The sequence below is a fragment of the Streptomyces sp. Ag109_O5-10 genome, assembly GCF_900105755.1.
In the GTDB taxonomy this organism is placed as follows: domain Bacteria; phylum Actinomycetota; class Actinomycetes; order Streptomycetales; family Streptomycetaceae; genus Streptomyces.
In genome coordinates this window covers 1,470,826-1,528,496 of the sequence record NZ_FNTQ01000001.1, presented here as the reverse complement: position 1 = coordinate 1,528,496, position 57,671 = coordinate 1,470,826, and the positions used below count along the sequence as shown (strand labels likewise).

The window sequence follows — 57,671 nt, the reverse complement described above, 5'->3', positions numbered from 1 at the left end:
TGCTTGGGCGCGTCGGAGTTGAGCATGTTGTCGTCCAGTGCGACGGACGAGTCACCGAAGATCCTCCGGTAGGCGTCCATGGCCCCGTACATGTCCTTGCTCAACCGCGGATCCGACAGGGCGGCCCGCGCGTCCTCGTACCGGGTGATCAGGTAGGTCTCGTTGCCGTGCGGCGGTCTCATGGGGCAGACCGGGGCCGCGTCGCGGAGGCGTGCGTAGACCGTGTGGGGGTCCCGCCGGAACTCAGGGGTGCAGCGTTCGGCCGCGGCGACGGCCTCTTGCGTGGTGGTCACGGACGACTCCTGAGGTCGAAGAGAACCTCGGCGTTGCCACCGAGGACGAGCTGCTGCGACGCCCTGTCGACCGGCAGCTTCTCGATCATGCGGATCTGCTCCTCCAGCGGCACGGCCAGCGGCGGTGAGTCGGTGCCGAACAGCATCCGCTCGGGCCCCAGCACCTCCGCGTTCAGGCTCAGATGCGCCGAACTGAACGGGCTCGTGTCCACGTACATGCGCCGCAGGGCCGCGGCCGGGTCGACCGCCGGCCCCCCGGCCGCCGACGGGCCCGGGGCCGCCCCGGGCCGGCCGGAGGGCGGCGCGCCCTGGGCCCAGTGCCGGGGGCGCGCCGCCGTCTGCAGGCGCTCCGGCAGCAGCGCCATCGCGCCGCCGCCGGTCGCGCCGATCAGCCGCAGCTCCGGGTACTTGTCCAGCCACCCCGCGAAGGCGATCATGGCCATGCCCATGGTGACGTCGCCGAACCGGCCGATCTGCTCGACGAAGCCGATCTCGTCCACCCGTTCCGTGCCGACCGGTTCGGCCGGGGCGTGTACCAGGACGGGTACGCCCGCCTCCGCGGCCAGCGCGAAGAAGGAGTCGGCGCGCGGGGAGCCGAGCAGCTCCCCGTGGACACTGGACGTGGTGATCAGGCCGACGAAGGCCGGGTCCTCCAGGGTCTCCCGCACCCCTTCGAGGTGATCGTCGTCACCGAACGGGTTGGCGTACACGTAGCCGCGCAACCGGTCGGGGAACCTGCGGATCAGCCCCGACATCCAGGCGTGGAAGCCGCGCAGCCGGTCTCGTGGTTGCGCGTAGTTGTCCACGCCCGGTACCCGTGCCATCGCTCCGGCGCCGACGGGGCTGCCGATGATGGTGAGGTCGATGCCGGCCTCGGCGCGAGCGGCGAGCATGCCGTCGACGTCGGTCAGGCTGGGAGGCATGGGGAAGCGTTTGGCCGCTTCCGGCGGGGAGAGGTGCCCGTGGATGTCGATGATCACGTGTCGCTGCCCGGTTTCGGTGTGAGTGCGCGGGTGACCGCGGCACAGTCCTGGTCGCCCAGTCCCTGCTCGGTGGCACGGACGTGGGTCTCGGCTGCGGCGGTCGCCAGCGGCAGACTCAGACCGGCCGCCGCCGCCTGCTTGGTAGCGAGCATGAGGTCTTTCGCCATCAGCCGCAGCCGGAAGTCCGGCTCCTCGAAGCGGCCGGAACCCAGGCGCCTCGACTTGAACGCCATGACCGGAGAGGCGAAACCGCTGCCCGCGATCGTCTTGAGGACCGCCTGCCGGTCGAGGCCGCAGGCGGTCGCCAGTTCGGTGACCTCGGCCAGGGCCTGCACCTCGATGCCCATCAGGAGGTTGAGGCACAGTTTCATCCGCATGCCGGAACCGAGTGCGCCCAGATGGACGACCTCCTTGCCCAGCGCCTCCAGCAGCGGGCGGCAGGCGTCGAAGGCCTGCTCCTCGCCGCCGACGAAGAGCCGGAGCTCACCGTCACGGGCGTGGTCGCGGTTGCCGAGCATGCCCACGTCCACGACGGAGGGGATGTCGCCGGCGATCTGGACGACCTCTTCGGGGGAGACGGTGCTGGCGCAGACGAGGACACCGGGGTAGGAGCCCTTGGACAGGACGCCGTCGGGTCCGCGCAGCACGGAGCCGAGGGCCTCGCCGTCGGCGACGACGCAGACGGCGGCACTCGTGCCCGCGACGGCGTCGGCGGGGTGCGCGGCGACGAAGGCGCCTGCTTCGGCAAGCGGTTTTGCCCGCTCGGGGGTGCGGTTCCAGACCCGGACCCGCATTCCCCGGTCGAGGAGGCGGGCGGCCAGGCCGGAGCCCATCGTGCCGAGCCCGAGTACGGCGACGGTGCCGGTGGAGGCGCGCGTCATGACGTCACCCCCGTCGTCTCCTTCACGACTCGGAACCGCAGCGACTGCGTCGAGTCGACCCACTGGCGCAGCGGAGCCACCAGCGCGCGGTGCTCCTCGCTCTGCTGCCAGGCGAAGAAGTGCTCGGCCGTCTGCCACTCGCTGGTGATGACCCACTGCCGGGAGCCGTCCACGGGCGCTCCCAGCCTCTCGACGATGTGACCGGGGGTCCGGGCGACCGACCTGCGGAGCTGGTCGTACACGTCCAGGAACCCCTCCTCGCCGCCCTCGATCACGCGGACGGTGAAGACGACGCTCAGCCTGTCGGCCGGTCGGCCGTTGTTCCTCGTGCCCATGTCTCCTCCTGAGGGTGAGATCCGGCGGGACACGACATCCACGGCCTCATGTCCCCCATGCGGACGCAACTCCGAATGGGGGACATGCCAAGGGGGACAAGGGGATGACGGAGTGTGATTACTCTGTCCGGGTGAGTGACGAGGCGCTGCGTGGCGCGGCTCACCGGGCGCGGACGACCGCGCCCGAGCGGGGGTCCGCACCCCCGATGCGTGCCGGGGGGATCGGTCAGCGCCGATGCGTGCCGGGGGGGATCGGTCAGCCGGTCGTGCCGCCCGAGACCCACTCGGCCCACGGCATGTTCCAGTCGCTGAGGCCGTTGTCCGGGGCCGGCGCGGCCTTGTCCGCGGAGTTCTTGACGACCACGACGTCACCGATCATCGAATTGTCGAAGAACCATGCGGCGGGCTGCCTGCCGTCGCGGCCGCCCTCGACGTCGTTGAGGCCCACGCAGCCATGGCTGGTGTTGGCCCTGCCGAAGATCGAGTCGGCACCCCAGTAGTTGCCGTGGATGAACGTGCCCGAAGCGGTCAGGCGCATGGCGTGCGGTACGTCGTCGATGTCGTACGCGGCCTTGCCGTCCTTCATCAGGCCGACGGTCGCACCGTTCATGTGGGTCTGCGAAAACTTCTCGGAGATGACCATCGGGCCGTTGTACGTCGGGTGCTCGGCGCTGCCGGACGAGACCGGGATGGTCCTGATCGTCTTGCCGTCCCGTACGACGGTCATCTGCTTGGTTTCGGCGTCCACGGTGCTGATCTGACTCCGGCCGACGTGGAACGTGACCGTCTTCCGGACGCCGTCACGGGTGAGCTTGACGGTGACGGTGGAGCCGGGCTTCCAGTAGGTCTCGGGACGGAAGTCCAGGCGGGCGTCGTTGAGCCAGTGACCGACGACCCGCTGCCCGCTGCTGGAGCTGACCTGGATCTCGGACTCCACGGCGGCCTTGTCGCCGACCGCCTTGCCGAAGGTGACCGACACCGGCATGCCCACGCCGACGGTCGAGCCGTCCTCGGGGGAGACGTGCCCGACGAAGTCGTTGGCCGGGGAGACCGTGGTGATCGTGGCGTTACCGGTGGCGGAGCGGCCCTCGGCGTCCGAGGCCTCTGCGGCGACCTGGTACCTGGTGGCGCGCTCCAGGGGGCCGTTCGGCTTCCAGGACGTGCCGTCCGCGGACACGGTGCCCGGAATCTCGGTACCGGTCGCGACGGCTGTCATGATCACCTTGGTGAGCTGCCCGTTGCGGACGGTGACCTCGACGGGGCCGTTGACTCCGACGCCGTAGGCACCTTGCCCGGGCGTGATCTTTATTCGGGCGTCGGAAGCGTCCTGGGCGTTCGCCTGCTGTGTCTGCGCCTGCGAAGTCGGGTGAGTTCCGGGGCCGTTGTCGCTGGTGGCGGCGTAGCCGGTGCCGCCGAGAGCGGTGAGCGTGAGGATGCCGCCCACAACGCCGGCCGTAGCCATCAGTCCGGTGGTTCGCTTACGTGCCGTGATCAAACGCTTCTCCCGTGACGCAGGTCGTCGAATTCCTGGAGCCGGTTACGGCAGAGTGCAGCCAGCCGTAAAGAACTACTTTTATAGGCTCATCTGTCCGAAAGATAGGAATTGTGGCCAATTCCACGCGCTGCGAGAGCGCTGCGGAGGCGGGAGACCACCCGTCGCCGGCCGCCGGATCTCTCCCGTGCGCAGGGTGACCGTGGCCCGTGGATGCATCGGCCCATGGCGCCTGCGAGAGAGAAGAACGAGTTCCCCGGACTGCCGCGTCATGGCGTCGAGCCGGCCGGCACAGTCGGTGGTGACCCGACCCAGATCCCGGGTCCGGCCCCTCTGCACTCACTCGCCGCCACCAGTCAGGTGCGATGTGCGACGGAACCGGCGCGAGCCGAGACGATTGGCCTCGTCAGGATCGATGATCGCGGATCGGCAGGGCAACTGGTTCCAGCTCAAGGTCGCCGACGGGGCGAGCGCCGCGGCCGTCGGGATCCTCGCCGGTGACGGCCGCACACGGCGCATACGCAATACCGCCAGAGCCGGCCTCAATGCCGGCCTCAGGCAGCAGAGTGGGCGCTGAACGCAGTCCACTCACAGACAAGGGTGGTGAAAGATGATCACGCTGGAGGCTGCGACGGCGGCTGCACGGGAATTCGCGTCCGGCACGCTTCCCGAAAGAGAGGGGGTGCAGTGGGGATTGCGCTTTCGAGGAATGTCGAGGTCCCGTCTCTACCTGTTCCAGATCACCGTCAGCCCACCGGATCCGCGGGGAAGGCCAAGGTTCGGCGGTGGTCCAGGAGTTGTCGTCGACTCCCGGAGCGGGGATTGCCGGTGCGTACGAGGGCACTCGGAGTACCGAGACCTGTTGCGTGCGACGGCGGACGGCGCCCCGTGACGTCGGGGGCGCGGTGGTGACGCCGTTGCCGGCCCTGTTGTCGCCTGGCACCGGTTCGCGTGGCTGGCCCATACGGATGATTCACCGGCGCCGCAGGGTGAACGACGGCGGGCTGTGCCCCGACTCGGCGGTCGGCGGCCCCTCGCGGCCCTACGTTGACCCGTGTGCCGCTGAGTTATGCCTTTGTGAACCTGAAGCCCGGGGTGGGAAAGACGACCAGCGCGGTCTGGCTGGCGCACGCACTTCACGAGTCGGGCATCCCCCCGTTGCTGGTCGACAGCGACCCCGCCTCCTCCGCGCTGCGGTGGAGCGAACTGGCGGGAGGCTTCCCGTTTCCCGTGGTCGCCCTACCGGTGGGTGACGTGCACCGGCGGGTGAACGACTTCCTGGGCGAGCGGCAGGCCGTCGTCTTCGACGCCCCGCAGATGGAGGACCACGCGCACATCGCCCGCAGCATCATGAGATACGCGAGCGAGTGGATCGTGCCGGTCACTCCGGCCCCCATCGAACTGGACCGCATGGCGCCCATCGGCGGCGAGATGGGCGACGTTCAGTCCCTGCGCGCCCAGCCGGCCCACGCCGCCGTGCTGCTCAACCGGACCAACCGCGCCGACGCCACGCGCACGGGGCCCGACGCCGACGCCCGCGAAGCTCTCACCGAGCGGGGCTTCGACGTGCTGTCCACCCACATTCCACGGCTCGACCTGTACGCGCAGTCCTTCGGAGGTCCGGTGGAGGCCAAGGGCTCGGCGTACATGGACCTCGCGGACGAACTCGTCAAACGACAGGACAGGGCATGAACCAGCGCAAGGACACCTACCGGGCCGCACTGCAGCGCGGACCGGAGGCGGTCGTACCGCGTCCCGTCAAGGTCAACCGGCTGCACACCCGCTACGTGCGGGTGACCGTCGAGCTGGACACCGGACTGCCGCGCGACCTCGTGCAATGGGCGAGGTCACCCGTGTCCGCGATGATGCGGGCAGGCGCCGCCGCCCTGCGGCCCCCGGGCAGCACCCGGTAACCCCGTTGCGCGTGCCGCCGGGCGGATGATGGGCTGACACCGTGTCCTACGACGACGAGGCGGTGGACGTCCGGCTGCTGGCGCTGGCCTGGGTGGGCCGGCATCTGGCGCGCGGTGAACGGGTCGTCGCCACCGAGACACTGCACGGCGGCATCACCGCCGAGATGCGGCGGCTGACCGTCGGCGCGCCGGACGGGGCCACCCGTCACCTGGTGCTGCGGACCTTCGCCGACCCGTTCTTCGCGGCGCAGGCCGGAGAGCTCCTGAACCGCGAGGCCGGCGTCCTCGCCCTGCTCGCGGGGACGGGTGTGCCGGCTCCCGTACCGGTCGCGGTCGATCCGGCCGCCGCGCACTGCGAGTACCCGTCGCTCCTGATGACGCATCTGCCGGGCCGGACGGTCCTCGAGGACCGGGGACTGGAGGCGCGCGTCCCGCTGCTGGCCCGTCAGCTCGTCGCGATCCACGCGGTGCGCCCCGCCGAGCGGCCCCGGCCGTACACGGCGTGGACGACCGCCGACGCCGTCGTCCCGCCGGACGGCGCCGACGCGGTGGCGTGGGCCGCGGCGGCAGACGTGATCCGCAAGCCCGCGCCCCCCTACGAAGGACGCTTCCTGCACCGGGACTTCCACCCCGGCAACGTGCTGTTCGACGTGACACCGCCCGGCCAGGCAGGCCCGCCCGGCCCGGCCGGTCTCCGGATCACCGGGGTCGTCGACTGGGTGGAGACCTCCTGGGGGCCGGCCGACCTCGATGTGGCGCACTGCTCCAGCAATCTCGCGATGCTGCACGGACCGGAGTGGGGTCTGCGGTTCGCCGAGGCGTACGAGGAGGCCGGCGGGGTGCCGGCCACGGCCGCGGGCGACCGGCTGTACTGGCGGCTGCTGGATGCCCTGGCGTTCTCGACCGAGGTGCGGTCGGTGGTACGGCCGTGGCAGGAGGCCGGCCGGACGGAGCTGACCACGCGGACGGTGGAGGGGCGCCTGGACGCCTACGTCACCGCCCTGCTGGACACCCTGGGCTGAGCGAGCCGACGGGGCACCCTCCTGCTGCAGTGGGACGACGCAGGCAACCCCCGGCAGCGCGCCCTGGACCTGTGCGACGCCTTCGGCGGCAAGGAGAGGACGCTGCACGCCCGTCTCGGCGGCCACGCCGGTACCCCGTGGTTCGAGGTGGACGACGGGGACCGGTTGACTGAGGCCGGCTGCCGCCGCAAGCGAGACCGGGTGCCGCCGCCCCGCCTGTCGCGCCCGCCCCGGTCTCAGGACGCCCCGCGCCCGCGCCGGATGGGTTCGCCCACCCGGTGCAGGTGGGTGAGGGCCTCGCGGTAGGACCGCAGCAGCCCGGTCTCGTGGTACGGCACACCGATCTCCGCGCAGTACGCGCGCACGATCACCTGGGCGCGCCGCAGATGAGGCGTGGGCATGCTCGGGAAGAGGTGGTGCTCGATCTGGTAGTTGAGGCCGCCGAGCAGCACGTCCGTGCACCGGCCGCCCCGCACGTTGCGGGAGGTGAGCACCTGGCGCCGCAGGAAGTCGGGCCGCTCGTCGCCGGTGAAGGTGGGCATGCCCTTGTGGTTCGGGGCGAAGGTGCAGCCGAGGTAGACGCCGAAGAGGCACTGGTGCACGGCGAGGAACGCCACGGCCTTGCCGGGGGAGAGGACCAGGAACAGCGCGGACAGGTAGGCGGCGAAGTGCAGGAGGAGCAGCGCGCCCTCCGCGACCGGGTTCTTCATGGCCGGCGAGCGCAGTGCCCGCACGCTCGACACGTGCAGGTTGAAGCCCTCCAGCGTCAGCAGCGGGAGGAACAGGAACGCCTGGTGGCCGCCGACGAGCCGGGCCAGGCCGCTGCTGCCGCGTGCCTGGTCGGTGGACCACACCAGGATGTCCGGTGCGACGTCGGGGTCGAGTTCCTCGTGGTTGGGGTTGGCGTGGTGACGGGTGTGCTTGTTCATCCACCACCCGTAGCTCATGCCGATGGCGAGGTTGCCGAAGAGGCGGCCCCAGATCTCGCTCGGGCGGCGTCGACGGAAGACCTGACGGTGGGCCAGATCGTGTGCCACGAGCGCCACTTGGCCGAAGACGAGGGCCATGGCGGCGGCGACGGCCAGCTGCCACCAGGTGTCGCCGAGCGCGAGGAAGGCCGCCGTGCCGCCCAGCAGGGCCGCGATCACCAGGCCGAGCCGCACGGTGTAGTAGCCAGGGCGCCGGTCCAGCAGGCCCGCGTCGGCGATGCGCCGGGAGAGCCTCGCGAAATCGCTGCCGAGGCCGGAGGCCCGCGCCGGTTCGGTGGCCGTCGCGGCCGCGGCGGGAGCGTCGATGGAGAACGTCATGCCGCCGAGTCTGGGCACGGCCGGACCGCGCCGACAGCGGGCCAGCCACCGGATCCGCAGGGGGAGTTCCGCCTAAATCCCGGGGGGTTATCACCACTTCCGATCCGCTGACCTGCGCCTTTGGCGGGTTCCGGCCGTACCGGCGGCCGGGCGCCGCCCCGGGCGGACAGACCGGCCGCGGCGTGCGGACCGTCCGCCCGGGACGACGGACCGGTCAGCGCAGTCCGGCGAAGAGGTCGTTCTCGGGTACGGCCGCGCCGGTGGAGTCCTGGACACGGACGAAGGTCTCCATGCCCATCAGCTCGGTGAACCGCTCCCGGCCCATCCTGAGGAAGAAGATGTTCTCGCCCTGACTGGCGTGCGCGGCCAGCGCGTCGAACTTCTGGCCGCCGAACGCAGTGGTGTCCACCCAGGTGGTGATCTCCTCGTCGGGGAGCCCGATCTCCGCGATCGCGGCGGCCTCAGCGGGGTCCGGCTCCGGCAGGTCTTCCCCGAACTCGCGCATCACCTCCCCGAACCGCTGCATCATCGAGCGCGGCGCCGTCGTCCAGTACACCTTCGGGGTCGGTTCGGTCAGCTCCAGCGCTGCCATCGTGATGCGGTGGGCCTGGATGTGGTCGGGGTGCCCGTAGAAGCCGTTCTCGTCGTAGGTGACGACCACGTCGGGCCGGTAGCGCCGCATGAGCTCCGCGAGCCGGGCGGCGCCTTCCGCCACGGGCGTGCGCCAGAAGGAGCCGGGGGCGTCGTTGGCCGGCCAGCCCATCATTCCGGAGTCGGCGTAGTCCAGCGTCTCCAGGTGGCTGATCTTCAGGATGTCGCAGCTCGCCTCCAGCTCCTGGCGCCGCATCGCGGCGACGGCCGCCGGATCGTGCCCGGGCTCGCCCGGCTTGACACCCCCCGGTCCGTCACCGCAGCCGCCGTCGGTACACGTCACGAGGACCGTGCGCACGCCCTCGGCCGCGTACCGCGCGAGGACGCCTCCGGTTCCGGTGGCCTCGTCGTCGGGGTGGGCGTGTACCGCCATGAGCGTCAAGGGCCGGTCGTTCATGAAAACAGTCCTCCTGTGTGGCAAGCCTCGGTCCGAGTCCGCGGCGGGTACCTGAGCGGGCGTCCCTGGATAGCAGATCACCGGGTGTACCGCGGACCGGAGGGTGCCGCATCACGCGGGGGTGGAGAACCTCTGGTCCGTGCCGTCCCCTCCCACGCGGTGCCGCTCCCTCGGCCGGTGCAACAGCGTCGGCCGGACAGGCTGTTCCCGCCGCATGAGGTGGCCTTCGCCGCATCCGCGCCCGCGGCGAGGCCGAGAGCCCAGGAATCCGAGATTTGCGTAGAGCAGCGAAAAACTTGCAAGAATTTGCGCGGTTCATTCTTTACTTCGTCGGAATCTAGCGGCGTGCGGGGTGGCTCTGTACGGTCGGGGCGCCGGATTCCCCCCATCCCCGAAGGAGCATCACATGCTGACGATCCCCAGACCCCGGCGACTGGCGGCGGCCGCCGTCGCCGCGGTCGGCGCCCTGTGCGTGTCCGTCCTACCGGCCGCCGCGGCGCAGGAGGCAGCGCACTCCAGGGCGGTCCGCGCCGACATGCCGGCCCCCGCTCCCCGGCAGGCGCAGGCGGCGGCCGGGGCCACCACGCCGTTCTCGGTCTACGAGGCCGAGGCGGGAACACCGGGCGGCGGCGCGGCCGTCCTGTCGCTGACCGGGGCGCCGACGACCGAGTACTCGAGCGCCGCCCTGGAGGCGTCCGGCCACTCCTACGTCCACCTGGACGGCACGGGCCAGTCCGTGCAGTGGACGAACACCACCGGGCAGCCGATCTCCTTCCTCAACGTCCGTGCCAGCGTCCCGGACTCGACGTCCGGCGGGGGTGTCACGGGGACCCTGAACCTGTACGTCAACGGGGTGTTCCGGCAGTCGCTGAGCCTCAACTCGCGGCAGAGCTGGGTGTACGAGGGCAACGGCAACTACAACACGAGCGACGACCAGAACCCGGCCGACGGCGACCCCAGGGTCTTCTGGGACGAGTCGCACACCTTCGTCACCGGGGTCCCGATCCCCGCGGGTGCCACGTTCTCGCTGCGCAAGGACCCCGGGAACACCGCGTCCTTCTACGACGTGGACTCCGTGGACGTGGAGAACCCGCCGGCGCCGCGCACCCAGCCGGCGAACTCCCTGTCCATCACGAGCTGCGGCGCGGTGCCGGACGACACGCCCACCAACGGCGCGGCCGACAGCCGGGCGACGGACAGCAGGGCCGCCATCCAGAACTGCATCGACCAGGCCCAGGCGCAGGGCAGGACCCTGTGGATCCCGCAGGGCACCTTCTACGTGAAGGGCACCACGGGACTGCACGCGCAGGGCATCACCATCGCGGGGGCCGGCCTGTGGTACAGCACGGTCTACCGTGACGTCCCGGTCCCCAACAGCACACCGCTGGCCGCCCTGTTCGACCTGACCTCCTGCACCGTGCGTGACTTCCACATCGACGCCAACGCGGTCAGCCGGAGCACCGTCGGCGGCGACGGCGGCGCGATGGACACCACCGGCACCGGCTGGCTGGCCGACGGCATCTGGACCCAGCACACCATGTCGGGCTTCTGGGCCTCCGGCACCGGCGGCACGGTGCGGAACAGCAGGCTGACGTCGGTCTGGGCGGACGGGATCAACGTCAACAACGTGTCACTGGGCGCGGACACCGGGAACGACCTGACGGTCACGAACAACTTCGTCCGCGGCACCGGGGACGACGCCATCGCCATCAACTCGGTGAACTACAACACCAACAGCGACGGTTCGAAGACGTACTACAACCCGATGACCAATGTCACCGTCAGTGACAACACCTCGATCGCGCCATGGGGCGGCAAGGGCGTCGGGATCTACGGGGGCAGCGGCCACCGGGTCGAGAACAATTACGTCAGCGACACGGCCCGCTACATCGGTCTGGGTGCCGGACGCTTCGGGGTCAACGGCAGCGACCTGCTGTCCGCGACGGTGACGGGCAACACCGTGGTCCGCTCCGGCGGCAACGCCTACAGCCAGGGCCAGCCCGCCCTGCACGTCGGCAACGGCGGTGACGGACAGAACACCGGGACCGTCGACAAGGTCACGGTGACCGGCAACACCGTCAGCGACTCCCTGTACGACGGGATCGGCTTCTCCACCTCGACCAACACCCTGCTCGAGGACAACACGGTCAGCGACCCCGGCCGCAACGGCATCGCGATCTCGCCGCCGTTCTACCCCGCGCCCACGGGTTCCGCGACCGTCACCGGCAACACGGTCACCGGGCTCGCCGCGGGTTCCTCGGCCTTCGTCGACAACTCCACCGGGTTCGTCGCCACGCTGAGTGACAACCACTGGCCGCCGCCCGCTCCCGAAGGCCCCTACGGCGGCACCCCGGCAGCGGTGCCCGGCACGGTGCAGGCGGAGGACTACGACACCGGCGGCCAGGGTGTGGCCTACAACGTCACCTCCGTCAACGGCAACGCCAACGGCTACCGCGCCGACGGGGTGGACCTGGACAACACCTCGGACACCGGCGGCGGTTACAACCTGGGCTGGACCGGCGGCGGACAGTGGTTCCGGTACACCGTGGACGTCGCCACCGCCGGCACCTACACCCTCGGCCTGCGGGTCGCGGCCCCGTCCGCGGTGGCGGGCGCGCTGCACCTGTCGGACGCCGCCGGCACGAACCTCACCGGCGCCGTCGACCTGCCCGCCACCGGCGACTGGCAGACCTGGGCCACCGTGACCACGCACGTGACCCTGCCCGCGGGCCGGCAGGTCCTGACCCTGGACCAGGACAGCGGCGGCTGGAACATCAACCGCCTCGACCTCACCGCGGGCACCGGCACCCCCGGCACGAACCTCGCCGCGGGCAGGCCCACCAGCGAGTCGAGCCACACCGACGTCTACCCGTCGCCGAACGTGACGGACGGCAACCAGGGCACCTACTGGGAGAGCGCCGACAACACGTTCCCGCAGTGGGTCCAGGTCGACCTGGGCTCGGCCCGCAGCGCCTCGCGCGTGGTGCTGCAACTGCCCGCCGGCTGGGGCGCCCGCACCCAGACCCTGTCCCTCGGTGGCAGCACCGACGGCACCACCTTCACCACCCTGAAGCCCGCGGCGGCCTGCACCTTCGATCCGGGCACGAAGAACACCGTCACGCTCACCTTCTCCGCGGTCACCCAGCGCTACTTCCGCATCACCGTCACCGCCAACGACGGCTGGCCCGCGGGCCAGGTGTCCGAGTTCCAGATCTGGACCACCTGACCGCCGCCCGCCCCACGGTGCCGCCGGACGCCACGTCCGGCGGCACCGTCGTGCGGGCGGCCGCGTACCGGAGGCGGGCCGCGCGGCCATGCATTAGATCTTGCATGTCAAATTTTTATTGTTGCAATGCTCTGTCTAGTTATTGCGCGCTGATGTCGACGACATTACGGTCCCCCGTGCGTCATCACCATCCTCCGTCTCCCCTCCCGCCCCGGGCGGTGCCAGCGGAACAGTCCGGGCATTCCGTGATGAAAGGAGTGGTAAGTGATCCATTCCATCCGAGATCTGAGACGAGCGCTCGTCTGGGCGGTCAGCACCGCGATGCTGACGGTCGCCGGCGTCTTCGCGCTGGCCGTCCAGCCTGCGGCGGCCGCGGCCGCCGCCACCGGCGGCAGCGGCGCGAGCCTGCCGTACGTCGAGGTGCAGGCGGAGAACTCCGCCACCAACGGCACCACCATCGGACCGAGTTACACCCAGGGCCAGCTGGCCGACGAGGCGTCGTACCGCAAGGCGACGACCCTCCAGGGCACCGGCCAGTACGTCACGTTCACCACCCCGGTGGCGACCAACTCGATCAACTTCCGGTACAGCATCCCGGACACCTCGGGCGGCTCGGACTACACCGCCGCGCTGTCCCTGTACATCAACGGCGTCAAGCAGCCCGACTTCACCCTGACCAACGCCTACAGCTGGTACTACGGCAGCTACCCCTTCACCAACACGCCGGGCAGCAACCCGCACCACTTCTACGACGAGGCCCACCGCCTGTTCTCCACCACCTATCCGGCGGGCACGACCTTCAAGCTGCAGGTCGACTCCGGTGACACCGCCTCCTCGTACACGATCGACTTCGCCGACTTCGAGCAGGTCGGCGCCGCCCTGAGCGCACCCTCGGGGTCGGTGTCGGTGACGAGCAAGGGCGCCGACTCGACCGGTGCGACCGACGCGACCAGCGCGTTCAACGCCGCGATCAGCGCGGCGGGCCCCGGCGGCACCGTGTGGATCCCGCCGGGCACCTACAACATCCCGGGCCACATCAGCGTCAACAACGTCACCATCGCCGGCGCCGGCATGTGGTACTCGACCGTCACCGGCACGGCCCCCGGCTTCTACGGCAACTCCGCGCCCTCGCCCAGCACCGGCGTGCACCTGCAGAACTTCGCGATCTTCGGCAACGTGCAGGAGCGCGACGACAGCGCCCAGGTCAACGGCATCGGCGGCGCGATGAGCAACTCGACGGTGTCCAGCCTCTGGATCGACCACATGAAGGTCGGCGCCTGGATGGACGGCCCGATGGACGGACTGACGTTCAGCGGCATGCGCATCCGCGACACCACCGCCGACGGCATCAACTTCCACGGCGGCGTCACCAACTCGAAGGTCACCAACAGCGACATCCGCAACACCGGCGACGACGGCATCGCCACCTGGGCGGACTCCGGCATCGGCGCCGACGCCAACGACACCATCTCCAACAACACCGTATCCCTGCAGATCCTCGCCAACGGCATCGCGATCTACGGCGGTCACGACAACACCGTCAGCGGCAACCGCGTGGTGGACTCCGGCATCGCCCAGGGCGGCGGCATCCACGTGGGGCAGCGCTTCTCGTCCACGCCGGTCGGCACCACCACCATCTCCGACAACACCATGGTCCGGGACGGCAGCCTCGACCCGAACTGGCAGTTCGGCGTGGGCGCCCTGTGGTTCGACGGCAGCCAGGGCGCGATCACCGGCCCGGTCAACGTGACCAACGCGCTGATCCAGCAGAGCCCGTACGAGGCGATCCAATGGGTCGAGGGCACCATCAGCGGCGTCAACCTCAACAACGTGACCATCGCCGGCACCGGAACCTTCGCCCTCCAGGAACAGACCGGCGGCGCCGCCAAGTTCACCAACGTGACGGCCACCGGCGTCGGCTACTCCTCACCGGTGTACAGCTGCTCGGGCGGCAACTTCGTCGTCACCGACGGCGGTGGCAACTCCGGCATCAGCGGCACGCCGTACTGCGGAGGGTGGCCGGCCCCGGTCTACCCGCCCTACCCGTCCGAAGGCGTGACGGCCACCCCGGGCGCGCTCAACTTCGGCTCGGTTCCCACCGGTTCGACCAGTGACCCGCAGACCGTGACCGTGTCCAACCCGACCGGCACCGCCGCGTCCGTCTCCTCCATCTCCACCAGCGGCGACTACTCCCAGACCAACACCTGCGGCTCGTCGATCGCCGCGAACGGCTCGTGCACCGTCAGCGTGAAGTTCGCGCCGACGGCCACCGGCAGCCGCGGCGGCACGCTGACGGTCAACGCCGGCGGGGTCACCAACACCGTCACCCTCTCCGGCACCGGCACCGCGCCCGGCCCGGTGCTGAACACCGACCCGGCGAGCCTCGCCTTCGCCGCCACGGTGGTCGGCTCCTCGGCCGACACGCAGACGGTGAAGGTGACCAACTCGGGCACCACCTCGGCGACCGTCTCGGGCGTCTCGGCGACCGGCGACTTCAGCCAGACCAACAACTGCTCCACCCTCGCGGTCGGCGCCTCCTGCACGGTGACCGTCGGCTTCAAGCCCACCACGGGCGGCTCGCGCACCGGCAGCCTGACCGTCACCAGCAACGCCAACAACAGCCCCACCGTCGTCACCCTGACCGGCAGCGGCATCGACAGCACCACCAACATCGCGGCCGGGCGCCCGGCGACGGCGAGTTCGAGCAGCAGTCCCTACGTCGCCTCGAACCTCACCGACCCGGACGCGTCGACGTACTGGGAGGGCGCGAGCGGCTCGTTCCCGCAGTGGGCGCAGGTCGACCTCGGCCAGAACTACAGCGTCGGCAAGGTCGTGCTCAAGCTCCCGCCGGCGACCGCGTGGTCGGCCCGCACCCAGACCCTGTCGGTGCAGGGATCCACGGACGGCTCCAGCTTCTCCACCATCAAGGCATCGGCCGGGTACACCTTCGACCCGAACTCCAACAACAACACGGTGACCATCACGTTCAGCGCCGCCACGGCGCGCTACGTGCGGGTGAACATCACCGCCAACACGGGCTGGAACGCGGCCCAGTTGTCGGACTTCGAGGTGTTCCCGAGCGGCGGCGGCTCCTCGCCGGCCACCCTCTCGGCCAGCCCGGCGTCGCTCACGTATCCCACCCAGGCGCTCAACACCGCCAGCAGCGCGAAGACGGTCACGGTCACCAACTCCGGTACCGCGGCGGCGACTGTCTCCGGCATCACGGTCACCGGTGACTTCTCGCAGACCAACACCTGCGGGACGTCGATCGCGGCAGGGGCCTCCTGCACGGTGGCCGTCACCTTCACGCCCACCGCGTCCGGCACCCGCACCGGCGATCTCAGCATCGCCAGCAACGCGTCCAACGGCACGACCACGGTCGCGCTGACTGGCACCGGAGCCGGCACGGTCAGCAAGAACCTGGCGGCCGGCGCGGCCACCACCGAGTCCAGCCACACCGACGTCTACCCGTCGTCGAACGTGACGGACGGCAACCAGGGAACCTACTGGGAGAGCGCCAACAACGCCTTCCCGCAGTGGGTGCAGGTCGACCTCGGTTCCGCGCAGAGCGCGAGCCGCGTCGTCCTCCAGCTCCCCGCGACCTGGGGCGCCCGGACCCAGACGCTGTCCCTGTCGGGCAGCACCGACGGCTCCTCCTTCTCCACGATCAAGTCGTCGGCCACTTACACCTTCGACCCCGCCACCAGCAACACGGTCACCATCACGTTCACCGCGACCACCCAGCGCTACTTCCGGGTGAACATCACGGCGAACAACGGCTGGCCGGCCGGCCAGATCTCCGAGTTCCAGGTCTGGAACACCTGATCCACCCCGTCGGTGCCGCCGGGCGCGCCCGCCCGGCGGCACCGCCGACCGAAAGGCCACTCGACCACTCGACCAGAGGAATGCCAGATGGGCGTCACACGCAGAGTCTTCTTGAGGGCCGCGGTCGCGGCCGGTGCGGTGGGAACCGTGGGGGCCACGGGGACCGACCTCGCCCCGGCCGCGTCGGCGGCCAGTGCGCCGGGCGACGTGGTCGGCAAGATCACCGTCGGCTACCAGGGCTGGTTCGCCTGCGCCGGCGACGGCGCGCCCATCAACGACTGGTGGCACTGGAGCCAGGACTGGGGCCGGCCGCCGTCCCCGACCAACACCAACATCAAGTGCTGGCCCGACACGCGTGACTACACCAGCACGTACCAGACGTCGTACGCCGCCCTCGGCAACGGCCGGCCCGCCAGGCTGTTCTCCTCGTACGACCAGCAGACGGTCGACACCCACTTCCTCTGGATGCAGCAGAACGGCATCGACACGGCAGCCCTGCAGCGCTTCGACCCCACCGGTGGTGAGGGCCCCACCCGCGACGCCATGGCGACCAAGGTACGCAGCGCCGCCGAGACGTACGGGCGGAAGTTCTACATCATGTACGACGTCTCCAACTGGACGAACATGCAGTCCGAGATCAAGACGGACTGGACGAACAAGATGTCCGCCCACACCGCGAGTTCCGCCTACGCGAGGCAGAACGGCAAGCCGGTGGTGTGCATCTGGGGCTTCGGCTTCAACGACCCCAACCACCCCTTCACCGCCGCCGCCTGCCTCGACGTCGTCAACTGGTTCAAGAGCCAGGGCTGTTACGTCATCGGCGGGGTACCGCGCGAATGGCGGACGGGGACCGGCGGTTCGCAGTCCGGCTTCTCGGGGGTCTACCACGCCTTCAACATGATCTCGCCGTGGATGGTCGGCGCCATCGGGAACGTGGCCGAAGCCGACAACGCGTACACCACGTACACGGTCCCCGACCAGGCCGACTGCAACGCCAACGGCATCGACTTCCAGCCCTGCGTGCTGCCGGGCGACGTCTCCGCCCGGCAGCGGGCGCACGGCGACTTCATGTGGCGGCAGTTCTACAACATGGTGCGGGCCGGGGTGCAGGGCATCTACATCTCCATGTTCGACGAGTACAACGAGGGCAACCAGATCGCCAAGACCGCCGAGACCCAGGCGTGGGTGCCCACCGACTCCGGATTCCTCGCCCTCGACGAGGACGGCACCGCCTGCTCCGCCGACTACTACCTGCGCCTGACCGGCGACGGCGGCCGCATGCTCAAGGGCCAGATCGCGCTGACCGCCACCCGCCCCACCCAGCCGGTCCTCCCCACCGGCGACACCACTCCGCCGGCCGCGCCGGGCGGCCTGACGGTCACCGGGCACACCGGCGGCTCCGTCTCGCTGGCCTGGAACGCGTCGACCGACAACGTCGGCGTGACCGGCTACCGCATCCTCCGGGTGTCCGGCTCGACCAGCACCCAGGCCGGCACCACCGGCGCCACCCCGTTCACCGTCACCGGACTCGCCGCGTCCACCGCGTACACCTTCGCGGTCGTCGCCCTCGACGCGGCGGGAAACGTGTCGCAGCCCTCCAACCAGGTCACCGTCACCACCGAGCCCCCGTCCGGCACCACCAACCTCGCCCTCCGTCGCCCCACCTCGGAGAGCAGCCACACCCAGGTCTACGGCTCGTCCAACGCGACCGACGGCGACACCGGCACCTACTGGGAGTCCGCCAACAACGCCTTCCCGCAGTGGATACAGGTCGATCTGGGCGCCGGCACCGGGGTCAAGCGGATCGTCCTCGCCCTTCCCCCCTCGGCCGCCTGGGCCACCCGCACCCAGACCATCTCCATCCAGGGCAGCACGGACGGCGGCACCTTCACCCAGCTGCTCGCCCCGGCGGGCTGCACCTTCGACCCGGCGACCGGGAACACCGCGACCCTCACCCTCCCCGCCACGGCCACCACCCGCTACCTGCGGCTCACCTTCACCGCCAACAACGGCTGGCCGGCCGGGCAGGTCTCGGAGTTCCAGGTCTTCGGCGCCTGATGCCCGGCCCACCTCGGCCTATAGTTCCTCGCATGAGTCGCTGGGACGAACTGACCGGGGGCACGTCCGGGAAGGACTACGCCGCACGGTTCGCCGCCCTGGCCCGCAGCGGCAAGGACATGCACGGTGAGGCGCGGTTCTGCACGGCGCTGGTGCCCGCCGGAGCGCGCGTGCTGGACGCCGGGTGCGGCACCGGACGGGTCATGATCCGGCTCGCGGAGCTCGGGTACGACTGCGTCGGCGTGGATCTCGACGCGTCGATGCTGGCGGTGGCGCGGGAACACGCGCCGGACCTGCCCTGGTTCCAGGCCGACCTGGCCGAGTTCGAGCCCCGCGGGCTCGGCGTCGCGGCGGACTTCGACCTCGTGGTCGCCGCAGGCAACATCTTCCCGTTGCTCGCCGCCGGCACCGAGGCCGCCGTCACCGGACGCCTGGCCGCGGTCCTGCGCCCCGGCGGCCTGCTGGTCGCCGGGTTCGGCCTGGACGAGGCCCATCTGCCCGTGCCGCCCGGCATCACCCTGTCCGAGTACGACGGCCACTGCGCCGCGGCCGGCCTCACCCTCGTCGACCGCTTCGCCACCTGGGACGCCGACCCCTATGACGGTGGCGGGTACGCCGTCAGCGTCCACCGCCGCTGAACCCCCGGAACGGCGGCGGCCCCGGATCCGGTGGGGGAAGGGCCGGATCCGGGGACGTGGTGCGGTGGTGGTCAGGCGATCTGCCGCAACCGCGGGACGATCACGTCGCGGACGTGGTCCTGAACGGTCTGCAGGGGGATGCGCTGCGCTTCGAGGACCACGGTGCCGTGCGGAGCGGCGTGCCGGCGCACGGGAGGACGGGACTCCCACTCGACGCCGCTGCCGACCAGGACGGCGATGAACCGGCCGGTGTCCAGCAGGGAGAGGGCCTCCGCGTCACGGGTCACGCCGACCGCGGTGAAGCCGTTGGCCTCGATGATGTCGGTGGAGGCGTCGACCAGGTGCCGCTCGCGGCCGAGGACCAGGACGTTCTTCTCGTTGCTCATGCCGTCACCTCGGTGGGTTCGGTGCTCACGGCGGTCGCGTCGGCGGGCCGCGAGTGCTTGGGCAGGGTCAGGAAGCCGGCGGCGGCGATCACCAGGATGCCGGCGTCCAGCAGCAGGACGGTTCGGAAGCCCGACGAGTAGCTGACCGAGTCGGCGCGGGCGACGGCCCGGCCGAACGCGGCGGCGGTCTTCGGGTCGCTCTCGACGCAGCTGGCCGGAACCTTGCTCGGATCGACCGAGTCGGCGCGCTGCCGCACGCAGGTGCGGAAGTCGTCGAGGAGCCGGTCCTGGGAGGTGATGCCGGCCCCGCTGAGGGCGGACTTCAGTGCGGGGGTGGCCTCGTCGGTGGCGTGGCCGCCCGCGTTGCCGACCTGGGCGAAGAAGACCACGCCCGTCAGGGCGACGCCGAGGGCCATGCCGAGCTGCTGGACGGTGTTCAGCAGGCCGGAGGCGTTGCCCGCCTGCTCGCCGGGGACCTGGCCGAGCAGCAGATCCAGGGTCGGCGCGACGATCAGGCCGAAGCCGATGCCGGAGACGATGTGCACCGGGATGATCTGCCAGGACGCCAGGCTGTGGCCGTAGTGGGCGACCAGGACGGCGAAGGCGATGAAGCCGATCGCGTTGACGAGGCCGCCGGCCACCAGCACGTTGCGGCCGAACTTGGGGACCAGCTTGTCGGGGGCGTTGCCGGCTCCGATGCCGACACCGATGGCGAAGGTGGCCGCGGTCAGGCCGGCGTGCATCGGCGTCCAGCCGAGGCCCTGCTGCAGGAAGAGCGTCCAGACGAAGAAGAACCCGCCCACCGCGATCCAGAACAGGAACCACACCGCCATGCCCACCGAGAACGACCGGGAGCGGAACACGCCGAACTCGACCAGCGCGGAGCCGACCTTGGCGAACCGGCGCCGCTCGTAGGCGAGGAAGACCGCGAGCAGCACCAGGGCGCCGGCCAGCATGCCGTAGGTCCAGGCGGGCCAGCCCAGGCGGCGGCCCTCGGTGAGCGGGTAGACCAGCAGCACCACGGCGGCGAGCGCCAGGGGCATGCCGAGCAGGTCGAGTTTGGGGCGCCGCGGGGCGCGGGACTCGCGGATCACCAGGGCGCCGGCGATCAGCGCGGCGATCCCGACCGGGACGTTGACCAGGAAGATCGGGCGCCACTGCCAGCCGAAGAGGTTCCACTGCACGAGCAGGCCGCCGAGGGCGAGGCCGAAGACCGCGGAGGAGCCGGTGACCGCGCCGAAGACGGCGACCGCCTTGCCGCGTTCGGCCGGCGGGAAGACCACGTGCAGGATCGCCAGGATCTGGGTGACCATCAGGCCGGCCGCGGCGCCCTGGAGGAACCGGGAGACGATCAGCATCTCGGGGTTGACCGCGACGCCGCACAGCAGCGAGGCGACGGTGAAGCCGGCCATGCCGATGAGGAAGACGCGTTTGCGTCCGAAGATGTCGCCGAGCCGTCCGCTGAGGATCAGCAGCGCGGCGAAGGAGAGCACGTACGCCGCGATCACCCACTCGATCTGCGCGTAGTCGGCGTGCAGGTCGCGCTGGATGCTCGGGACGGTGACGTTGACGACCGTGGTGTCGACCAGGTCCATGAAACCTGCGATCAGGACGACCGCGAAGGCCAGCCGGCGCTTCGGGTCGGGTGCGGCGCCACCCGGGGATTCCTGCGGCGGGGCGCCTGGCGTGGTTGCGGAGATGTCTTGAGTCACGGAGTCAGTATGCACTTCTGGTGACTATCCCTCAAGGTGATAATTCCGTGGGGGTATCATGATGCCGTGAGTACTCAACTGCTGTTCGACCACCCCGCCTGCGTGATGACCCACCTCAGCGCCCACGTGCAGGAGCAGCTCGTCGACGTGCTCGCACCGCTGGGCATCCACCCCCGCCAGTTCGGCCTGCTCAACCTGCTGACCGAGGAGGACGGCCGCAGCCAGCACCAGCTCGCCGGACCGCTGAACGTGCACCGCAACGTGATGGTCGGCCTGGTCGACGAGCTGGAGCGGCGCGGACTGGTGGAGCGCCGCCGCCATCCCACCGACCGCCGGGCGCACGCCGTCCACCTGCTCCCGGCCGGCCGCAGCCTGCACGCCGAGGCCGAGGCCCTGGTCAGCGGCTTCGAGGACCGGCTGCTCGGCGGGCTGGAGCCGGACGAGGCGCGGACCTTCGTCACCCTGCTCAAGCGGGTCTTCGTGCACGCCGGACTCGACCACGACCTGCACCCCGGACTGCTCGCGTCCGGAGCGGCATTCACCGAGCGCCGCTGACGTCGGCGCGTTCCGGGCCCGATGGTGCCCGGCGGGCTCCGGGCCCGATGGTGCCCGGCGGGACGCGACGGGCCTGCCCGGCCGGTCGCCGGGCAGGCCCTTCACCGCGGTCAGGCGCGGCCTGCCAGCCGGTCCGCGACCAGGTCGGCGGTGCGCAGGGTGTAGGAATTGATCAGGTTGAGGCTGGTGTGCGCCTCCCTGGGGTGCACCTCGAGCGTGTGCCGGCCCGACCACGCCCGGTCGAGGTCGTACAGTCCCTCGACCGGGAAGATGTCGTCCAGCGCGCCGGACACACTCAGCACCTCGGTGGCCGGCGCCGGGCCGGGCTCGATCGCCAGCTCGTCGAAGCGCGGCTGCAGGTCCTCGCCCGGCCCCGCGTCGAAGGCGAACCGGAAGTTGTCCTTCAGTCGCCGCGGGAGGCCGTCGAACTTGGCGATCGCGGGGCCGCCGCCGAAGTTGACGACGCACCGGAAGTGCTCGCCGAGTTCCCGGGCCACCCGCAGCGCCAGGTAGCCGCCGAAGCTGATACCGGCGAAGGCCAGCCGGTCGGCGGCGATCCCCGGTTCGCGGCGCAGCCCCTCCAGCAGTTCGGCGACCACCCGCTCCATCTCGACCAGCACCGGGGTACGGCCCAGCCGTGACCCCTGGCCGGGTCCCTCGAAGAGCACGGCGGCGATGCCGCGTTCCAGGTAGGCCTCGGCCAGCGCCACCATCTCGACCTCGGTGGCCGAGTCCAGGCCGTTGGAGAGCACCACCGCGGGCAGCGGCTCGCCCGACGCACGCATCGCCCCGGTGCGCAGCACCCAGTAGCCCGCGCCGGTGCCGGGCAGCGACCCCTCGGTGACCTCGAGGTCGGTGCCCGCCAGACTGTCCAGGAAGCACTCCCGGACGCGCTGCCGCAACCGCTGCTTGACGGCCCGGTCGTCGAAGTACTGGAACTCCGCCCAGTGGTAGGCCGCGGCGGCGCCACGCAGTGCGCGGCCGCGCCCGGCCGTCGTGCCGGACCCCTCGGCGAGGACGGTGCAGTCCTCGGCCCGGGCGGTCCAGCGCTCGCGCCAGAGGTTCCAGAACCCGGCGGAGGCCAGGTCCAGGTCGTCGGCCGGGAAGCCGTCCAGGGCCGCCGCGATGTCGCCCCAGTGCACCTGCGGGGCGTAGCGCGCGTTCAGGAACATCAGCCGCGGGAAGAGGTAGCCGAGCGCCCGGTACACGTGCTCGGGCACCCGCAGCCGCTCCGTCGTCTCAGCCATCGGAGCCGCCCTTCAGCAGCACCACCCGGGCCGGGTCGACGCCGGCGGCCACCTCGCCGCGCATGATCTTCCCGTTGGCGCTGCGGGCGAACGGCTCGGGGGTGGCCCACACCCGGTCCGGCCACTTCTCCGGGGCCAGCGAGCCGCGCAGTTCGGCGGTGACGAGCGCGCGCAGCTCCTCGGCGCCGTGCAGACCGATCGGACCGCACAGGCAGGCGACCGGCAGCTCGTGCGGGCCGTCGGGGTTCGGCAGGCCCGCCAGCACCACCTCGTCCGTTCCCGGGGTGCCGGCCAGCACCGCCTCGACCTCCTCGGGATAGATCCGGTGGCCGTTCTCGCTGAGCAGCACCCCGGCCAGCCGCCCCTTGAGCACCAGGTCGCCGTCGGGGCTCCACTCGGCGAGGTCGCCGGTGCGCAGCCATGCGCCGACCGGCTCGACCACACCGGTGGCGACGTCCACGTAGCCCTCCATCACCGGCTCACCGCGGACCAGGATCTCGCCGACGCCGTCCGGGTGGCCGGCCACCGGCTCCAGCCGCACCTCCAGGGAGTCGTCGGGCCTGCCGATGCAGTAGACGTGCTTGAGGTGGCGCGCCTCGGCGTGCCCCTGCTCGCCCAGGAAGCAGAACGGGCCGTAGGTCTCGGTCAGTCCGTAGCCCTGGATCCAGTCGCAGCGCGCCAGCTCGCGGCCCTGTTCGAGCACCGCCCGGGGAACGGCGGCCCCGCCGTAGGAGACCACCCGCAGGCTGGACAGGTCGTCCCCGCCCGTGCTCGCCGCGGACACGAACTGCTTGAGCGCCACCGGGCGCAGCGCCAGGTGCGTCGCCCGGTGGCGGGCCACCTGGGCCGGCCACCGGCCGGGGTCCGGGGTCTCCGGGAAGACCACGGTGCCGTCGTGCAGCAGCGCACCGAAGGAGTTGATGACACCGGTGGTGTTGTTCATCAGGCCGGTCATGAAGATCCGGGCGGTCGGGCCGTAGCCCATGGTGCGGGTGACCCAGCCGATCCGGGCACAGATGTGCGCCTCGCCGATGCTGATCGCCTTCGGTTTGCCGGTGGTACCGCTGGTGAACAGCACCAGGAAGTGGTCCACCGGCTCGGGGCGGAGCACCTGCGCCTCCGCCTCGGGCGCCTCGCCGGCCGGGAACGGCAGCTCCACCACGGTGGCGCAGCGCTCGCGCAGCACGTCCAGGCCTGCCCGGTCCCGTTTGAAGTGCACCACCGCGTCGGGCCCCGCGGCGTCCGCGATGGACAGCCACTCCGGCAGCGCCGCCGCCTGCAGTCCGTAGGGCATCAGCAGGTGCAGACCGAGCGAGCTGGCCGCGGCGAGGAAGAACACCGCCTCCGGCCCGTGGTCCAGCAGCGCCAGCACCCGCCGGCCCGGGACCAGGCCGCGTTCGAGGAGTTCCCGCTGGGCCCGGGCCACCTCGTTGCGGACCTGGCGCCGGGTCAGCGAGCGTTCGCCCGCGACCATGCACACCCGGTCGGCGTCGGCGCCCGGCGAGAGGGCGAGGCCGGCCAGCTTCCGCGTGGGATTCATGGGCGCCGCACCACCGATGCCGCGTACGCGCACGCCGCCTCCATGGTGGCCCTGCTGTTGGCGCCCAGGGTGTCGCGGACGTGCGCGCACGCCTGCTCGAAGGTGGCGCCCGCGCCGAGCGTCCGCGCCACCGCGGCCGGGTCGACCGCCACGGTGTGGTGCGAGACGATCGCGGTGCCGCCGCCCGACCTCTCGAACTCCCACAGACCACTGTGCCCGGACAGCAGGGCGGGCAGCACGGTCTGCTTGTAGGAGATCCGCTCGCCGGGCACGCACAGCCGGACCGAGGCGGTGGTGTGGCTGCGGCCGTCGGAGGTGAGGGTGTCCATCGCCATCACCTGCACGCCCGCCGGGTCCTCGGTGAGGTCGACCCGGCCGACGTGCGGAAGCCGCTCGGGCCACAGGTCGCAGCGGTACACGAAGTCGTACACGTCGGCCGGGTCCGCGCCGGGCGCCACCACCCGGTCGTGGAACGAGAAGACCAACTGCTCCAGGGGATACGGGCGTTCGGCGAAGTCGCCGAGCGCGGCCAGTTCCTCGACGCTGTTGCGGTCCACCGCCCGGGCGATCCACTCCAGTGCCTGGGGATCGTCGTCCACGGCGGTGAAGGCATGGGTCAGTACGATCCGGGTGCGGCCCTCGCCGGCCGGACGGAACGACCACTCGCCGGACATGGCGGCGACCGGCGCGGTGGACCGGTCCTGGCGGAAGGAGATCCGCAGGGCCCGGGGGTCCAGGGAGCGGCGGGAGGTCCAGGTCGCCATCGTGCCGTTGGTCCGCGCCCACAGCTCGATCCGCTCGTCGGCGCCGTCCCGCTCGATCTGCCTGGCCCGTACGCACGGACCCAGCAGCACCGGCCAGCGGCTGACGTCCGCGACCAGTGCGTACAGCCGGTCGGCGGGAGCGTGAACCTCCCTGCTGTGCTCCGTCTCTCGGGTGCGGGGGCTCATGCGGCCGCGGCCTCCTTCGCGGAGCGCACCAGTTCGGCCAGCTCACGAGGCGTGCGGGCGTTGAAGAGCAGCTCGTCCGGTATCAGCACGCCGAACTCGCTCTCGATCGCGGTGGCGGTCTCCATCAGGGCCAGCGACTCGTAGCCGAGCGCGTCGAAGGTGGTGTCGGCGAAGTCGGCGTCGGAGACCCCGGATTCGGAGGCGCCGGCGCTGGCGACGATGACACGGCGGATCTCGTCCACGGTGATGTTCACAACTGTCTCCTCAAGAAGGGTCGTTGGCGGCGTCGGAGTCCCAGGCGCGGACCACGACAGCCGAGTTGAAGCCCCGCAGGCCGCGGGCGACCACGAGCACGGTGCGCACGGCCGCCTCCCGGGCCCGGTCGCGGACCAGGTCGATGCCGTACTCGGCGGGCACCTCGCGGGTGCCGGGGGTGGGCGGGATCACGCCGTCACGGATCGCCAGCAGCGCGACGGCGGTGTCCAGCGCGCCGCCGCCCGCGTAGGTGCGGCCGGACCCGGCCTTCGGCGCGGTCACCGGCACCGCGCCCGGCCCGAACACCTCGCGCAGCGCGGCCGCCTCCGCCCGGTCCAGGCCGGGCACCCCGACCGCGTCGGCGAGGACCAGGTCGACCTGGCCGGCCGTCACCCCGGCGTCGGCGAGTGCCGCCTCGACGGTGCGGCGCAGCGCCGGGGGACGGCCGGAGCCCGGCGCGGGGTCGAAACCGCTGGCGTAGCCGGCGATCTCGCCGAGGATGTCCGGGGCGCCGCGGCGCAGCGCCGCCTCGGCGTCCTCCAGCACCAGCAGCGCGCCGCCCTCGCCGGGGACGTAACCGTGGGCGTCCCGGTCGAAGGGCAGGTAGGCGCGGCCAGGATCGGTGCTGGTGGAGAGCCGGTCGCCGGCGATCTGCGCAGCCCATCCCCAGGGGTCGAGCGCGGAGTCGACACCGCCCGCGACCACCAGCGGGGTGCCGCGGCGCACGGTCCGCCGGGCGTGGCCGATCGCGTCCAGGCCGCCCGCCTGCTCGGTGACCAGCGCGCTGGACGGGCCGCGCATGCCGTGCCGGATGGAGATCTGCCCGGTGTTCACCGCGTAGAACCAGGCGAAGGACTCGTAGACGCTGACCGTCTGCGGGCCCCGGGTCCACAGTTTGTGGAACTCCCGGTGGGTGAACTCGAAGCCGCCGAGGGCGTTGGCGGTGACCACGCCCATGTCGTAGTCGACCAGGCTGGCCGGGTCGACCTTCGCGTCCTCCAACGCCCAGCCGGCCGCGACCAGCGCGTACCGGGTGGACACGTCGGTCTGCGGGAGCAGCCGGTCGGGCAGGTGGTCGGCCACGTCGAACCCGCGGATCTCGCCGGCCAGCTTGGCCGGGTACTTCGCCACGTCGAACCGGGTGAGCTCGCCGAGGCCGTGCCGGCCCTCCCGGGCGGCGGCCCAGAAGTCCTGGGTGCCCAGCCCGTTGGCGGCGAGCGCGCCGATCCCGGTGACTACGGTCCTGGTCATTCCTTCTCCCCGGTCGGGCGCCGCAGCACCATCGCGGTCTGGAAGCCGCCGAAGCCGCTGCCGACCGTGAGCACGGTCCGCACGTCCAGTTCGCGCGCGGTCAGCGGCACGTAGTCGAGGTCGCACTCGGGGTCGGCCTCGTGCAGGTTGGCGGTGGGCGGCACCACGCCGTTCTTGATGGCGAGCGCGCAGGCGGCGATCTCCACCGAACCGATGGCGCCCAGCGAGTGACCGACCATCGACTTGATCGAGCTGACCGGCGTGCGGTAGGCGTGATCGCCGAGGGCGCGTTTGACCGCGGCGGTCTCGTGCCGGTCGTTCTGCTTGGTGCCGGAGCCGTGGGCGTTGATGTAGTCCACGTCGGTCGGGTCGACGCGGGCCTGGTCCAGGGCGACCCGGATCGCCTCGGCCATCTCCCGGCCGTCCGGCTTGAGGCCGGTCATGTGGTACGCGTTGCAGCGGGTGCCGTAGCCGCTGACCTCGGCGTAGACCGGGGCGCCGCGGCGCCGCGCCGACTCCAGGGTCTCCAGGACGAACATCGCGGCGCCCTCGGCGAGCACGAAGCCGGTGCGGGAGCGGTCGAACGGGCGGGAGGCGGTCTCCGGTTCGTCGTTCCGTGCGGTGGTCGCCTTGATCGCGTCGAAGCAGGCCACCACGATCGGTGTGATCGGGGTGTCGGTGGCGCCCGCCACGATGACGTCGGCCGATCCCTCCTGGATCAGCTGCAGGGCGTGTCCGACCGCGTCCAGGCCGGAGGTGCAGCCGTTGGAGACCAGCGACACCGGCCCTTCCGCGCCGACCTTCCACGCCACCTCGGCCGGCATCACGCTCGGTGCCAGGTAGTCGAACATGTGCGGCGACAGCCACTCCTCGCTGTCCACCAGCCAGTCGCGGCCGGAGTCGGACAGCACCAGGTACTCGCGCTCCAGGCTGGTGGCCGCGGCCACCGCGCTGCCCAGGGTGACCCCGATCCGCGCCGGGTCGACGCCCGCGAAGTCCAGGCCGCTGTCGCGCACGGCCTCCTGGGCGCAGACCACGGCGAACTGGGTGGCCCGGTCCATGCGGCGGATCTCCCGCTGGCTCAGCCCCTCCCACACCGGCTCGAAGTCCGCCTCGCCGGCGATCTGCGACCGGTACGACGACGGGTCGAAGAAACTGATCCGCCGGGTCGCGGTACGGCCCGCGGTGAGCAGGTCCCAGAACTCCTTGGTGCCCCGGCCGCCCGGGGCGCGTACGCCGATGCCGGTGATGACCACTCGTCGGCTCATCACAACCACCTCTCTCAGAAACCGTCGTGGTCGACGAGCCGCTCCTGGTTGCGCAGCCGTCCGTCCTCGCGGACCAGGACGTCGCGCACCACGCAACTGCGGACCAGCTCCGGACCGTCGCCCGGCCGGGTGGTCAGCACCAGCGCGTAGCAGGTGCTGCGGAGCCTGCCGTCGCCCAGTCGCTCGACGTCGACCATCGTGAACATGTGGCGCCGCTGCTGCGGATCGACGGTGAACCGCTCGCGCACCTGGTAAAGGTCGGACAGGATGCCGGCCCGAGTGCGCGCCGGCTCCCGGCCGGGCGTGTGGCCGAACACCGCGTCCTCGGTGAAGGTGGCGGCGTACTCCTCCACCTTGCCCGCGTCCAGCGCCTGCATCTGACGCGCGTAGTACTGAAGAACCTCTGCGTACAACTCGGCGCTGACGCCGGTCGACTCCATCTCCTCGGACTCCTTCACGCGGTCGTTGATTGCGCTCAGTCTTCAATCGCGTCCAAGAGCCCCGGTCGAGGCGGGCTCGACGGCCGCGCCGCGGGGCTGGAGCGGGGCTCGACCGGGGCGCGAGCCGCCGCGGCGACGGTGGTGTGCATGAACGCATCCACTTCCACCGACAGCGAGCGGCCGGTCGCGCTGGTCACCGGCGCCACCAGCGGCATCGGCCACGAGATCGCCCGTACGCTGGCCCGCCAGGGCCACGCGGTCTACCTGTGTGCCCGGACCGCCAAGACCCTCGAGGACACCCTCACCGAGCTGCGCGCCGAGGGCCTGGACGTCGACGGCAGCACCTGCGACGTCACCTCGCCCGAGCAGGTGCGGGCGCTGGTCGAGGCCACCGTCGAGCGCTACGGGCGGCTCGACGTGCTGGTCAACAACGCCGGCCGGCCGGGCGGCGGCGCCACCGCCGAGGTCCCCGACGAACTGTGGTTCGACGTGATCAACACCAACCTGAACAGCGTCTTCCTGGTCACCAAGGCGGCGCTGACCAGCGGCGGCATGCTGGAGCGCGGCACCGGACGGATCGTCAACATCGCCTCCACCGGCGGCAAGCAGGGCGTGGTGCACGCGGCGCCCTACACCGCCTCCAAGCACGGCGTGGTCGGCTTCTCCAAGTCCCTGGGCCTGGAGCTGGCCAGGACCGGGATCACCGTCAACGCGGTCTGCCCGGGATTCGTGGAGACCCCGATGGCCGAGCGGGTGCGTGAGCACTACGCCGGGATCTGGGGCGTGGACGAGCAGGAGGCGCACAGCAGGATCACCACCCGGGTGCCGCTCGGCCGCTACGTGGAGCCGAGCGAGGTGGCCGCGATGGTCTCCTACCTGGTCTCCCCGGGCGCCGCGGCGGTCACCGCCCAGGCGCTGAACGTCTGCGGCGGCCTGGGCAACTACTGATCCCCGCTGACCCTCACTGCTCGCCACCGATCGCCACGACGTCAGGGCGCCGGGACCTCCACCGAGGTCCCGGCGCCCTGACGTCGTACGGGCGGCCCGGTTCAGGCCTTGAGCACCTGGTCGACCCAGCCGCGGGCGGCCGGCTCGAACTGCAGCGCCACATGGGTGGAGATGGCGGTGACGTCCCGCCACAGCCGCTGCATCGAACCGGAGACCGCCTGCCCGCGGGTGCCGGACTGGCGGAACAGCCGGTCGACCGCGGTCACCGACAGGTCGACGGCCAGGGCGCAGTCCCGCAGGTTGCGGGTGGTGTCCAGCGGGTGGGTGGCGGCGCCCTCGTCGGCGAGCCGGGCGGCCCGCTCCAGCAGCAGCCGGGCCGCGTCCACCTCGCCGGCCGAGCGGGCCAGTGCCTGCTCGGCGGAGCCCCGCACGCCCTGCACGCCGGTGGTGCCGGGCAGCTGCGGGGCGTGGCCGGCCTTCTCGGCGAAGTACACCGAGAAGGTGCGGACCATGCCGAGCGCGGCGCCGACCGCAGGCGCGGCGAACATCAGCCCGTTGACCGCCTGGAGCGGGGCGCGGTGGCAGGCCGCCGCGACCCCGCCCCGGGCCTCACCGGTGCGTCCGGCGAACAGGTCGGCCCGGTCGAAGGAGAGGTGCTCGGGCACGAACACCTCGTCGAGGACCAGGGTGTTGCTGCCGGTGGCGGCCATGCCGACGCTGTGCCAGGTGTCCTCGATCCGGTACGCGGAGCGCGGCAGGGCGAACAGCCGCGCCTCGCTGCCCGTCCCGGACTCCACCAGGCCGCACATCAGCGCCCAGTCCGAGTGGGCGACACCGCTGATGTACGGCCAGCGGCCGGCGACCAGCCAGCCCCCGGCGGCCGGCCGGGCGGTGCCGAACGGCGTCACGGACCCGACCAGCACCGTGTCCGGGCCGGCCGCCCAGATCCTCGCCTGGCCCTCCTCGGGCAGGAACGCCCCCGCCATCCGGGCGATCGAGGCGATCAGCGAGGCACACCAGGAACTGGCCGGGCACTCCTCGGCGATCACCTGGACGGCCTCCACCAGCTCGGTGAAGGAACCGGCGGTTCCGCCGACCGCCGCGGGGACGAAGTGCCGGGCGAAACCCGCCCGGACGATCTCCTCCAGCACGGCGGGATCGAGTTCGCGGGCCCGCTCGGCGGCCTCGGCACGGCGGCCGGCGGTCGCGGCGACCGCGGTCGCGGCGGTGCACAACCCGGCGGTGGGCATCTGTCGTCTCCTCACTCCTCGGGTACTGCTCGGGAACGGCGCGGATCTGGTCAGGAGGCGGCCGGCAGCCGGTGGAAGGCGTTGCGGAAGAAGGTCAGCGGCCCCTCCTCGCGCTGCACGGCCAGGTCGATCACCTCGCCGATGACGATCACGTGGTCCCCGCCGTCCACCTCGCGGTCGATCCGGCACTCCAGATAGGCCAGCGCGTCCGGCAGCACGGGCACGCCGGTGATGCCCGGCCGGGTGGCGGCCTGCGCGGTGTGCCGGGTGTGCCGGCTGGCGAAGGTGCGGCACAGCTCCTCCTGGTCGGCGGCCAGGATGTTCACCGCGAAGGCACCGGTCCGCCGCAGGACCGGCAGTTCGTTCGAGTCGTTGTGGATGCAGACCAGGATCAGGGCCGGGTCGAGCGAGACCGAGGTGAAGGAGTTCACCGTCAGGCCCGCGGTCCGCCCGGTGCTGCCACTGGTGATCACGGTGACGCCGGTGGCCCAGTGGGCGCAGACGCTGCGCAGCGCCTGCGGGTCCACCAGGGCAGGGTCCGGCGGCAGCAGGCCCGCCGCGTGGCGCTCGCTCATGCCGCACCGTCGAGCAGTGGATCGGCGAACAGGCCCTGGCTGCCCTCGGAGATCTCCTCCGCCTGGGCCAGCGTCAGCAGGACCGGCCCGGTGTGCAGGCCGTCGCGCTGCCAGTCGTCGGGACGCAGGCTGATCGCGTACGGGTTGACGGGCACCTCCGGATCCGGGGTGACGCCGAGTCCGCGGGCGGCCCGGTGGAAGACGGCGACCGCCAGCGCTTCGGCGACCCTGACGTCACGGGAGATCTCGGCGGCCAGTTCGTCGTCGGTGTAGTCGACCACCAGGGTGGCGTGGCTGTCCTTGATCGCCTTGGCCGGCACATAGGCGTTGGCCGGGCCGTCGGTGACCACCTTCTCCAGCTCGTTCCAGTCGCGGAAGACCTGCTGGACCCGGTCGTTGACCGCGTACAGCTTCTCGAGGTCGCCGCGCACCCGCTGCATGAACGCGTAGTCCAGGAAGCGGTTCTTGACGAAGACCAGCACCACGCCGACGTGGTTGAGCATGGCGTCCCAGCACAGCTTCGGCACCATCACCGCCGGGTTCCCGAAGGCCGGGTAGTGGTCCTCGACCTTGGAGAGCACGAACCGGAAGGTACGCAGGTGGAAGTCGTTGTAGAACTCCAGCCGCTCGGCGATCTCCTCGCCGGCGAAGTCCCGGACGACCAGGTCGGTGGTGACGCTGTTGCCGTAGCCGATCATGTCCGAGCCGGGCGAGTAGAAGGCGTCCACGAAGGCACCGGCCTCGCCGACCAGCATCCAGCGGTCCGGCGAGTACACCCGGTCGGTGCTGAAGGCGAAGTCCTTCAGGGTGATGAAGTCCGCGATGTCACCGGTGCGGCCGTCGACCACCTCGGCGAGCTGCGGCTCGTTCGCGCGCAGCCACTCCTGGACCTTCTCGAAGGTCCGGATCTCGTCGTACGGGTGGATCCGCGGGTCCGCGCAGACGCCGACCGAGATGTGGTCCGAGCCCAGCGGGATCAGCCACACCCAGTAACCCTCGCCCATGAGGTGGTTGGTGGAGAACTTGCGGATGCCGGCGCGGTTCATCCGCTCCATCCACGTGGGGTCGTCCCTGCCCCACTCCTCCAGGTCGATGCCGCCGGTGAGGCGGAACCAGGAGGCGTTGATGGTGTGGGACACCTCGCGGGACAGGCCCAGCTTGCGCTTGACGAAGTGGGCGCGGCCGGCCGCGTCGACCAGCCAGCGGGCGTCGATGGTGCGCGGTTCGCCGCCCTGTGTGTAGGACACCGTGTGGTCCGCGTCGCCCTCGCGCAGTTCCACGTCGGTGATCGAGGCGCCCTGGCGCAGGTCCACACCGGCGTCCAGTGCCATCCGGGTCAGCTCGTTCTCGAACCGGCCGCGGTCGATCTGGTAGTTGTTGTGCGCCGGGAACTCCCGCGGGCCGAGCTCGATCCGCTTGGTGAGGTCCCGGTTGCCGCCCGCGGGCTGGAAGAACCGCAGGCCGTTCTTCTTCAGGTGGAACTTCTCCAAGTGCTCCTTCATCGCGACGATCTCGGCGAAGTAGTGCGCGCCCGCCGGCACCGTCGACTCGCCGACCTTGAACGCCGCCTCCGGCGCCAGGCCCTCCCGCTTGTCGAGGATCACCACGTCCGTCTCCGGACGGGCGTTCTTGAGCTGGACCGCGAGCGTGAGACCCGCGAGCCCGCCGCCGAGGATCACCACATCGGTCGTAGCCTGATCCACCATCGCTCCTCCTGCTGGTAACAAGTCGTCAAGAAGTCTGTGGGGGCGCTCTCGCGGCCCGCTCAAGCCCGCGTGGAAGCGGGCCGGCCGAGGGTCAGAGCACCTCGGCGACCACCTCGAACAGGCCCGGATTGGCCGTGGCGTACGGCGGGTTGACGGCCTTTCGGGCCTGGAACTCCGGGTCGGCCTGCAACGCCTTCCACACCTCGACACTGGCGTAGTGCGCGACGTTCACCAGCGGCAGCGAGGCGTCGGAGACGGCCCGGTGCATGCGGAAGTCGACGAAGCCCGGTGACTCACTGGCCCGCTGCGCCCGGGGCCGCCAGGCACCGAGGAACTCCTCGACCCGCTCGTTCGGCAGCTCGAAGAGGTTGATCATGGTCACGCCGGCGCCGTCCGGCCGCTCCGCGGACGCGGCTTCGGCGATCATCCGGTACACCCCCCGGTGGACGGTCTTGGCGTACTTCTCCGCGCCCGGCCCCTCCTGCTCGCCGGCCGCCGCGGCGGCCAGGTCCGCGGCGTCCGCCCAGTCGGCGACCGCGACCAGCTGGAAGCGGTGCTCGGCGCGCAGCGCCCGGTGCAGGCGGGCGCCGCGGAAGCCGGGTGCGGTGCGCAGCCGTTCCAGGTGCGCGCGCCAGCCCTCGATGAACTCCCCGGTGTTCTCGACCGGCGCTTCGAGTACCGCGATCAGGGTGACCGGGCCGCTCTCGTGCTCCGTGCTCACGTGTCCGTCCTCTCCCCGCGGGGCGTCCCGTGGGAGTCGTCGTGTCAGTCATCGGTCGTCAGCCGTCAGCCGTCAGCCGTCAGCCGTCAGCCGTCAGCCGTCAGCCGTCAGCCGTCAGCCGTCAGGCGTCAGGCGTCAGGCGTCAGTCGGTCGTGTGTCGTCAGGCGTGGCAGGCGGGAAAGCCGCCGTGCAGCTCCGCCATGCCGCGGACCATCTCGTCGACGCCCGCGAAGTCCTCCGGGCGTCCGCCGCGCAGTTCGCCGTAGGCGCGGTACAGGTTGGGCACCAGCCGCTCGGAGTCCAGGAAAGCGGCGAACTCGCCGAGGTCGGCGGCGCGGGCCACCGTCAGCGGGTCCAGCCCCTCGGCGAGGCCGGCCTCGGCCAGGTCCAGCAGCCGGGCCAGGTAGCGCTCGGTGGTCTCCAGCAGCTCCGGGCCGCCGACCGGGCCGTGCCCGGGCACCACGGTGACCGGTTCGAGCGCCCGCAGCCCGGCCACCGCCTCGCGCAGGCCGCCGACCGAGCCGGTCAGCACGAACGGGGTGACCGCGTTCATCACCAGGTCGCCGGCGAACAGCACCCGGCTGTCCGGCAGCCACACCACCGTGTCGCAGGAGCTGTGCGCCGGGCCGAAGGCGCGCAGCCGTGCCTCCCGCGCGCCGACGCGGAGCGTGAGTTCCTCGGCGAAGGTGATCTGGGGCGAGGCCGGTTCGACCGCGCCCCAGTCCACGTCGGGCCACAGGGTGGTCAGATGCAGTCCGGTGCGGACCGCCTCCTGCCGGGTCCGCTCGGCCGTCACCACCACCGCTTCGGGGAACAGGTGGTTGCCGAAGGTGTGGTCGCCGTGTGCGTGGGTGTTGACCAGGAGCCGCGGGGGCCGCGGCGCGGTGTCCGCGACCAGCTCGCGCAGCCGCCCGGCCCGGACCTCGGTGGCGGCGGTGTCGATCAGCAGCGCGGTGCCGGCGTCGACCACCAGCCCCGCGTTGTTGAGGCACCATCCGCCGTCGGGCTGCAGGAAGGCGTGGACCCCTTCGGCGATCTCTTCGAGTCTCGGTGCACCGGTGAAAGCTGCCATACGGCCACTGTCGTCCGGGGCGCTCGACGGCCGCTCGAAGCGGCCCCGGTCACCGGGCGGGACGGCCCTGGAGTCCGCCCGGCCCACCTCGCGCGGGCGCGGGCGGCGCGCCGGAGGATCCCGCCCCGGTTCTCAGGGCTGACGGGCCGCGGCCGTCTCCTGGGCCTGGGCGGGGACTTCGGCGGGGGACAGGCCGCCGCCCGGGGTCGCCGAGAGCCGGTCGAGCCGCAGCAGACGCAGCAGCGGATCGGTCGCCACGGTGGTCACGAGGGTCATCACCACCAGCACCGCGAACAGCCGGGAGTCGATCACTCCGAGGGACAGACCGACATTGAGCACCACCAGCTCCGTCAGGCCCCGGCAGTTCATCATCACGCCGAGCCCCAGCGCCTCCCGGTTGCCCTCACCGGCCAGCCGGGCCGCCGCGAAGGTGCCGCCGATCTTGCCGGCCACCGCCACCAGCAGCACGAGCGCCAGCACGCCGAGCGCGGACAGCGAGAAGACCGACTGCAGCCGGGTCTGCAGGCCCACCGCCGCGAAGAAGAACGGCAGCAGCAGCCACAGCGCCAGGCCCTCGGTCCGGTGCGCGAAGTCCCTCACCGTCCGGGAGGACCGTGGCATCACCACGCCCGCCAGGAAGGCCCCGAAGATCGCGTGCACACCGAGCACATTGGTGGTCACCGCGCAGATCAGCACGAAGAAGGTGATCAGCATGCCGATCGGCAGCACTCCGCCGCGTCGGCTCTCCAGCACCCGCAGCACGTGCGCCAGCGCCGGACGCACCACGAACCACAGGACCGCGGTGAAGGTCACCACCTCGGCCACGGCGACCAGGACGCCCAGTGGCGAGTCGTTGCGCACCTCGGCGACCACCACGCCCAGCGCGCACCAGGCGGTGACGTCGCCGACACCGGCCATCGCCAGGCCCATCGCGCCCAGCCGGGTGCCGATCAGCTCGCGGTCGGACAGGATCCGGGCCAGCACCGGGAACGCGGTGACCGACACCGACAGCGCCACGAACAGCAGGAACGGCGCGGTGCGCACACCGTCGGGCTGGTAGTCGCCGCGCAGCCGCAGGGCGACGAACATGCCCAGCAGGAAGGGCACCGCGAGCGCCGCGTGCCCGGCGGAGAGCACCTTGCCGCCGAGTCTGCGCAGCATGGTCAGGGGCATCTCCAGCCCGACCAGGAACATGAAGAAGACGACGCCGAGCTGGGCCAGGGTGTTCATGACCGGCGTCACCGTGGCGGGGAACACCTCCTTGGAGACACCGGGGGCCAGCGCCCCGAACACCGACGGACCGAGCAGCAGGCCGGCGAGGATCTCGCCGACCACCGGCGACTGGCCGGCCGCGCGGGCCGCCAGGCCCAGCAGCCCGGCCGCCGCGACCACCACGGCCCCGGCCACCAGCACGTGGCCGGCCAGGTCGGCGGGCTCGGCCGGCTTCGGTGCTCCAGCGGTCTCCAGCGCCGGGTGACCGACGCCGTGTCTCAGCATCAGAAGCGCCAGCGCCATCGGCAGCAGGACCAGCAGGCCGTAACCGGCCACGGCACGCGCCGTGCCGCGGGAGCGGGGCGGGCCGCTCTCCGGTTCTCCCGCGCCGGACATGGATGGATCGTGCGCCATTGCCAGGTTCTCCTCGCAGGACGATGGTCCGGGACGGAGCGGTCGCTCCGTCCCGGATCTGTCGGGTGGGTGACGGCGGGTCAGCCGGTACGGAGCAGGGCGGTCACCGAGCCGCCGTGCACACCGTTGAGCACCTCGGCCTGCAGCCGCTGCACCTCCGGCGTCGGCTCCAGGCCCAGCTCGGTCCTGAGCACCCTGCGCAGGTCCTGGTACGCCCGCAGCGCTTCGGCGCGGTAGCCCGCGGCGCGCAGCGAGTCGATGAGCTGGGCGTGCAGCCGCTCGTTGAGCCTGTGCTCGGCGACCAGCGACCGGAGTTCGGGGATCAGCTCCTGGTGCCGGCCGAGCCGTGCGTCCGCCTGGATGCGCAGTTCCAGCACGCGCAGCCGCAGCTCGCACAGGTGGGCCTTGTGCATGGTCAGCTCCGGCCCGAGGTTGATGTCGGCCAGCGCCTCGCCGCGCCACAGACCGAGCGCCTGCCGCAGCCGTTCGGCGGCCTCGGCGACGTGGCCCTGGCGCCACAGGCAGCGCCCCTGTTCCGACAGGGCGAGGAAGCGCTCGGCGTCGGTCCGCCCGGTGCGCAGTTCGTAGCCCGGCGCCTTGGTGACGATCTCGCAGCGCCGCTCACCCCGCGGCACGGAGTCCAGGATCCGGCGCAGTTGGTAGACGTAGGTCTGCAGGGTGGTGGCCGCACTGCGGGGCGGCCGGTCGTCCCACAGTTCGGCGAACAACGTGTCGGTGCTGACCACCCGGTTCGCGTTGAGCGCCAGCAGCGCCAGCACCGCCTTCACCCGCGGCGCGGTCGGTGCCAGGTCGCGCGCGCCGGCGGTGACCTCCAATTGACCGAGCACATGGAATGTGATCACGATCTTTTCCCCCGTTCACAGTTTTCTCGTTCACCTCGATGCGGAATCGATTCACTTTCAACCAACTTGCCTGCCGAGCCCGCGGGGACAACAATGCCCTTTTGGCGGGCGGCGCACCACAATCTCCCAAGGCCCCCTCGAGCCCTGCTTGAGTCCCGGGAACACCGAAAGGAGCAGGGTGAATACTCCTTTGGATACCGCGGTCGCGGAACTCCGCCATGGGCAGGTAAAATCAGATGTGCTAATTGTGAATTTCACATTACCCGCCCGGTCCCTTGCCGGGAAAGTCAGCCCAAGTAGTCATCTGAGCTGAAATGTCTGCATTGTGGTGAGAGTTCGCCTATGGGGTACTCCCGGTCCGGCGTCGGCGGGCGGCCGTGTTTCTTTGGGGGCAGCGTTCGGGCGGCCGTGGCGGCTGAGGCGGCTCACTGGCCGCGCCGCGCCGCCGGGGGCTGGATGACCAGGGCGTTGATCGCCTTGTTGACCGCGTCGATGCGCGAGGTCGCGCCCAGCTTGCTGAAGATGTTGCGCAGGTGGCGCTTGACCGTGGCCTCGGTGATGTCCATCCTGGCCGCGACCTGACGGTTGGTCAGCGCCTCGGCCACCAGGGTCAGCACTGCCAGCTCCCGCGCCGACAGCACGTCGGAGGAGGACGCGTCCGGGGCCGGATCCGCGGTCGGCTGCGGCACCGCGGCCGCCGGCCGCGCGGCGCCCGAGGGCACGGTGATGGTGACCGTCTGCTGCCTGCTGCCGGCGATGTCCCGCACGGTCGACAGCAGCAGGCTCTGACTGACGCTCTTGTGCAGGTAGGCGCGCACGCCCAGGCCCAGCAGCCGCTGCATCAGCGACAGGTCGCTCTGCGTGTGCAGCACGACGATGCCCACCGGGTGGCCGCAGCCCAGCAGTTCACTCACCGTCGACGTCGGGTCCCGGCCGGGCGTCCCGATGTCCAGCAGTACGACGTCCGGCCTCCGCTCGGCGACCGCCCGCACCGCGGACGGCCCGGCGTCGACGCCGTGTGCCTCCAGGTCGGGCTGGGAGTCCAGGACATGACAGAGGGCTTCGCGTGGCAGGCGATGGTCGTCGACGACGACTATGCGCACGGGTTCCGGAGTCACCTAGCCTCCGAAGACGTCCCAGGTGAACCGGTGAGTGCCCGAAATCCGCGCCGGTCCGGACGCCCGGAGAAACGGAAAGGTGAATTCCACCTAGTAGGGCGATTGCCCGTCCTGCCACTGATTTTCACGTCTCCCCCTGGATCCCCGTAATCCGGGTTCCCAAGTCTACTGCAGTGGCAATTCAGGAAGCTTGCAGGCGCGAGCGGGAGAACCTGCGGTCCGCGCAGTGGCTCGGTCAGCCGACGAGCGTCACGAACGGTTCCCGGATCCGGTGACGAAACGGCGGGACCGGCCCGTTCGGCGGGGGGCCGGCCCGCGCGCGTCCATCGGACGGATCCCGGCGCCCCGGCAGCCGACCGCCCTACGCGCCGCTCGCGGTGTCGAAGCGCAGAGCGGTGTGACTCGCCGCGCAGTGCACGTCACGCCAGATGCGCTGGAGCGGGTCGTCCTGCGCCTGCGCGCCGCAGCCGGCCGCCCGGAACAGCCGTTCCACCGCGTCGACCAACTGGTCCGCGGCCAGCGCGCAGTCCCGCCGCGCACGGGCCGGTTCACCCTCGCCGCCGGGCCCGCCGTCGCCGGCCAGCGCCACACGGCGCAGCAGCAGCGCCGCGCTCTCGATCTCGCGCTCGGCCCGTGCCAGTACGCTCCGCGCCCGCGGGTCGTCCCCGGGCGCGAACGGCCCCCCGACGGTTCGACCCCCCGACCGCGCCGACCAGGCCCGTACGGCCGCACGCGCCGCTCCGAGCGCGGGGGCGGCGAACAACGTGCCGCTGATCGTGCGCAGCCTGGCGGTGTGGCACGGGGCGCCGGAGCCGACGGCCAGGCCCTGGCGGACGGCCCCGCGCGCGACGGACCGGTGCCCGGGGACGAACGCCCCCTCCACGATGAGGGTGTTGCTGCCCGTGGCCCGCAGGCCGACGTTGAACCACGTGTCCACGACCCGGTAGTCCCGGCACGGCACGGCGAAGAACCTGGCCACCGTCCGCTCCCCCCGGGGCACCAGCGCGCACACCAGAGTCCAGTCGGCGAAGTCCACACCGCTGACCGTCGGCCACTCACCGGTGAGCCGCCAGCCACCGGCCTCGGGGGTGGCGCGTCCGCCCGGGTTGAGCGCGCCCGCGATCACGGTCTCGGCGCCGGTGGCCCACAGCTCGCGCTGCCCCTCCTCCGGGAGGTACACACCCATCCGGGCGGCGCCGGCGATCACCGCGGCGATCCAGGCGGCGGAGGTACAGCCCTCGCCCACCGTGCACACCGCGTCCAGGAGTTCGCCGAAGCCGCCCGCCCGTCCGCCCCAGCGGACCGGCACGAAGTGCCGGGAGAAGCCGGCCGCGACCAGCGCGGCCACGACCTCGCCGGGCAGCCGCCGGGCGCGGTCCGCGGACCCGGCGTGCCGGGCGGCCAGTGCGGCGGCCACCCGCACCCGGTCGGCCGTGTCGGTGGGGGTGAGTACGAAGCCGGACATGGGTGGTGCCTCCTCGCTACTGGGCGTCGGCGTACCGCCCCAACCTCGCCGGACGCGCTGGAGGACGCCTGGGGAACCCTTGGAGCGGTTCGGCCGCAGTGGGCCCGGACGGGTCCCGCGTCCGTCGCCCGCTCACTCCGGCCCCCGGACGGACAGCTGACGGTACGTGAGGTCGAAGATGCTCCCCAGGAGGTCGGCCAGAGTGTGCTCACCCAGGTCCGGCCCGACGGGCGCCTGCGCGGGCTCCTGGTCCGGGAGAAGCTCGCCGCCGCCGTGGCCACCGCGCGGGCCCTCGGCGGGGAGGGGGACCTCGGCCCCGGCACCGCCCGGTCCGGCTCCGTGAGCCTGACGCCGGACCGGCACCGCACGGGGTGGGAGCCGACGGGAGCGGTCCCCGGAAGCCTCGTCGGCGCGAACAGGCCTCTCGCCGGCCCGGTGGCGTTCCCAGGACGGCTGCATCCCCGCGCCGCCCGGCCGGTCCGCCGTACCCGGGGCGCCCGGCACACTCCGCTTCACGCGCGCACCGCCGGCCCGCCGGTGCCGGCCGGGGCGTTGCGCACTTCGCGCGGGTGGAGCAGCGGCGGCCGGGCCGGTTCCGGCCGGCCGCCGGACGGCCGGCCGAAGCCCCGCGGCTTCCCGTCCCCGCGGGTCGTCGTCACCGCCGTCACGCCGGTCGGTACCGGTCCGAAGATCACCTCGAGCGCCGTCACGTCCATCGGCATGCACCTCCGCAGGCACCGCGTCCGATTCCCGGGCCACCCCCGGCAGCCTCAGATACTCGTCCCGGGTGCTGGAGAGCGGCTGGATCTGCGGTCGACCCCGCCCTGCGGCCTGCCGGCGTCTCGTCCCGGACCCGCTCCCGGAGCTGCCGAAGGGGCTCCCTTCCGGGCGCCGGCCGGCGCGGCGGCGGGTGCGCCCGGCGTCCGCCGGTGCCGAACCGTCCGTTCGCCGTGCACCATCCGTGGAAACTCCGTGGAAGTGCTGTCGGTGGTGGCCCTTATGCTGCACCCGATGATCACGCGGATCTTGGGGAGGGCGCGGCATGTTCGGCAAGCTGTTCGGCAGAGGCGGGGAGAGACCGGCGGCGGATCCGCACGCGCTTCCCGTGCCGCGCAGGCAGAACGGGGTCTACAAGCTGCAGTCCCTGGGGGACACCCGGGTCATGGCGCTGCTCGTCGCCGCGGAGTCGGGTGACTGGGACGCGCTCAGGATGGCCCTGGCCCACTTCGACCTCGGCCGCGACCACCAGGTGCTGGGCGAACTGTCCGACGTGGACGGTCTGCAGGACTGGATCGGCCGGGTCGTCGAGGAGGACGAGGAGCACCGGGCGACGGCCCTGCTGATATCCGGGGCACGGCACGTCAACTGGGGCTGGGAGGCCCGTACCTCCGCGCGTGCCACGGACGTCTCGCGGGAGCAGTGGCGCGTCTTCTACGACCGGCTGCAGATCGCCGAGGAGCACCTGCTGGAAGCCGCCGAGCTGCGGCCGGAGTGGATCACCCCGTGGCGGCGCCTGCTCACCTCGGGCCGCGGCATGTCGGTCGGCACCGCCGTCAACGAGGCCCGGCTCGACGCCGCCCTGCGCCGCGACCCGCTGGACCTGGCGACCCACATCGAGTGGGTGTCCCACCTCCAGCCCCGGTGGCACGGCGGGTCGGGCCAGGCCCTGGAGTTCGCCCGCAAGTCGTTCGCCGGCGCTCCCGACGGCCACCGCCTCGGCTGCGTCGTCGCCATGGCCCATATCGAGGACTGGGTGGAGTCGGACGACAAGGACTGCCTCGACACCCCCGAGATCCAGGGCGAGTTGAGGGACGCGGCCAGGCGCAGCATCCTGCACCCCGGCTACGAGCGGCGCCCGGGCTGGCAGGAGGACTTCAACATCTTCGCCATGGCCCTGTCGCTGTCGGCCGAGAGCGTCGTGGCCCCGCGCGTCTACCACGAGCTGGACGGCGCCTGGACCCGGTGGCCCTGGACCTACATGGCGCAGCCGGAGAAGACGTACGCCAGGTTCCGGCGCCGCGCCTGAACCGGCCGCCGGCGCCGGCGCCCGCCGCGCCGCCCGGCGCACCTTCCGTCCGCCACCCCTCGAACACCCCACCCCGGACTCTGTGATGACTCTGCCCCACACCCCCGCGAGCCCGGCCGCCGCCGACCGCACCTTCCAGGTGGATCTGCGCGGCCTCGTCGACCTCCTCTCCCACCACCTCTACTCCAGCCCCCGCGTCTACCTGCGCGAGCTCCTGCAGAACGCGGTGGACGCGCTCACCGCCCGGCACGGCCTCGAACCGGGCGCCCCGGCCGGCGCGTTCGGCATCCGCCTGTACGCCGACGGTTCGGTGGTCCGGGTGGAGGACGACGGGGTCGGCCTCACCGAGGCCGACGTGCACACCTTCCTCGCCACCATCGGCCGCAGCAGCAAGCGTGCCGAGCAGGTGGCCGAGCAACGCGCCGACTTCATCGGCCAGTTCGGCATCGGCCTGCTCTCCTGCTTCCTGGTCGCCGACGAGATCCACGTCGTCAGCCGGTCCGCCCGCACGCCCGACGCCCCCGCCGTGGAGTGGCGCGGCCGCGGCGACGGCAGCTACACCGTCCGCACCCTGCCCGCCGCCGCCCGCCCCCGGCCCGGCACCACCGTCACCCTCACCCCCCGCGCGGACGCGGGGGAGTGGACCGGGCCGGTCGAGGTGCAGGCCCTGGCACGGCACTTCGGCTCCCTGCTGCGCCACCCCGTGACCTTCGACGACGGCGCCGGCGGCCCGGCCGCACCCGTCAACCCCGAGCCCGCACCCTGGGCGCGCTCCTACCCCACTCCGGGCGCACGCTCCCGCGCGCTGGCCGCCTACGGCGAGGAGGTCTTCGGCTTCACGCCGCTGGACACCGTCGACCTGGACCTGCCGGCCGTGGGTCTGAAGGGCATCGCGTGCGTGCTCCCCGAGGCGGTGCCGGCCGGGCGCCGCCACGGCCACCGCGTGCACGTCAAGGGCATGCTCCTGTCCGAGCAGGCCGAGGAGATCCTGCCCGAGTGGGCGTTCTTCGTCCGCTGCGTCCTCGACGCCGAGAGCCTGCGCCCGACCGCGTCCCGCGAGTCCCTCTACGAGGACGACACCCTCGCCGCGGTCCGGGACGCCCTCGCCGAACGGCTGCGCGCCTGGATCTCCCGGACCGCCGCCAGCGACCCCGAACTCCTCGGCCGTTTCCTGCAGACCCACCACCTGGCCGTCAAGTCGCTGGCCGTGCACGACGACGAGATCCTGCGGATGCTGCTGCCGTGGCTGCCGTTCGAGACCACCGACGGACACGCCACCCTCGACGAGTTCGCGCGCACCCACCGCACCGTGCTCGTCACCTCGAGCGTCGAGGAGTTCCGGCAGGTGGCGGCGATCGCCGGGGCCGCCGGGCTCGGCGTCGTCAACGGTGGCTACACCTACGACCGCGAACTCGTCCACCGGCTGCCGGAGATCAGGCCCGAGGTCGCCGTCGCCGACCTCGACCCGGGCACCCTCACCGCCCACCTGGACCCCGTCGACCGGGAGACGGAACTCGCCGCAGCGGCCTACCTCGCACAGGCCCGCGACGCCCTCGCCGTCTTCGACTGCGACGTCGCCCTGCGCACCTTCCAGCCCGCCTCCGCCCCCGCCCTCCTCCTCGACAGCCGAGAGGCCCGGCACGAGCGCACCCGTTCCCAGCTCGCCCGCGAACAGCAGGGCGGCGTGTGGGGCGACATCCTCGGCCACCTGCGCCAGGAGGCCCCGCGCGCCCAGCTGATCCTCAACCAGCTCAACCCGCTGGTCCGCACCGCGGTCACCATCGACGAGCCCGAACTGGCCCGCACCAGCGCCGAGGCCCTCTACGGGCAGGCCGCGATGCTGTCCCGGCGCCCGCTCAGGCCCGCCGAGTCGAGCCTCATCAACCGCTCCTTCCTCGATCTCCTCGCCCACGCCCTCCGCAAGGACAGCTGACGATGCCCACCGCACCCCATCCCCAGAACACGGACGAGCTGTACCAGGCGCTGCAGGAGAACGACCGGCGCCCCTACGGCCGTACCCGCACCGTCACGGCCGAGGAACTGGCGGAGGCCGCCGAGCAGTTCGCGGAACCCCGCCCGCTCGTCCACGCGCTCCTCGAACTGCAGGAGGCCTACACCTACGGCTCCGAACCGCGTAAGTCGCCCGTCGTCTTCGCCCGCCTGCTCACGCTCTTCGACGAGCAGCCCGACGTCTTCGACGAGCGGCTGCGGCACACGCTGTTCTGGCGGTTCAAGTGGGTGGCCAACGCGCTGATCGCGCTGCCCGAGATCCCGCTGGCGAGCCTGCGCCAGTGGCTGACCGAGATGCGCGACCGCTACGAGAAGGCCGGTCTCGAGCTCCAGCCCTGCTACGCACAGGCCTACCGGCTCGCGGCCCACGTCGGCGAGGACACCCACCTCGCCTACGAACTGTGGGCGGGACGCACTCGTACCCGGCTCAGCGACTGCGAGGCCTGCGAGATCTGCGAGCGCGCCCTGTACCACCTGGACGCGGACGACGACGAGCGGGCGTTGCGCACCTGGCAGCCCGTCCTGGACGGGAAGGAGTCCTGCCAGGAGGAGCCCGCCCGCTCCGTGTCGTACGCGCTGCTTCCCCTGCTGCGCACCGGTGCGGCCGACCGGGCCCGCGCCCTTCACCTGAGCGGCTACCGCGCCTGCCGCCGCAACCCCTCGATGTCCGGCGAGGTCGGCCGGCACCTGGAGTTCTGCGCGCTCACCGGCAACGAGGCACGCGGCCTGGAACTCCTCGCGGAGAACCGGAACCTGTTCGACGAGGTCGACTCGCCGCTGGACCTGCTCGGCTTCCTCACCGGCGTCGAGGTCCTCCTCCAGCGCGTCGAGACCCTCGGCCACGGCGAGCTGCCCGCCGCCGGATACGCGGGCCGGACCTGGACGGTGGCCGGACTGCGCGCCGAGGTGTGCGGCCGCGCCGACGATCTCGCCGCCCGCTTCGACGCCCGCAACGGCACCACGGCCCACGCCGACCGGCGCCGGGCCCGCCTGGACCGCGCTCCCCTCCTCGACGCACTCGAACTGACCCTGCGCACCCGCGGCCTGGACGACGTGGCCCCGGCGGCCGCTCCTGCCGTCGCCGCCCGTACGGCCGCCGCCGTCCCCGAGTCGCTGCCCGAACTCGTCGTCCGGGCACGGCAGCTGGACGCGGAGGGCCACCCGGACGCGGTGGCCTGCTGGGAACGGCTGCGCACGCTCGTCGCCGCCCCCGGCTACGCCCACCCCGACGACCCCGCCGTGGGACCACCGGCACGGCTGCGCGCGGACCTGCTGGAGGACGAGGCGGGCCGGGCGGCCGAGCGGGAGCAGTTCGACGCGGCGGCCGCCCTGTACGAGGAGGCCGCGGGCCGGTACGACGAGGCCGGGGCGGCGGGCCACGCGGCACTCGCCCGCGCCTGCGCGCTGCTGCCCGGGGGCGGCCTTCCCGGGAAGCACGGCGACGGGGCCGAGGAGCAGGCCGCCGCGCTGACCGCCGCCCACGCGGCCCTCGTCCGGCTGCACGAGGAGGCGGCCGGCCTCGCCCCCTACCAGGAGGCGCGGCTGCTGCGGCTGCGGGCGACCGCGCTCGGCATGCGGCTGCAGGCGTCGAGGGACGAGGAGCACGTCGCGCCGGTCCTCGCCGAGGTGGACCTGCTCCTCGCCTTCGCCACCCGGCACGACATCGCCGGACAGGTCTCCGGCGCCCGGCTGCTGCGGGCCAGCACGTACGCCGTCTCCGGCGACCTGCCCGCCGCGATCACGGAGCTCGACGCCCTCCTCGACGAGCTGAAGGCCCACGGCCCCGCCTGGCACCTGCCCCGCACACTCGGCCTGCGCGGCCGGGTCCGGTTCGGTCTCAAGGACGCGCGGGCCGCGTACGCGGACCTGAGCGAGAGCCTGCGACTGGCCGCCGACTGGCCGTCCAACGCGGCCGGCACCGCCCGGCTGCACGCCGATCTGGCCCAGGTCTGCATGCGCCTGGACCGCCCCGATGAGGCACTTCGGCACCTGACCCGCTCCGCGGAGCTGGAGCTGCGCCACGGCAGCCGGTTCGACGCGTTCTGCACCTACAGCAACGCGGCCCAGCTCAGCCTCGACCTCGGCCGCGTCGAGGACTGCATCGCGCTGCTCGACTCCGTGCTGGCCGAACCGGACGTCGCCGCGGGGGAACTGGACGACCGGCTCGTCGCACAGCTGCGTCTGGCCCGCGCCCGCGCGCTGCACGCGGGGGAGGACCGCAAGGCCGCCACGGCCGAGTACGCCGCCCTCGCGGCCGAGTCGGCCGACTGGGACGACGACCCCGGCAGCCACGCCATGATCGCCGCCGAGACCGCCGTGCTCCTCGCCGAGTCCGGCGAGTACGGCCCGGCCCGCGAGGCAGCCGACCAGGCCCTCGCCGCGCACGCCCGGGAACCGCGCTACGAGCAGCTCAGCAGCTGCCTGCGCGAACTCGCCCGCCTCCAGGCCCAGCACCAGGGAGCCGAGGGCCTGCCCGACGCCCTCGCCCTGCTCGCCGACGCGGGCCGGATCGCCGACGAGGCCCGCGCCACGGGGTACCGGGCCAGGGGCCGCGACCTGGACAGCGCGCTCGCCTACGAGCACGGCCGGGTCAACGCCTACGCCTGCGAGTACGAGGCCGCCCTGACCGCGCTGGAGAAGGCCCTCGCCCTGCTCGGCGAACCCGAACCCGAGTCCCACGACAGGGAGCAGGTCGGCGAGTGGGCCGAGTGCGTCCGGCTGGCGGCCGTGGTGGAGGGCCGCTACCTGGAGCGCTCCGCGCCCGCCCTCGCCCGGATCGACGGGGCGGTCTCCCGGCTCACCGCCCTGGGCCACGCCGAGGAGACGGAGTCCCTGACCGCCCTGGCGGCCAGGCTGCGCGACGAGGGGTGACCCGGCGGGCGCGGACGCGGCCCGGCCCCACGGCCGGCCCGCGGCCACGCCCCTGTCCGGGCGGTGCCCTCACCAGGTCACGGGCAGCTCGCGGACCCCGCCGGTGAGGGTGGTGCGCAGGGCGAGGTCGTCGACGTCCTTGGCGAGCCGCTGACCGGGCAGCCGTTCGGCCAGGGCGGCGAAGACGATGCGCAGCTCCGTCCGGGCCAGGCTCGCCCCGATGCAGAAGTGCGGGCCGTGGCCGAATCCGAGGTGGTTGCGTTCCGGACGGTCGGGATCGAACGTCTCGGCGTCGGTGTAGACGGACGCGTCCCGGTTGGCCGAGTTGATGGAGAGGATCACGGCGTCGCCGGTACGGATGGTGACCCCGGCGACGTCGACGTCGGTGTGGGCGTAGCGCAGCAGACCGAGGTCACCGGGCGCGCCCAGGCGCATGATCTCCTCGACGGTGGCGTTGACGCGGCCGGGCGGGTCGGCGGTCAGCGCCCGCCACTGGCCGGGACGGGTGAGCAGGAAGAGCGTGCCGAGGCCGATGCGGTTGACGGTCGTCTCGTGCCCGGCGAACAGCAGCCCGACGCAGAGCCGGATCATCTCCGAGTAGTCGAAGTCCGCGTCGGCGCTCTGGGCGCGCACCAGGTCGGAGATGACGTCCTCGCCCGGCCGGGCGCGTTTGGCCTCGGCGAGCGTGATCATGTAGTCGTTGAACTCGTCCCGGGCCCGTTCGGCCTCGTCGCCGATGGCGTAGTCGGCCATGCGCTCCGACAGCGAGGCGAAGTGCTCGCGGTCGGTCTCGGGCACGCCGAGCAGCCGGCAGATGACCGCGACGGGCACCGGGAAGGCCAGCCCCGCGTGCAGGTCGACCACCCCGTCGGGCGCGGCGGCCCGCTCGGCGAGCAGCCGGTCGATGCAGCCGTCCACCAGCTGCCGTACGTGATCGGAGAGCATCACCATGCGCCGGGCGGAGAAGGCCGGGGTCAGGAGCCGGCGCATCCGGGTGTGGTCGGCCTCCTCGGTGGCGTAGGTGCCCGAGGGACCTTCCTGTACCGCAGCGCTCGTGATGCGGGACGCCCGTTCCGGCTCGGGATGGGAGCGGCCGAGCCGCCTGTCGCCGAGGAGGTCGCGGACCTCCTCGAACCGGGTGACCAGCCAGGCCGGATCCCCGGCGGGCGTGGTGACCGGCGTGATCGGCGCCTCCCGGCGCAGCACCTCGTACAGGGGTGCGAGATCGAGCACGTTCGGCCGTGCGAAGGGAAGTCGGGAACGCTCGGCGGCACCGTTCATGGTCCTCCTCCTGGACCTCGGAACGCGATCTTCCGGCACTTCGACCGTAACACTTTATTGTCAGTCACTGCCAATAATGTTTTCGGCCAGTCGCCCCGCGGTTCCGGCGTGGTTGGATCGCCCGATGGAGGACGTGACGGTGGACAGCGGCCCGATGACGCCGCGCCGGGGACGGCCCCCGGTCAGCGACCGGCAACGGCAGCGGCAGCGCCTGGACATCTCCCGGCACGCGGTCCGGCTGTTCGCCGCACAAGGCGTGGCCGCCACCTCCGGCGAGCAGATCGCGCGGGCGGCCGGCGTCTCGGAGCGCACGCTGTGGCGCCAATTCCCCCGCAAGGAGAGCTGCGTGGAGCCGCTGCACGCCCAGTCGATCGCGGCCTTCCAGGCGGTCCTGCGCGCCTGGCCGCCCGGCGTCGACCTCACCGAGCACCTGCGCACCGCGTACCGGCCCGCACTCGACGCGTCGTCCGGCGGGGACGCCGAGGCGGTGCTCACCGTGGTCCGGCTCACCCACGACGAGCCCGCGCTGCGGGCCGTCTACCTGGTGCTCCGGGAGCGTGCGGAGGACACGTTCGCCGACGTGCTCACCGAACGCGCGGGCGGGGCCGCCGGCCTGCTCGACGTGCGGCTGCGGGCCGCCACCATGAGCGCCGTCCTCAAGGTGACCACCGACGGCCTCGCCCGCGCCGTGGCCGCGGAGGGCGTCACCCCCGAGGCGCTGCGGCGGCACCGCGAACAGCTCGCCGAGGCGCTCGGCCCGGTCACCCGGGGGCTGTAGGGGCGGTTGCCGGGGCGTCGTGACCCGCCTTGCCGGGGCGCCGTAACTCCCGCAAGTGATACCGGCATCGAGCCTGGCGCACGCCCCGTGGCGAACTTCGCACCCAGAAAGTCCTGTTGGCCTCGTTGACATGCCGCAAGCACAGGCGTTTCACTCAACTCTCGTGCATGGCAACGTTGTCAGGCCGCCGTGGGGGCGACCGGGCTCGTTGCCTGTCGCCGGCATTCCGGTGTTTCTCGGCGCGCCGACACCTGATGTGCGAAGCACGAACTGCTGCGGAGGCAACCGATGGTGAGACCCCGACGTTCAACCGCACCACCCTCCACCCGAGCGGGACTGCGCAGGCACCTCGCCGTGGCCTGCGTCCTGGGCATGGCGGCTCTGCCGCTCACGGCGACGGGAAACGCCGTGGCCGCGAGTGGCAAGGCGCCCGCCCTCGTGACGGACCCCGCGTCCCTCGTCAACCCCCTCATCGGCACCTCCGGTGCGGTGGACACCTTCCCCGGCCCCGACATGCCGGCCGGCATGGTGCAGTGGGGGCCCGACACGACGCCGAACCGTCCCGACGGCGGCGGCTACGAGTACGCCGACAAGAAGATCTCCGGCTTCAGCCTCACCCACGTCTCGGGACCGGGCTGCCCGGTCGCCGGCGACCTGCCCGTGCTGCCGCTGACCGGCGCGCTCTCGGGCGACCTCGGCAGCACCTCCGTCGGCTTCAGCCACGCCGACGAGCAGGCCGCCGTCGGGTCGTACAAGGTCACCGACGCGGGCGGCGTGAAGACCGAGCTGACCGACACCACCCGCGCCGGGCTCGGCACCTTCACCTTCCCGGCGGGACAGCAGGCCAACCTGCTGTTCAAGCTCAGCGGGGGCGCCACCCAGGTGGACGGGACCCGCGTCCAGGTGGTGAACAGCAAGGAGATCAGCGGCGCGATCGACAGCGGCCACTTCTGCGGCGCGAGCAACCGGTACACGCTGCACTTCGACATCAAGTTCGACCGGCCGTTCGCGGCGAGCGGCACCTGGGTCGGCTCCACCATCACCCCCGACGCGACGTCGCTGAAGGCGGGCAAGGTCGCCCAGGCCCCGCAGAAGTCCACGTCGAAGCCGTTGAAGGAGAAGCACTTCACCGTCCCGGCGAAGCCGGCCCCGACGGTCCACGGGAGCGCTGCCAAGGCCTCCGCCAAGACCTCGGGCACGCCCTCCGCACCACCGAGCGCCGGTACGGCGTCCCGGCTGTCGAAGGCCGCCCAGGCCGCCCAGCCGCCCACGACCGGCGCCAACGGCATGTACCTGACCTTCGACACCTCCGCGAACACGACGGTCACGGCGAAGGTCGGCATCTCGTACACGAGCGACGCCAACGCGGCGGCCAACCTCGCCACCGAGATCAAGAACTGGAACGTCGGCGCCGTCGAGAAGGCCAACCACGACGCCTGGAACGCGGTGCTGAAGAAGACAGATGTGGGCGGCGGATCCACCGACCAGCAGACGCAGTTCTACACCGCGCTCTACCACGCCCTGCTGCACCCCAACGTCTTCTCCGACGCCAACGGCCAGTACATGGGCATGGACAACCAGGTCCACAAGCTGGCCAAGGGGCAGCAGGCCCAGTACGCCAACTACTCGGGCTGGGACACCTACCGCTCCCAGACCCAGCTGATGGCGTTGGTCGAGCCCAAGGTCGCCAGTGACGTCGTCACCTCGATGCTCAACGGCTACGACCAGACGGGCCTGCTGCCCAAGTGGGCCTCGAACAACGGCGAGAGCTACGTGATGGTCGGCGACCCGGCGGCCGGCATCATCGCCGACGCGTACGCCTTCGGCGCCACGGACTTCGACACGGCCAAGGCGCTGGCCGCGCTCCAGCACGAGGCCACGGTCCCGAACAACGACCGCCCCGGCGAGTCCGTGCGGGACGCCAAGGGCTACCTCCCGCTGGACGAGAACGACTACAACTGCTGCAACTTCTACGGCCCGGTCTCCACCCAGCTGGAGTACGACTCCGCCGACTACGCCCTCGCCGCCTTCGCCAAGTCGCTCGGCAGGACGGACGTCTACACGAAGTTCGCCACCCGTGCCCAGGACTGGATGAACGTCTTCAACCCGCAGACCGGCTACATGCAGGCGAAGAACAAGGACGGCCAGTTCGCGGGCGGCTTCACCCCGGGCACCTCCAACGGCTTCGTGGAGGGCACCTCCGCCCAGTACACCCCCATGGTCCCCTTCAACCTGCAACAGCTCATCCAGGCCCGCGGCGGCACCAAGGCGTACTCGTCCTACCTGGACAGCCTCCTCGACGACATCACCAGCCCCGGCGGCACCGACGCCGACCTGAGCAACGAGCCCAGCGTCGAGATCCCCTGGGAGTACAACTACACGGGGCAGCCCTGGAAGACCCAGGCGGCCGTCCGCGCGGCCCAGCAGGGCCTGTACTTCAACGCGCCGGTCGGCTCCTTCGGCAACGACGACCTCGGAGCCATGAGCTCCTGGTACGTCTGGTCCGAGCTCGGCATGTACCCGGAGACCCCGGGTACGGACACCCTGGTGCTCGGCAGCCCCGCCTTCCCGGTCGCCCAGGTGACCCTCGGCAACGGCAAGACGGTGCGGATCAACGCGCCGCAGGCCGCGCCCGACGCGCCCTACGTGCAGTCCCTGAACGTCAAGGGAAAGGCCTGGAACGCCTCCTGGCTGACCTACCAGCAGTTCAAGGGCGCCGGCACGCTCGACTACACGCTCGGCACCCAGCCGAACACCTCCTGGGCGTCCGGCCCGTCGGCGGTGCCGCCGTCGGACACCACGGGCGGCGGCCGGGTGCTCGCGGCGACCGGTCCCAGCAACGGCCTGGTCCTCCAGCCGGGCACGGGCGACGACGCCACCCTCGACCTCACCAACCTCGGCAGCAAGGCCGTCACGGTCGACTGGACGGCGACCGCGCCCTCCGGCGTCACCCTGGACACGGCCTCCGGCTCGCTGACCGTGCCCGCCTCGGGCAGCGCCGAGGCCAAGGTCCACGTCACGGCCGGCGCGACCGAGGGAACCTACCCGGTCACCTTCGCCCTGACCGACCACGGCACGGGTACGGCACTGTCCGGGGCGAGCCTGCGGGTGGCCGTGGCCAAGGCCGGCGCGCTGTGGCCCTACAACACCAACGAGGGGATCTACCCCGACGGCGCCACCTACTCGGGCGGGTTCGACGGCGGCGGCTGGGCCTACTCGCAGAACGCGCTGTCGGCGGCCGGCGTCACCAGCGGCTCCACCCTCACGGTGGACGGCATCTCCTACACCTGGCCGACGGTGACGTCCGGCCGGCTCGACAACCTGGAGATGGCCGGGCAGACGATCTCGATGCCGGCCGGCACCTCGGGATCGTCGCTGGGCCTGCTGGGCGCCGCGGTCAACGCCCCGACCGACGGCAGCGGGGTCTCGGGCACCCTGACCGTCACCTACACCGACGGCACCACCTCGCAGGCGACGGTCGGCTTCTCCGACTGGACGCTCAACGGCGGCCCGAGCAAGCCGCTGCCGGGTGACACGACGGCCGTGACCACCGCCTACCGGAACACCGGGAGCGGCGGCCGCGACGGCGTGAAGACCTACGTCTTCGCGACGAAGGTCACCCTGGACCCGGCCAAGCAGGTGGCGTCGGTGACGCTGCCGGTGACCGGCCAGACCGGCACCGACCACCTGTTCGCCTACGGCTTCGGCCAGTAGGACGTACGGCGGCACGGACGAGGGGGCCGGTTCCCCGGGCGGATGCCCGGGGAACCGGCCCCCGCACCGTGGTGCCCGCGCTCAGCGCAGGGTGAAGTCGTCCGCGGCGACACTGGACTGGCCGTACCAGCCGTGCACGTAGACGGTGACCGCCCCGCTGCCGCCGGTGGTGAAGCTGACCGTGAGCTGGTTCCAGCTGCCGCTGTTGGACCAGGTGCTCGCGGTGGCGCCGCCGCTGACCCCGATGTAGGCGTACGGGCCCTGCACCCAGGCGGTGAGGGTGTAGGTGTGGTTGGCGGACAGGGTCACGCTCTGGTCGCACTCGCCGGTGCTGCTGGAGCTCGGCGTGACCTGCAGGCTGTGGCTGCCGCTGTGGACCGGGCCGGAGACCACCGCGCTGCCGCCCGTGCAGGTCCAGGGGCTCGGACTGCCGGTCTCGAAGCCCGCGTTGACCAGTGAGCCGCCGCCACCGCCCCCGCCGGAGGAGGTGACCGTGAGCGAGTAGGTCGCGCTGTGGCTGCCGCTCGCGGCCGTGCCGGTGACGGTGATCGGGTAGGTGCCCGCGGCCACGGACGAGCCGACCGTCGCCGTCAGCGTCGAACTGCCGCCGGACGTCACGGAGGCGGGGCTGAAGGAGAGGCCGACGCCGGAGGGCGCGCCGGAGGCGGAGAGGCTGACGGACTCGGCGCTGCCGGAGGTGACGGCCGTGCCGACGGTCGCGGTCGCCGAACCGCCCTGGGCGACCGAGGCCGAACCCGGCGACAGGGACAGCGAGAAGTCGGTGGTGGTGCCTCCTCCGCCACCACCCGTGCTGCCCTCGTAGGGCACGAACGCGTCGGTGAAGGCGAGCGTGTTCTGGCTGATCTCACTGCACGTGGAGAGCGAGTTGGCGCTGCCGCTGCACGGCTGGTCCCGGTTGGCCGACCAGAACGACAGCCGTCCGACGCCGTTCTGCGCGGCGAAGGACTCCACCGTCTGGGCGTCCGCGAGCGTGAAGGTGGAGCCGTCGTCGTTCTTGCCGATCATCGGCGTGATGCCGAGGTTGGCGTAGGTGTAACCGGAGTCCACGGACTGCATCTGCGCGAGCGTGGCCCTGGCCGCGGAGACCGCGCCCTGGCCCATCTCGGTGCCGGTGCCCGCGTAGTAGTCCATGGCCATGATGTTGACCACGTCGATCTTGATGCCCGCGGTCTTCGCGGCCTTGAGGATGTTGACGCCGTCGTTGGTCAGCCCGCTCGTCAGCACCGGCAGGGTCATGGAGAACCGGAGGTTCGGGTTGGACGCCTTGAGGTCCTTCATCGCCTGCATCTGACGGGCCGCGGCCGCGGTGTCCGCGATGGCGGCGCCCTCGACGTCGAAGTCGAGCTGGGTGACGCCGTAGTCGTTGATGATGGCCTGGTACCCGGCGTCGATGCTGCTCTGGGTCGAGCACGTCCAGGCGAGCGGCTCACCGCTCGCCCCGCCGGAGGAGATGATGACGGAGGCGCCCTCGGACTTCGCCCTGGCGATCTCGGGGTCGGTGTAGGAGTCGTTGCCGATGGGGAGCGTGTCGCCCCAGATCTGGGTGCAGCCCTCGCCGAGGACGAAGGCCGCCGTGTAGGCCTTGAGCCCGTGTCCCGTGATGGCGGTGTCGAGCAGTCCTTCCTGACCGTTCGACATGTCGACGTAGGGAGCGACGGAGTAGACGCTGCTCCCCGCGGCGCTGCCGGCCGGGGCCAGCGCGACGGTGACGCCGGTGGCCGCGAGTGCGAGCGCACACGCGGAGGCCGCGAATCTTGCCAGGTGCATGACAGTGGCCCTTTCGGGATGCCCATCGAGGGCGGGGTGGTGGGGGATGGGCCGAGATTTGGTACATACCAAACCGCCGCCGAGGCCTGTCAGTCAAGAGGACTAGACCAACTCCATACCATTCGCGAGCGGTATCGCCCGGACCCGCCTCTACGGGGCGTCGTCTCGATGGGACATGGGGCCGCCTGGCCCGTGCCGATGGCTCAAACGCGACGACGCCACCCAGCGGCGCTCCTGGCCGGCCGGCCGCGAGGTGACGGCCGAAGAGCGCGCGGCTGTCCGGGACTTGAGGGATCGGGACGGCCGGTGGAAAACCGGGTGCCGTGCCCCGCACCCCCTGCCTACACTCCTCCACTGTCACGCACCGTAGCCGCGACCGGCGGCTGCGGTGTTCTGCCGTGACGAGTCCGGACGAACGAGAGGAGAGGGCCATGCGGGACCGCACCGCCGTCGCCCCCTCCCTTCCCCGGTACGACGTGATCCTCGTGTCCCCGTCCCTCCGGTGCCCGCCGCGCGGCCGGCGCCGGACTCCGTGACGAGCGAACGGATCAGTCAACCACCGTCACACGCACCTCTTCTGATGTGCGGTCATACGTGACCGGTGGCCTTCGCCGCACGGGACATCGCGCCGCCCCTTCCGGCAACCGTCATCCGAGAGGCACCGGGCCATGCGCACCGAACTCCGCACGAACCCCGCCAACCCCCTTGCCGCCGTCCGCAACCTGGGCATCCTCGCCCACGTCGACGCCGGGAAGACCACCGTCACCGAACGTATCCTCTTCGCCACCGGCACCATCCACAGACGCGGCGAGGTCCACGACGGCACCACCGTCACCGACTTCGACCCGCAGGAACGCGACCGCGGCATCACCATCTTCGCCGCGGCCGTCAGCTGCGCCTGGGACGGTCACCGCGTCAACCTCATCGACACCCCCGGCCACGTCGACTTCGCCGACGAGGTCGAACGCTCCCTGCGCGTCCTCGACGGCGCGATCGCCGTGTTCGACGCGGTCGCCGGCGTCGAGCCGCAGAGCGAGTCGGTGTGGCGGCAGGCCGACCGGCACGGCGTTCCCAGGATCGCCTTCGTCAACAAGCTCGACCGCGCCGGCGCCGACCTCGACCGCGCCGTCGAGTCGATCCGCACCCGTCTGCACCCGGCCCCGCTCGTCGTCCAGTTGCCCATCGGCACGGAGGACGGCTTCACCGGCGTCGTCGACCTCGTGCGCAGGCGCGCGCTGGTCTGGGCGGACGACGGCGGTACGGCGACGGTGGGCCCCGTCCCGCGCGAACTGCGGGAGCCGGCGGACCGGCGCCGGCACGCGCTGGAGGAGGCGGTGGCCGCGCTGCACCCGGGCGCGCTGGACGAGTTCTGCGCGCCGCCCGGCGGGCTGTCCGACGCCACCCTGGCCGGTGCCCTGCGCGACCTCACCCTGAGCGGCGAGGGCGTCGTGGTGCTGTGCGGCTCCGCCTACCGCAACCGCGGCATCGAACCGCTCCTGGACGCGGCCGTGGCCTACCTGCCCGCGCCGTCCGAGGTCCCCGCCGTGCGCGGTACCCACCAGGGCACCGAGCAGCGGCGGCCCGCCGACCCCGAGGGGCCGTTCGCGGCGCTCGCGTTCAAGGTGACCGCGACCGCCACCGGACGCCTCACCCACGTCCGGGTCTACTCCGGCACGATCGAGAAGGGAGACACCGTGTGGGACCCGGCGACGCGCCGCACCGAACGCGTGGCGCGCATCCTCCGCGTCATGGCCGACCGGCACGAACCCCTGGACCGGGCGGTGGCCGGTGACATCGTCGCCGTCGTCGGGCTGCGGTCGGCCCGCCCCGGCGCCACGCTGTGCGCCCCGGACGCCCCGCTGCTCCTGGAACCGCCGGCCGCCGCGGAACCGGTGGTCTCGGTCGCCGTCGAGGCCCGCCGCCGTACCGACACCGGCCGGCTGGCGCAGGCGCTGGCCCGGCTGGCCGAGGAGGACCCCTCGCTGGCGGTGCGCACCGACACCGAGACCGGGCAGACCGTGCTGTCCGGGATGGGCGAACTGCACCTGGAGGTCGCGGTGGAGAAGATCCGCCGGGACGGCGGCCCCGAGGTGACGGTGGGCCGGCCGCGGGTCGCCCTGCGGGAGACCGTGGCCCGCGGGGTGACCGGCTTCGTTTACCGGCACGTCCACCAGACCGGCGGGGCGGGCCAGTTCGCGCACGTCGTCCTGGACGTCGAGGCGCTCGGGCACGAAGGCGAGTACGCGGCGGGCTTCGAGTTCCGGTCGGCGGTCACCGGCGGGCGGGTGCCGCAGGAGTACGTCCGCGCGGTCGAGGCCGGCTGCCGGGACGCCCTCGCCGAGGGGCCGCTCGGCGGGCATCCGGTCACCGGACTGCGGGTCACCCTGACCGACGGCTCGACGCACGTGAAGGACTCCTCCGACACGGCGTTCCGTACGGCGGGGCGGCTCGGTCTCCGGGAGGCCCTGCGGGCCTGCGCGATGACGCTGCTCGAGCCGGTCGCCGAGGTCACGGTCACCGTGCCCGAGGACGCGGTGGGCGGCGTGCTCGGCGACCTGGCCGCCCGGCGCGGCCGGGTCACCGGTTCCGCGGCGCGGGGCGGCGTGGCGGTGCTCACCGCCACCGTGCCGCTGGCCGAACTCTTCGGTTACGCGACCCGGCTGCGCGGCCGCACCCGGGGCCGCGGCACCTTCACCGCCCGCCCGTCGGGCCACGCACCGGCCCCGCCGGCCCGGTGACACCCGGGCGGGGGCGGGGAAGAACTCCCCGCCCCCGCCCCCGCCCCCGCCTCCGCCTCCGGTGCCGTGCTCCGGCTCTCGTCTCCGGCGGCGTCGTGCTCCACCCCGTCTCCGGCGTCGTGCTCCGCCCCCCGCCCCCTGCGTCGTGCTCCGTCCCCCCGCCTCCGCCACCCGCCGCCGCCGTCGAAACACAACCGTTGTGGAACGGCGTCCGGCCGCTCCCGGCGCAGGTCATCCGGCTTCGGCCCAGGTCACGCCGCCAGGGGTGGGCGTAGCATCGCTCCGGAACCGGCTCTTCCCCGGCCCGCCTGCACAGATGCCCGTGCCGGATGCCTTGACGAGCCAGCCTTCGGGGGATTAACTCACGTCCTAAATTAAGCCATGAGGGGCTTCGGCAGCCGAACGTCGGTCCAGGTGTCCGCAATCGCGGGCGCCGGCCTTCGCGAAGCCCTCTCGGGGTTCTCGACTCCCGGAAAGGCACAGCTGGAGCCATGCG

At 72.1% G+C, this 57,671-nt stretch carries 45 protein-coding genes and 1 pseudogene (2 of these 46 only partly in view); 18 read left to right on the top strand and 28 right to left on the bottom strand.

Annotated features, from left to right (window positions below; translation table 11 throughout):
• The 5 genes from BLW82_RS07060 to BLW82_RS07040 form a co-directional block, all read right to left on the bottom strand.
• A protein-coding gene (locus tag BLW82_RS07060; RefSeq protein ID WP_093498001.1) for a cytochrome P450 family protein crosses the window boundary here: on the bottom strand, positions 1–293 show its 5' end (the start). It extends 949 nt beyond the left edge of the window; the window shows 293 of its 1,242 coding nt (coding positions 1–293); its start codon is at positions 291–293; its stop codon lies off the left edge, out of view.
• On the bottom strand, positions 290–1,273 hold the full coding sequence (locus tag BLW82_RS07055) for an amidohydrolase family protein (protein WP_093498000.1): 984 nt from the start codon (positions 1,271–1,273) through the stop codon (positions 290–292). Before BLW82_RS07055 ends, BLW82_RS07060 begins: the two co-directional genes overlap by 4 nt.
• Positions 1,270–2,157 (bottom strand): NAD(P)-dependent oxidoreductase, encoded by an 888-nt coding sequence (locus BLW82_RS07050; protein WP_093497999.1) that lies wholly within the window; start codon positions 2,155–2,157, stop codon positions 1,270–1,272. The genes BLW82_RS07055 and BLW82_RS07050 overlap by 4 nt, the downstream gene beginning before the upstream one ends.
• On the bottom strand, positions 2,154–2,492 hold the full coding sequence (locus BLW82_RS07045) for an antibiotic biosynthesis monooxygenase family protein (RefSeq protein WP_093497998.1): 339 nt from the start codon (positions 2,490–2,492) through the stop codon (positions 2,154–2,156). The genes BLW82_RS07050 and BLW82_RS07045 overlap by 4 nt, the downstream gene beginning before the upstream one ends.
• A 256-nt stretch (positions 2,493–2,748) precedes the next feature.
• Entirely contained in the window at positions 2,749–3,954 is a 1,206-nt protein-coding gene (locus BLW82_RS07040) for a L,D-transpeptidase (protein ID WP_177232862.1), read from the bottom strand.
• A gap of 445 nt (positions 3,955–4,399) precedes the next feature.
• Between BLW82_RS07040 and BLW82_RS44280 the strand changes: the two genes are divergently transcribed.
• From BLW82_RS44280 to BLW82_RS45200, 5 genes and pseudogenes are all read left to right on the top strand, one after another.
• Positions 4,400–4,561, top strand: a complete 162-nt coding sequence (locus BLW82_RS44280; protein WP_177232861.1) for a hypothetical protein — start codon at positions 4,400–4,402, stop codon at positions 4,559–4,561.
• A gap of 479 nt (positions 4,562–5,040) precedes the next feature.
• Entirely contained in the window at positions 5,041–5,676 is a 636-nt protein-coding gene (locus BLW82_RS07030) for a ParA family protein (RefSeq protein ID WP_256215681.1), read from the top strand.
• Positions 5,673–5,897, top strand: a complete 225-nt coding sequence (locus BLW82_RS07025; protein WP_093497996.1) for a hypothetical protein — start codon at positions 5,673–5,675, stop codon at positions 5,895–5,897. The genes BLW82_RS07030 and BLW82_RS07025 overlap by 4 nt, the downstream gene beginning before the upstream one ends.
• Before the next feature lie 41 nt (positions 5,898–5,938).
• Positions 5,939–6,919 (top strand): phosphotransferase family protein, encoded by a 981-nt coding sequence (locus tag BLW82_RS07020; protein WP_093497995.1) that lies wholly within the window; start codon positions 5,939–5,941, stop codon positions 6,917–6,919.
• A gap of 18 nt (positions 6,920–6,937) precedes the next feature.
• Positions 6,938–7,084: pseudogene (locus tag BLW82_RS45200) on the top strand (alpha/beta hydrolase); the annotation flags it as partial.
• A gap of 71 nt (positions 7,085–7,155) precedes the next feature.
• On the opposite strand, the gene BLW82_RS07010 reads toward BLW82_RS45200, so the two are convergent.
• Together BLW82_RS07010 and BLW82_RS07005 are read right to left on the bottom strand one after the other, a co-directional pair.
• Entirely contained in the window at positions 7,156–8,226 is a 1,071-nt protein-coding gene (locus BLW82_RS07010; RefSeq protein ID WP_093497994.1) for a fatty acid desaturase family protein, read from the bottom strand.
• A 214-nt stretch (positions 8,227–8,440) separates the two neighbouring features.
• A complete protein-coding gene (locus tag BLW82_RS07005; RefSeq protein WP_093497993.1) occupies positions 8,441–9,274 on the bottom strand; it encodes a PIG-L family deacetylase in 834 nt (277 codons plus the stop codon).
• Between the two features lie 406 nt (positions 9,275–9,680).
• On the opposite strand from BLW82_RS07005, the gene BLW82_RS07000 reads away from it, so the two are divergent.
• The 4 genes from BLW82_RS07000 to BLW82_RS06985 all read left to right on the top strand — a co-directional run bounded on the left by BLW82_RS07000 (position 9,681) and on the right by BLW82_RS06985 (position 19,021).
• On the top strand, positions 9,681–12,500 hold the full coding sequence (locus tag BLW82_RS07000) for a discoidin domain-containing protein (RefSeq protein ID WP_093497992.1): 2,820 nt from the start codon (positions 9,681–9,683) through the stop codon (positions 12,498–12,500).
• 264 nt (positions 12,501–12,764) lie between these two features.
• Positions 12,765–16,325, top strand: a complete 3,561-nt coding sequence (locus BLW82_RS06995; protein ID WP_093497991.1) for a choice-of-anchor D domain-containing protein — start codon at positions 12,765–12,767, stop codon at positions 16,323–16,325.
• 87 nt (positions 16,326–16,412) lie between these two features.
• Complete coding sequence (locus BLW82_RS06990; RefSeq protein ID WP_093497990.1) at positions 16,413–18,383, top strand: discoidin domain-containing protein; 1,971 nt, start codon at positions 16,413–16,415, stop codon at positions 18,381–18,383.
• A 32-nt stretch (positions 18,384–18,415) separates the two neighbouring features.
• Positions 18,416–19,021 (top strand): class I SAM-dependent methyltransferase, encoded by a 606-nt coding sequence (locus tag BLW82_RS06985; protein ID WP_093497989.1) that lies wholly within the window; start codon positions 18,416–18,418, stop codon positions 19,019–19,021.
• 71 nt (positions 19,022–19,092) lie between these two features.
• Here BLW82_RS06985 and BLW82_RS06980 read toward each other — a convergent pair whose 3' ends face one another.
• Both BLW82_RS06980 and BLW82_RS06975 read right to left on the bottom strand, forming a co-directional pair.
• Complete coding sequence (locus BLW82_RS06980; RefSeq protein ID WP_093497988.1) at positions 19,093–19,407, bottom strand: hypothetical protein; 315 nt, start codon at positions 19,405–19,407, stop codon at positions 19,093–19,095.
• A complete protein-coding gene (locus tag BLW82_RS06975; RefSeq protein WP_093497987.1) occupies positions 19,404–21,119 on the bottom strand; it encodes an MFS transporter in 1,716 nt (571 codons plus the stop codon). The genes BLW82_RS06980 and BLW82_RS06975 overlap by 4 nt, the downstream gene beginning before the upstream one ends.
• 66 nt (positions 21,120–21,185) lie before the next feature.
• Here BLW82_RS06975 and BLW82_RS06970 point away from each other — a divergent pair, with 66 nt between their 5' ends.
• Positions 21,186–21,674, top strand: a complete 489-nt coding sequence (locus BLW82_RS06970; protein ID WP_256215680.1) for a MarR family winged helix-turn-helix transcriptional regulator — start codon at positions 21,186–21,188, stop codon at positions 21,672–21,674.
• 110 nt (positions 21,675–21,784) lie between these two features.
• Here the strand turns inward: BLW82_RS06970 and BLW82_RS06965 are convergent, their stop codons facing one another.
• From BLW82_RS06965 to BLW82_RS06935, 7 genes are read right to left on the bottom strand one after another with little or no spacing between them, the layout of a single operon-like run.
• Positions 21,785–22,921: an alpha/beta hydrolase family protein gene (locus BLW82_RS06965; protein ID WP_093497986.1), complete on the bottom strand. Its 1,137-nt coding sequence runs from the start codon at positions 22,919–22,921 to the stop codon at positions 21,785–21,787.
• Entirely contained in the window at positions 22,914–24,461 is a 1,548-nt protein-coding gene (locus tag BLW82_RS06960) for a class I adenylate-forming enzyme family protein (protein ID WP_093507896.1), read from the bottom strand. The genes BLW82_RS06965 and BLW82_RS06960 overlap by 8 nt, the downstream gene beginning before the upstream one ends.
• Positions 24,458–25,411 carry an aromatase/cyclase gene (locus tag BLW82_RS06955; RefSeq protein WP_093497985.1) on the bottom strand — a complete coding sequence of 318 codons (954 nt, stop codon included), beginning with the start codon at positions 25,409–25,411 and terminating at the stop codon, positions 24,458–24,460. Before BLW82_RS06955 ends, BLW82_RS06960 begins: the two co-directional genes overlap by 4 nt.
• The gene (locus BLW82_RS06950; protein ID WP_093497984.1) at positions 25,408–25,665 is read right to left on the bottom strand and encodes an acyl carrier protein; all 258 of its coding nucleotides are present in this window, start codon (positions 25,663–25,665) and stop codon (positions 25,408–25,410) included. The genes BLW82_RS06955 and BLW82_RS06950 overlap by 4 nt, the downstream gene beginning before the upstream one ends.
• A 10-nt stretch (positions 25,666–25,675) precedes the next feature.
• Positions 25,676–26,917, bottom strand: coding sequence for a ketosynthase chain-length factor (locus BLW82_RS06945; protein WP_093497983.1), 1,242 nt, complete (start codon positions 26,915–26,917; stop codon positions 25,676–25,678).
• Positions 26,914–28,185 (bottom strand): beta-ketoacyl-[acyl-carrier-protein] synthase family protein, encoded by a 1,272-nt coding sequence (locus BLW82_RS06940; RefSeq protein WP_093497982.1) that lies wholly within the window; start codon positions 28,183–28,185, stop codon positions 26,914–26,916. Before BLW82_RS06940 ends, BLW82_RS06945 begins: the two co-directional genes overlap by 4 nt.
• A 14-nt stretch (positions 28,186–28,199) precedes the next feature.
• Positions 28,200–28,643: a nuclear transport factor 2 family protein gene (locus tag BLW82_RS06935; RefSeq protein ID WP_093497981.1), complete on the bottom strand. Its 444-nt coding sequence runs from the start codon at positions 28,641–28,643 to the stop codon at positions 28,200–28,202.
• A 129-nt stretch (positions 28,644–28,772) separates the two neighbouring features.
• Here BLW82_RS06935 and fabG point away from each other — a divergent pair, with 129 nt between their 5' ends.
• Positions 28,773–29,573: a 3-oxoacyl-ACP reductase FabG gene (gene fabG / locus BLW82_RS06930; RefSeq protein WP_093497980.1), complete on the top strand. Its 801-nt coding sequence runs from the start codon at positions 28,773–28,775 to the stop codon at positions 29,571–29,573.
• A gap of 101 nt (positions 29,574–29,674) precedes the next feature.
• Here fabG and BLW82_RS06925 read toward each other — a convergent pair whose 3' ends face one another.
• The 10 genes from BLW82_RS06925 to BLW82_RS06875 form a co-directional block, all read right to left on the bottom strand.
• Positions 29,675–30,823: an acyl-CoA dehydrogenase family protein gene (locus tag BLW82_RS06925; RefSeq protein WP_177232859.1), complete on the bottom strand. Its 1,149-nt coding sequence runs from the start codon at positions 30,821–30,823 to the stop codon at positions 29,675–29,677.
• 50 nt (positions 30,824–30,873) lie between these two features.
• Positions 30,874–31,398, bottom strand: a complete 525-nt coding sequence (locus BLW82_RS06920; RefSeq protein WP_093497979.1) for a flavin reductase family protein — start codon at positions 31,396–31,398, stop codon at positions 30,874–30,876.
• A complete protein-coding gene (locus tag BLW82_RS06915; RefSeq protein ID WP_093497978.1) occupies positions 31,395–33,104 on the bottom strand; it encodes an NAD(P)/FAD-dependent oxidoreductase in 1,710 nt (569 codons plus the stop codon). The genes BLW82_RS06920 and BLW82_RS06915 overlap by 4 nt, the downstream gene beginning before the upstream one ends.
• Before the next feature lie 91 nt (positions 33,105–33,195).
• Positions 33,196–33,825, bottom strand: a complete 630-nt coding sequence (locus BLW82_RS06910) for an antibiotic biosynthesis monooxygenase family protein (protein WP_093497977.1) — start codon at positions 33,823–33,825, stop codon at positions 33,196–33,198.
• Between the two features lie 160 nt (positions 33,826–33,985).
• Positions 33,986–34,897, bottom strand: coding sequence for an MBL fold metallo-hydrolase (locus tag BLW82_RS06905; protein ID WP_093497976.1), 912 nt, complete (start codon positions 34,895–34,897; stop codon positions 33,986–33,988).
• 132 nt (positions 34,898–35,029) lie between these two features.
• Entirely contained in the window at positions 35,030–36,523 is a 1,494-nt protein-coding gene (locus BLW82_RS06900; protein WP_093497975.1) for a cation:proton antiporter domain-containing protein, read from the bottom strand.
• An 80-nt stretch (positions 36,524–36,603) separates the two neighbouring features.
• Complete coding sequence (locus BLW82_RS06895; protein WP_256215678.1) at positions 36,604–37,386, bottom strand: AfsR/SARP family transcriptional regulator; 783 nt, start codon at positions 37,384–37,386, stop codon at positions 36,604–36,606.
• A 425-nt stretch (positions 37,387–37,811) separates the two neighbouring features.
• Complete coding sequence (locus tag BLW82_RS06890; RefSeq protein ID WP_093497973.1) at positions 37,812–38,504, bottom strand: response regulator transcription factor; 693 nt, start codon at positions 38,502–38,504, stop codon at positions 37,812–37,814.
• Positions 38,505–38,865: 361 nt separating this feature from the next.
• Complete coding sequence (locus BLW82_RS06885; protein WP_093497972.1) at positions 38,866–39,969, bottom strand: acyl-CoA dehydrogenase family protein; 1,104 nt, start codon at positions 39,967–39,969, stop codon at positions 38,866–38,868.
• Positions 39,970–40,481: 512 nt separating this feature from the next.
• Positions 40,482–40,685 carry a hypothetical protein gene (locus tag BLW82_RS06875; protein WP_093497970.1) on the bottom strand — a complete coding sequence of 68 codons (204 nt, stop codon included), beginning with the start codon at positions 40,683–40,685 and terminating at the stop codon, positions 40,482–40,484.
• Positions 40,686–41,011: 326 nt separating this feature from the next.
• Between BLW82_RS06875 and BLW82_RS06870 the strand changes: the two genes are divergently transcribed.
• The 3 genes from BLW82_RS06870 (at position 41,012) to BLW82_RS06860 (ending at position 46,876) form a co-directional block, all read left to right on the top strand.
• Positions 41,012–41,995, top strand: a complete 984-nt coding sequence (locus tag BLW82_RS06870; protein ID WP_093497969.1) for a hypothetical protein — start codon at positions 41,012–41,014, stop codon at positions 41,993–41,995.
• Positions 41,996–42,080: 85 nt separating this feature from the next.
• Positions 42,081–43,928: an HSP90 family protein gene (locus BLW82_RS06865; RefSeq protein ID WP_093497968.1), complete on the top strand. Its 1,848-nt coding sequence runs from the start codon at positions 42,081–42,083 to the stop codon at positions 43,926–43,928.
• A 2-nt stretch (positions 43,929–43,930) separates the two neighbouring features.
• A complete protein-coding gene (locus tag BLW82_RS06860; RefSeq protein ID WP_093497967.1) occupies positions 43,931–46,876 on the top strand; it encodes a hypothetical protein in 2,946 nt (981 codons plus the stop codon).
• A 69-nt stretch (positions 46,877–46,945) separates the two neighbouring features.
• On the opposite strand, the gene BLW82_RS06855 is transcribed toward BLW82_RS06860, so the two are convergent.
• The gene (locus BLW82_RS06855) at positions 46,946–48,157 is read right to left on the bottom strand and encodes a cytochrome P450 (protein WP_093497966.1); all 1,212 of its coding nucleotides are present in this window, start codon (positions 48,155–48,157) and stop codon (positions 46,946–46,948) included.
• Between the two features lie 124 nt (positions 48,158–48,281).
• Between BLW82_RS06855 and BLW82_RS06850 the strand changes: the two genes are divergently transcribed.
• Positions 48,282–48,935: a TetR/AcrR family transcriptional regulator gene (locus tag BLW82_RS06850; RefSeq protein ID WP_218162355.1), complete on the top strand. Its 654-nt coding sequence runs from the start codon at positions 48,282–48,284 to the stop codon at positions 48,933–48,935.
• 354 nt (positions 48,936–49,289) lie between these two features.
• Positions 49,290–52,649, top strand: coding sequence for a lectin (locus BLW82_RS06845; protein WP_256215677.1), 3,360 nt, complete (start codon positions 49,290–49,292; stop codon positions 52,647–52,649).
• Positions 52,650–52,730: 81 nt separating this feature from the next.
• Here BLW82_RS06845 and BLW82_RS06840 read toward each other — a convergent pair whose 3' ends face one another.
• Positions 52,731–54,437 carry a carbohydrate binding domain-containing protein gene (locus BLW82_RS06840; RefSeq protein WP_093497964.1) on the bottom strand — a complete coding sequence of 569 codons (1,707 nt, stop codon included), beginning with the start codon at positions 54,435–54,437 and terminating at the stop codon, positions 52,731–52,733.
• Positions 54,438–55,105: 668 nt separating this feature from the next.
• Here BLW82_RS06840 and fusA point away from each other — a divergent pair.
• Complete coding sequence (fusA, locus tag BLW82_RS06835) at positions 55,106–57,175, top strand: elongation factor G (protein WP_093497963.1); 2,070 nt, start codon at positions 55,106–55,108, stop codon at positions 57,173–57,175.
• Positions 57,176–57,666: 491 nt separating this feature from the next.
• On the top strand, positions 57,667–57,671 hold the start of the coding sequence (locus tag BLW82_RS06830) for an ABC transporter substrate-binding protein (RefSeq protein WP_093497962.1). The gene runs 1,312 nt beyond the window's last position; only the first 5 of its 1,317 coding nucleotides appear in the window; its start codon is at positions 57,667–57,669; its stop codon lies off the right edge, out of view.

Bases quoted from the DNA above. Each gene is read 5' to 3' on its own strand.
- BLW82_RS07000 (WP_093497992.1), top strand. From the start codon at position 9,681: ATGCTGACGATCCCCAGACCCCGGCGACTGGCGGCGGCCGCCGTCGCC.
- BLW82_RS06940 (WP_093497982.1), bottom strand. From the start codon at position 28,185: ATGAGCCGACGAGTGGTCATCACCGGCATCGGCGTACGCGCCCCGGGC.
- BLW82_RS44280 (WP_177232861.1), top strand. From the start codon at position 4,400: ATGATCGCGGATCGGCAGGGCAACTGGTTCCAGCTCAAGGTCGCCGAC.
- BLW82_RS06870 (WP_093497969.1), top strand. From the start codon at position 41,012: ATGTTCGGCAAGCTGTTCGGCAGAGGCGGGGAGAGACCGGCGGCGGAT.
- BLW82_RS06990 (WP_093497990.1), top strand. From the start codon at position 16,413: ATGGGCGTCACACGCAGAGTCTTCTTGAGGGCCGCGGTCGCGGCCGGT.
- BLW82_RS06985 (WP_093497989.1), top strand. From the start codon at position 18,416: ATGAGTCGCTGGGACGAACTGACCGGGGGCACGTCCGGGAAGGACTAC.
- BLW82_RS06905 (WP_093497976.1), bottom strand. From the start codon at position 34,897: ATGGCAGCTTTCACCGGTGCACCGAGACTCGAAGAGATCGCCGAAGGG.
- BLW82_RS06920 (WP_093497979.1), bottom strand. From the start codon at position 31,398: ATGAGCGAGCGCCACGCGGCGGGCCTGCTGCCGCCGGACCCTGCCCTG.
- BLW82_RS06865 (WP_093497968.1), top strand. From the start codon at position 42,081: ATGACTCTGCCCCACACCCCCGCGAGCCCGGCCGCCGCCGACCGCACC.
- BLW82_RS06980 (WP_093497988.1), bottom strand. From the start codon at position 19,407: ATGAGCAACGAGAAGAACGTCCTGGTCCTCGGCCGCGAGCGGCACCTG.
- BLW82_RS06955 (WP_093497985.1), bottom strand. From the start codon at position 25,411: ATGAGCCCCCGCACCCGAGAGACGGAGCACAGCAGGGAGGTTCACGCT.
- BLW82_RS06965 (WP_093497986.1), bottom strand. From the start codon at position 22,921: ATGGCTGAGACGACGGAGCGGCTGCGGGTGCCCGAGCACGTGTACCGG.
- BLW82_RS06850 (WP_218162355.1), top strand. From the start codon at position 48,282: ATGGAGGACGTGACGGTGGACAGCGGCCCGATGACGCCGCGCCGGGGA.
- BLW82_RS07045 (WP_093497998.1), bottom strand. From the start codon at position 2,492: ATGGGCACGAGGAACAACGGCCGACCGGCCGACAGGCTGAGCGTCGTC.
- BLW82_RS07050 (WP_093497999.1), bottom strand. From the start codon at position 2,157: ATGACGCGCGCCTCCACCGGCACCGTCGCCGTACTCGGGCTCGGCACG.
- BLW82_RS07010 (WP_093497994.1), bottom strand. From the start codon at position 8,226: ATGACGTTCTCCATCGACGCTCCCGCCGCGGCCGCGACGGCCACCGAA.
- fusA (WP_093497963.1), top strand. From the start codon at position 55,106: ATGCGCACCGAACTCCGCACGAACCCCGCCAACCCCCTTGCCGCCGTC.
- BLW82_RS06960 (WP_093507896.1), bottom strand. From the start codon at position 24,461: ATGAATCCCACGCGGAAGCTGGCCGGCCTCGCCCTCTCGCCGGGCGCC.
- BLW82_RS06875 (WP_093497970.1), bottom strand. From the start codon at position 40,685: ATGGACGTGACGGCGCTCGAGGTGATCTTCGGACCGGTACCGACCGGC.
- BLW82_RS06855 (WP_093497966.1), bottom strand. From the start codon at position 48,157: ATGAACGGTGCCGCCGAGCGTTCCCGACTTCCCTTCGCACGGCCGAAC.
- BLW82_RS06885 (WP_093497972.1), bottom strand. From the start codon at position 39,969: ATGTCCGGCTTCGTACTCACCCCCACCGACACGGCCGACCGGGTGCGG.
- BLW82_RS06840 (WP_093497964.1), bottom strand. From the start codon at position 54,437: ATGCACCTGGCAAGATTCGCGGCCTCCGCGTGTGCGCTCGCACTCGCG.
- fabG (WP_093497980.1), top strand. From the start codon at position 28,773: ATGAACGCATCCACTTCCACCGACAGCGAGCGGCCGGTCGCGCTGGTC.
- BLW82_RS07005 (WP_093497993.1), bottom strand. From the start codon at position 9,274: ATGAACGACCGGCCCTTGACGCTCATGGCGGTACACGCCCACCCCGAC.
- BLW82_RS06860 (WP_093497967.1), top strand. From the start codon at position 43,931: ATGCCCACCGCACCCCATCCCCAGAACACGGACGAGCTGTACCAGGCG.
- BLW82_RS06925 (WP_177232859.1), bottom strand. From the start codon at position 30,823: ATGCCCACCGCCGGGTTGTGCACCGCCGCGACCGCGGTCGCCGCGACC.
- BLW82_RS07040 (WP_177232862.1), bottom strand. From the start codon at position 3,954: ATGGCTACGGCCGGCGTTGTGGGCGGCATCCTCACGCTCACCGCTCTC.
- BLW82_RS06945 (WP_093497983.1), bottom strand. From the start codon at position 26,917: ATGACCAGGACCGTAGTCACCGGGATCGGCGCGCTCGCCGCCAACGGG.
- BLW82_RS06915 (WP_093497978.1), bottom strand. From the start codon at position 33,104: ATGGTGGATCAGGCTACGACCGATGTGGTGATCCTCGGCGGCGGGCTC.
- BLW82_RS07025 (WP_093497996.1), top strand. From the start codon at position 5,673: ATGAACCAGCGCAAGGACACCTACCGGGCCGCACTGCAGCGCGGACCG.
- BLW82_RS06900 (WP_093497975.1), bottom strand. From the start codon at position 36,523: ATGGCGCACGATCCATCCATGTCCGGCGCGGGAGAACCGGAGAGCGGC.